54 protein-coding genes (2 of these 54 running past the window's edge) are annotated in these 56961 nt (G+C 67.8%); 16 read left to right on the top strand and 38 right to left on the bottom strand.

Annotation, left to right across the window (positions count from 1 at the left end; genetic code table 11):
* The 18 genes from ccsB to CKJ85_RS02450 all read right to left on the bottom strand — a co-directional run.
* On the bottom strand, positions 1 to 669 hold the 5' portion of the coding sequence (ccsB, locus tag CKJ85_RS02535; RefSeq protein ID WP_095553329.1) for a c-type cytochrome biogenesis protein CcsB. 351 nt of this gene lie to the left of the window's left edge; the window shows 669 of its 1020 coding nt (coding positions 1-669); it begins with the start codon at positions 667 to 669; its stop codon lies beyond the left edge, outside the window.
* Positions 670 to 698: 29 nt separating this feature from the next.
* Complete coding sequence (locus CKJ85_RS02530) at positions 699 to 2354, bottom strand: cytochrome c biogenesis protein ResB (protein WP_095553328.1); 1656 nt, start codon at positions 2352 to 2354, stop codon at positions 699 to 701.
* Between the two features lies 1 nt (position 2355).
* A complete protein-coding gene (locus tag CKJ85_RS02525; protein ID WP_095275326.1) occupies positions 2356 to 3084 on the bottom strand; it encodes a cytochrome c biogenesis CcdA family protein in 729 nt (242 codons plus the stop codon).
* A 52-nt stretch (positions 3085 to 3136) separates the two neighbouring features.
* The gene (locus tag CKJ85_RS02520; RefSeq protein WP_095553327.1) at positions 3137 to 3727 is read right to left on the bottom strand and encodes a TlpA disulfide reductase family protein; all 591 of its coding nucleotides are present in this window, start codon (positions 3725 to 3727) and stop codon (positions 3137 to 3139) included.
* Between the two features lie 57 nt (positions 3728 to 3784).
* On the bottom strand, positions 3785 to 4387 hold the full coding sequence (locus tag CKJ85_RS02515) for a histidine phosphatase family protein (RefSeq protein WP_095553326.1): 603 nt from the start codon (positions 4385 to 4387) through the stop codon (positions 3785 to 3787).
* Positions 4384 to 5712 (bottom strand): glutamate-1-semialdehyde 2,1-aminomutase, encoded by a 1329-nt coding sequence (hemL, locus tag CKJ85_RS02510; protein WP_095553325.1) that lies wholly within the window; start codon positions 5710 to 5712, stop codon positions 4384 to 4386. The genes CKJ85_RS02515 and hemL overlap by 4 nt, the downstream gene beginning before the upstream one ends.
* Positions 5713 to 5744: 32 nt before the next feature.
* Complete coding sequence (locus CKJ85_RS02505; RefSeq protein WP_095535235.1) at positions 5745 to 6473, bottom strand: DedA family protein; 729 nt, start codon at positions 6471 to 6473, stop codon at positions 5745 to 5747.
* Positions 6474 to 6492: 19 nt separating this feature from the next.
* A complete protein-coding gene (locus CKJ85_RS11960; protein ID WP_158221600.1) occupies positions 6493 to 8010 on the bottom strand; it encodes a hypothetical protein in 1518 nt (505 codons plus the stop codon).
* A gap of 10 nt (positions 8011 to 8020) precedes the next feature.
* Positions 8021 to 9406, bottom strand: coding sequence for a protoporphyrinogen oxidase (locus CKJ85_RS02495; RefSeq protein WP_095553324.1), 1386 nt, complete (start codon positions 9404 to 9406; stop codon positions 8021 to 8023).
* Positions 9407 to 10468, bottom strand: a complete 1062-nt coding sequence (hemE, locus tag CKJ85_RS02490) for a uroporphyrinogen decarboxylase (RefSeq protein ID WP_095547047.1) — start codon at positions 10466 to 10468, stop codon at positions 9407 to 9409.
* Positions 10469 to 10493: 25 nt separating this feature from the next.
* Positions 10494 to 13061 (bottom strand): cation-translocating P-type ATPase, encoded by a 2568-nt coding sequence (locus tag CKJ85_RS02485; protein ID WP_095553323.1) that lies wholly within the window; start codon positions 13059 to 13061, stop codon positions 10494 to 10496.
* Between the two features lie 15 nt (positions 13062 to 13076).
* Positions 13077 to 13571, bottom strand: coding sequence for a hypothetical protein (locus CKJ85_RS02480; RefSeq protein ID WP_095537618.1), 495 nt, complete (start codon positions 13569 to 13571; stop codon positions 13077 to 13079).
* A gap of 11 nt (positions 13572 to 13582) precedes the next feature.
* On the bottom strand, positions 13583 to 14197 hold the full coding sequence (locus CKJ85_RS02475; RefSeq protein WP_143340126.1) for a hypothetical protein: 615 nt from the start codon (positions 14195 to 14197) through the stop codon (positions 13583 to 13585).
* Between the two features lie 5 nt (positions 14198 to 14202).
* Positions 14203 to 15201 (bottom strand): porphobilinogen synthase, encoded by a 999-nt coding sequence (gene hemB / locus CKJ85_RS02470; protein ID WP_198947134.1) that lies wholly within the window; start codon positions 15199 to 15201, stop codon positions 14203 to 14205.
* 33 nt (positions 15202 to 15234) lie between these two features.
* Positions 15235 to 16959 carry a bifunctional uroporphyrinogen-III C-methyltransferase/uroporphyrinogen-III synthase gene (locus tag CKJ85_RS02465; protein ID WP_095537621.1) on the bottom strand — a complete coding sequence of 575 codons (1725 nt, stop codon included), beginning with the start codon at positions 16957 to 16959 and terminating at the stop codon, positions 15235 to 15237.
* A gap of 171 nt (positions 16960 to 17130) precedes the next feature.
* Complete coding sequence (gene hemC / locus CKJ85_RS02460; protein WP_095537622.1) at positions 17131 to 18015, bottom strand: hydroxymethylbilane synthase; 885 nt, start codon at positions 18013 to 18015, stop codon at positions 17131 to 17133.
* Entirely contained in the window at positions 18015 to 19340 is a 1326-nt protein-coding gene (locus tag CKJ85_RS02455) for a glutamyl-tRNA reductase (RefSeq protein WP_095553320.1), read from the bottom strand. Before CKJ85_RS02455 ends, hemC begins: the two co-directional genes overlap by 1 nt.
* Positions 19341 to 19397: 57 nt before the next feature.
* The gene (locus tag CKJ85_RS02450) at positions 19398 to 19616 is read right to left on the bottom strand and encodes a glutaredoxin family protein (protein ID WP_095275327.1); all 219 of its coding nucleotides are present in this window, start codon (positions 19614 to 19616) and stop codon (positions 19398 to 19400) included.
* Positions 19617 to 19728: 112 nt separating this feature from the next.
* Here CKJ85_RS02450 and CKJ85_RS02445 point away from each other — a divergent pair, with 112 nt between their 5' ends.
* On the top strand, positions 19729 to 20781 hold the full coding sequence (locus CKJ85_RS02445) for an HAD-IB family hydrolase (RefSeq protein ID WP_095553319.1): 1053 nt from the start codon (positions 19729 to 19731) through the stop codon (positions 20779 to 20781).
* 144 nt (positions 20782 to 20925) lie between these two features.
* Here CKJ85_RS02445 and CKJ85_RS02440 read toward each other — a convergent pair whose 3' ends face one another.
* From CKJ85_RS02440 to CKJ85_RS02420, 5 genes are all read right to left on the bottom strand, one after another.
* Positions 20926 to 21027: a 30S ribosomal protein bS22 gene (locus CKJ85_RS02440; protein ID WP_003855542.1), complete on the bottom strand. Its 102-nt coding sequence runs from the start codon at positions 21025 to 21027 to the stop codon at positions 20926 to 20928.
* Between the two features lie 216 nt (positions 21028 to 21243).
* The gene (locus CKJ85_RS02435; protein ID WP_095275138.1) at positions 21244 to 21435 is read right to left on the bottom strand and encodes a helix-turn-helix domain-containing protein; all 192 of its coding nucleotides are present in this window, start codon (positions 21433 to 21435) and stop codon (positions 21244 to 21246) included.
* 210 nt (positions 21436 to 21645) lie between these two features.
* A complete protein-coding gene (proC, locus tag CKJ85_RS02430; RefSeq protein ID WP_095546979.1) occupies positions 21646 to 22479 on the bottom strand; it encodes a pyrroline-5-carboxylate reductase in 834 nt (277 codons plus the stop codon).
* 77 nt (positions 22480 to 22556) lie between these two features.
* Complete coding sequence (locus CKJ85_RS12080; RefSeq protein WP_198947133.1) at positions 22557 to 23402, bottom strand: hypothetical protein; 846 nt, start codon at positions 23400 to 23402, stop codon at positions 22557 to 22559.
* The gene (locus CKJ85_RS02420) at positions 23402 to 24358 is read right to left on the bottom strand and encodes a Ppx/GppA phosphatase family protein (protein WP_095553318.1); all 957 of its coding nucleotides are present in this window, start codon (positions 24356 to 24358) and stop codon (positions 23402 to 23404) included. The genes CKJ85_RS12080 and CKJ85_RS02420 overlap by 1 nt, the downstream gene beginning before the upstream one ends.
* A gap of 33 nt (positions 24359 to 24391) precedes the next feature.
* Here CKJ85_RS02420 and CKJ85_RS02415 point away from each other — a divergent pair, with 33 nt between their 5' ends.
* The gene (locus CKJ85_RS02415; protein WP_095553317.1) at positions 24392 to 25288 is read left to right on the top strand and encodes a hypothetical protein; all 897 of its coding nucleotides are present in this window, start codon (positions 24392 to 24394) and stop codon (positions 25286 to 25288) included.
* On the opposite strand, the gene CKJ85_RS02410 is transcribed toward CKJ85_RS02415, so the two are convergent.
* The 3 genes from CKJ85_RS02410 to CKJ85_RS02400 are packed head-to-tail and all read right to left on the bottom strand — an operon-like array spanning position 25285 to position 28040.
* Entirely contained in the window at positions 25285 to 25974 is a 690-nt protein-coding gene (locus CKJ85_RS02410) for a response regulator transcription factor (protein ID WP_095275143.1), read from the bottom strand. The two genes, CKJ85_RS02415 and CKJ85_RS02410, sit on opposite strands and share 4 nt — an antisense overlap.
* 14 nt (positions 25975 to 25988) lie before the next feature.
* On the bottom strand, positions 25989 to 27275 hold the full coding sequence (locus CKJ85_RS02405; RefSeq protein WP_095553316.1) for a cell wall metabolism sensor histidine kinase WalK: 1287 nt from the start codon (positions 27273 to 27275) through the stop codon (positions 25989 to 25991).
* A gap of 18 nt (positions 27276 to 27293) precedes the next feature.
* Positions 27294 to 28040: a phosphoglyceromutase gene (locus CKJ85_RS02400; protein WP_173783189.1), complete on the bottom strand. Its 747-nt coding sequence runs from the start codon at positions 28038 to 28040 to the stop codon at positions 27294 to 27296.
* Positions 28041 to 28126: 86 nt separating this feature from the next.
* Here CKJ85_RS02400 and CKJ85_RS02395 point away from each other — a divergent pair, with 86 nt between their 5' ends.
* The gene (locus CKJ85_RS02395) at positions 28127 to 29302 is read left to right on the top strand and encodes a hypothetical protein (protein ID WP_095553315.1); all 1176 of its coding nucleotides are present in this window, start codon (positions 28127 to 28129) and stop codon (positions 29300 to 29302) included.
* Here CKJ85_RS02395 and mshA read toward each other — a convergent pair.
* Positions 29299 to 30558 carry a D-inositol-3-phosphate glycosyltransferase gene (mshA, locus tag CKJ85_RS02390; protein ID WP_095553472.1) on the bottom strand — a complete coding sequence of 420 codons (1260 nt, stop codon included), beginning with the start codon at positions 30556 to 30558 and terminating at the stop codon, positions 29299 to 29301. The genes CKJ85_RS02395 and mshA overlap by 4 nt on opposite strands.
* Positions 30559 to 30602: 44 nt before the next feature.
* Positions 30603 to 31571, bottom strand: a complete 969-nt coding sequence (locus CKJ85_RS02385) for a MinD/ParA family protein (RefSeq protein ID WP_233126920.1) — start codon at positions 31569 to 31571, stop codon at positions 30603 to 30605.
* Positions 31572 to 31747: 176 nt separating this feature from the next.
* Between CKJ85_RS02385 and CKJ85_RS02380 the strand changes: the two genes are divergently transcribed.
* A complete protein-coding gene (locus CKJ85_RS02380) occupies positions 31748 to 33562 on the top strand; it encodes a long-chain-fatty-acid--CoA ligase (RefSeq protein WP_095553313.1) in 1815 nt (604 codons plus the stop codon).
* A gap of 10 nt (positions 33563 to 33572) precedes the next feature.
* Complete coding sequence (locus tag CKJ85_RS02375) at positions 33573 to 35324, top strand: long-chain-fatty-acid--CoA ligase (protein WP_095537632.1); 1752 nt, start codon at positions 33573 to 33575, stop codon at positions 35322 to 35324.
* On the opposite strand, the gene CKJ85_RS02370 is transcribed toward CKJ85_RS02375, so the two are convergent.
* Positions 35317 to 36411 carry a UDP-N-acetylmuramate dehydrogenase gene (locus tag CKJ85_RS02370; protein WP_095553471.1) on the bottom strand — a complete coding sequence of 365 codons (1095 nt, stop codon included), beginning with the start codon at positions 36409 to 36411 and terminating at the stop codon, positions 35317 to 35319. The genes CKJ85_RS02375 and CKJ85_RS02370 overlap by 8 nt on opposite strands.
* Here CKJ85_RS02370 and CKJ85_RS02365 point away from each other — a divergent pair.
* Genes CKJ85_RS02365 through CKJ85_RS02355 form a run of 3 tightly spaced genes read left to right on the top strand, consistent with a single transcriptional unit; the run spans position 36373 to position 38471 of the window.
* Positions 36373 to 36864, top strand: a complete 492-nt coding sequence (locus tag CKJ85_RS02365) for a DUF2505 domain-containing protein (RefSeq protein ID WP_095553312.1) — start codon at positions 36373 to 36375, stop codon at positions 36862 to 36864. The genes CKJ85_RS02370 and CKJ85_RS02365 overlap by 39 nt on opposite strands.
* A complete protein-coding gene (locus CKJ85_RS02360; RefSeq protein WP_095553311.1) occupies positions 36865 to 37680 on the top strand; it encodes an SAM-dependent methyltransferase in 816 nt (271 codons plus the stop codon).
* Positions 37681 to 37685: 5 nt separating this feature from the next.
* Positions 37686 to 38471 (top strand): DUF2993 domain-containing protein, encoded by a 786-nt coding sequence (locus CKJ85_RS02355; protein ID WP_095553310.1) that lies wholly within the window; start codon positions 37686 to 37688, stop codon positions 38469 to 38471.
* Here CKJ85_RS02355 and CKJ85_RS02350 read toward each other — a convergent pair.
* The 9 genes from CKJ85_RS02350 to lpdA all read right to left on the bottom strand — a co-directional run bounded on the left by CKJ85_RS02350 (position 38468) and on the right by lpdA (position 47258).
* On the bottom strand, positions 38468 to 39004 hold the full coding sequence (locus tag CKJ85_RS02350) for a hypothetical protein (RefSeq protein WP_095553309.1): 537 nt from the start codon (positions 39002 to 39004) through the stop codon (positions 38468 to 38470). The genes CKJ85_RS02355 and CKJ85_RS02350 overlap by 4 nt on opposite strands.
* A gap of 6 nt (positions 39005 to 39010) precedes the next feature.
* Positions 39011 to 39331: a DUF2516 family protein gene (locus CKJ85_RS02345; protein ID WP_233125689.1), complete on the bottom strand. Its 321-nt coding sequence runs from the start codon at positions 39329 to 39331 to the stop codon at positions 39011 to 39013.
* A gap of 3 nt (positions 39332 to 39334) precedes the next feature.
* Positions 39335 to 39880, bottom strand: coding sequence for a CGLAU_01105 family protein (locus CKJ85_RS02340; RefSeq protein ID WP_095553308.1), 546 nt, complete (start codon positions 39878 to 39880; stop codon positions 39335 to 39337).
* A gap of 54 nt (positions 39881 to 39934) precedes the next feature.
* Positions 39935 to 41212 carry a DUF445 domain-containing protein gene (locus CKJ85_RS02335; protein ID WP_095553307.1) on the bottom strand — a complete coding sequence of 426 codons (1278 nt, stop codon included), beginning with the start codon at positions 41210 to 41212 and terminating at the stop codon, positions 39935 to 39937.
* A 123-nt stretch (positions 41213 to 41335) separates the two neighbouring features.
* Positions 41336 to 41707 carry a hypothetical protein gene (locus tag CKJ85_RS02330; RefSeq protein ID WP_095275155.1) on the bottom strand — a complete coding sequence of 124 codons (372 nt, stop codon included), beginning with the start codon at positions 41705 to 41707 and terminating at the stop codon, positions 41336 to 41338.
* 55 nt (positions 41708 to 41762) lie between these two features.
* Positions 41763 to 42512, bottom strand: a complete 750-nt coding sequence (locus tag CKJ85_RS02325; protein ID WP_095535209.1) for a succinate dehydrogenase/fumarate reductase iron-sulfur subunit — start codon at positions 42510 to 42512, stop codon at positions 41763 to 41765.
* Entirely contained in the window at positions 42512 to 44605 is a 2094-nt protein-coding gene (locus CKJ85_RS02320; RefSeq protein WP_095547711.1) for a fumarate reductase/succinate dehydrogenase flavoprotein subunit, read from the bottom strand. The genes CKJ85_RS02325 and CKJ85_RS02320 overlap by 1 nt, the downstream gene beginning before the upstream one ends.
* 24 nt (positions 44606 to 44629) lie before the next feature.
* On the bottom strand, positions 44630 to 45403 hold the full coding sequence (locus tag CKJ85_RS02315; RefSeq protein WP_095275158.1) for a succinate dehydrogenase cytochrome b subunit: 774 nt from the start codon (positions 45401 to 45403) through the stop codon (positions 44630 to 44632).
* A gap of 391 nt (positions 45404 to 45794) precedes the next feature.
* Positions 45795 to 47258, bottom strand: coding sequence for a dihydrolipoyl dehydrogenase (gene lpdA, locus CKJ85_RS02310; protein WP_095553306.1), 1464 nt, complete (start codon positions 47256 to 47258; stop codon positions 45795 to 45797).
* Between the two features lie 177 nt (positions 47259 to 47435).
* On the opposite strand from lpdA, the gene CKJ85_RS02305 reads away from it, so the two are divergent.
* The 8 genes from CKJ85_RS02305 to rfbA all read left to right on the top strand — a co-directional run.
* Complete coding sequence (locus tag CKJ85_RS02305; RefSeq protein WP_233126918.1) at positions 47436 to 49112, top strand: alpha/beta hydrolase family protein; 1677 nt, start codon at positions 47436 to 47438, stop codon at positions 49110 to 49112.
* 371 nt (positions 49113 to 49483) lie between these two features.
* Positions 49484 to 50629 (top strand): alpha/beta hydrolase family protein, encoded by a 1146-nt coding sequence (locus CKJ85_RS02300; protein WP_095546994.1) that lies wholly within the window; start codon positions 49484 to 49486, stop codon positions 50627 to 50629.
* Positions 50630 to 50632: 3 nt separating this feature from the next.
* Complete coding sequence (locus tag CKJ85_RS02295) at positions 50633 to 52702, top strand: prolyl oligopeptidase family protein (protein WP_095553305.1); 2070 nt, start codon at positions 50633 to 50635, stop codon at positions 52700 to 52702.
* On the top strand, positions 52699 to 53889 hold the full coding sequence (locus CKJ85_RS02290) for a hypothetical protein (RefSeq protein ID WP_095553304.1): 1191 nt from the start codon (positions 52699 to 52701) through the stop codon (positions 53887 to 53889). Before CKJ85_RS02295 ends, CKJ85_RS02290 begins: the two co-directional genes overlap by 4 nt.
* Positions 53890 to 53895: 6 nt before the next feature.
* Positions 53896 to 54876: a dTDP-glucose 4,6-dehydratase gene (rfbB, locus tag CKJ85_RS02285; protein WP_095553303.1), complete on the top strand. Its 981-nt coding sequence runs from the start codon at positions 53896 to 53898 to the stop codon at positions 54874 to 54876.
* Between the two features lie 21 nt (positions 54877 to 54897).
* The gene (locus tag CKJ85_RS02280) at positions 54898 to 56220 is read left to right on the top strand and encodes a sugar nucleotide-binding protein (RefSeq protein WP_095553302.1); all 1323 of its coding nucleotides are present in this window, start codon (positions 54898 to 54900) and stop codon (positions 56218 to 56220) included.
* Positions 56221 to 56272: 52 nt separating this feature from the next.
* Positions 56273 to 56743, top strand: coding sequence for a hypothetical protein (locus CKJ85_RS11955; protein ID WP_095553301.1), 471 nt, complete (start codon positions 56273 to 56275; stop codon positions 56741 to 56743).
* A gap of 50 nt (positions 56744 to 56793) precedes the next feature.
* On the top strand, positions 56794 to 56961 hold the 5' end (the start) of the coding sequence (gene rfbA / locus CKJ85_RS02270) for a glucose-1-phosphate thymidylyltransferase RfbA (protein ID WP_095553300.1). Its footprint extends 696 nt past the window's final position; only the first 168 of its 864 coding nucleotides appear in the window; the start codon lies at positions 56794 to 56796; its stop codon lies off the right edge, out of view.

The raw sequence follows: 56961 nt of genomic DNA, 5'->3' as shown, positions 1-56961 counted from the left end.
CTCCTCACCCTTCGGCTGCCACATGCGCAGTAGGTACAGCATCGCGAACACACCGGAGACGATGCCAATCGACGCGCCGATCGACACCGTGGAAACGTGCACCGGCATCCAGTAGGACTGCAGCGCCGGCACCACCGGGGCGGCTTGCATGTGGAACACCGTGGAGTTGAGGAACATCGCGATGACCATGGGGAACAGCAGCCACGGCCACACCGTGTGCCAGCCCTTCCGCCCGATCACGATCGCGGCGGCCACCATGATCACCGCGGTCATGAACAGGATGTACTCGTACAGGTTGCCCAGCGGGAAGCGCCGCGCCGCGATGCCGCGCGTGACAAACGCGACGATGTGCAGCGCCACGCCGACCCACACCAGGGCCTGCGTCATGCCCGCCCACTTGCGGGCGGCGGCCACCCGCTTCTCGTAGACGCCGTCAAGCTCGGGTTCCGGGGGCAGTTGCTTTTCGACGACCACCGGCCCCCCAGCCCCAACCGCTACCTTCTCCGCGGCGCGCTCCTGCTGCGCCGCGCGGCGCTCGCGCCGCACGTCCACGACCGCAAGAACGCGGCCGTAGTACACGCACGCCATGAGCAGCGCCACGATGTAGATGATGAACGCGGTGCGGAAGGTCAGATCGGACAGCTCCGCCATGGTGGTGTTGACAAGCATGGTGCTCAATCTACTCCATCAGCGGGCCATTATCCAAGGTCATCCAGCTCGTCATCGTCCTCGTCGTCGGCTCCGTCTGCGTCCGGGTGCTCCCCCAGGATCTCCTCGACGAGCTCGGAAAACTCCGGGCCCCACCCGGCGCGGTCCGTGCGCGCCAGGCCCGCGATCTCCACCGCGGTCCCGCCGCCGACAACCGGGGCGAGGCGGACCCAGACGCGGCGGCGCTTGATGGTCAGCGAGCCGGCGAGCGCGGCGAGCATGATCACTGTGGTCACCAGTGCCCACACCTGCGTCGGGTCGCGGGAGATCTGGTAGTTGGCGTACTCGGCCGCGCCGTCGAAGCGCACCTTGATCCCGCCGTCCACGGTGATCTCCTCGCCCGGGGTGAGGTTGACGCGCTCCAGCTTCTGCAGCTGGCCTTCCGCGATGAGCATCTGGTCCAGCACGAAGATGTTCTGCGGGCGGCCCGAGTCCAATCCAGCGTCGCCGCGGTAGATGTCCATGGACAGCGCCGGGTCATCCATCGACGGGAACGACGACTGCAGCGTCTCCCCGTCCTGGCCGCCCCACTGGGCCGTCGGCGCGAAGTTGCCCTCCAAGGCGATCTGGTTCTGGCGGCGGTCCGCCAGGTCCGGGAACATGCCGGCGGGCGGGTCGAAGCGCATCACGCCCGAGGACAGGAACGTCTGCGTGTCAGTGGGGCGGAACTGCATCATCTGGGTGCGAGTCTCGCCGTTGGGCCACGTCACCGTGACCTGCGGGGCGAACCCGTGGCCTTGCAGGTAGACGCGGTCGCCGTGGATGCGCAGCGGGTGGTTGACCGCCAGGGTGGTCTCCTGCCAGCTGTCCTTCGGCGCGGTCAGGTCGTCGGTGTAGGACACGTCGGACCAGAAGCCGTTCGCCTGGCCGCTGTTTAAGTATTCAGCGCGGAAGTTGTGTGCATCGATGCAGAAGGGGGTGAGCCCGGTGCCGTCGAAAAGCGGCCCCGCGCGGAACACGTCAAAGTTGGCGGGGGACGTGTTGCAGAACTCGGTGGACTGCTCCACCGGCACGGCGTACTGGGACTCGGAGTTGGTCACCACGATGACCTGGCCCTCGTAGAAGACCATGCGGCCGGCGGCGAAGGCGACGATCATGCCGACGATGCCCACGTGGAAGAGCAGGTTCATCAGCTCGCGGGTGTAGCCGCGCTCGGCGGCCAGGGAAAACGTCCCGGCGCGGTCCTCCTCCGGCGAGTAGGCGGCCACGTGCCAGCGCTTGAGCAGGCGGCGGACCTTCGCCTCCACCTCGTCCTGGCCGGCGTCCACCGTGGCTTGCGCGTGCATGGGCATGCGCGAGAGGTAGCGCGGCGCGCGCGTCGGGGTGGCGCGGTAGGCGCGCCAGTGGTCCATGGAACGCGGGATGATGCAACCGACCAGGGAGATCATCAGCAGGGTGACGATGGCGACGAACCAGGAGGAGCTGAAGACGTCGAAAAGCTGCAACCTGTCATAAATCGGACCCATCGTCGGGTTGGCGTCCAGGTAGTCCTGCACGAGCGACTCGCTCACGTTGCGCTGCGGGAGCAGGGCACCCGGAATGGAGGCGAGCGAGAGGAGGAAGAGCAGGACGAGCGCGGTGCGCATGCTGGTCAGCCAGTGCCACGTCTTGCGCAGCCAGGTCGTTGCCGCCGATACGAGTTGCATCTCAGATCACCGTCGCTCCATATTGCAAGGTCCACTGTCGGATCCAGCCGACGAACACGTTCCACGCGCCGGTGACAAGGAGCACGCCGACGAGGATCATCAGCACGCCGCCGATCACCTTGATGGTGTGGGAGTGGCGGCGCAGGAACTCGACGCTGCGCACCGCCTGCGCGGACCCCAGCGCCACCACCACAAACGGCAGGCCGAGGCCCAGGCAGTACGCCACTACCAGCAGGACGCCGCGCGCCGCGGTCATCCCTTCGGTGCCGACGGAGACCGACATGATCGCCGCCAGCGTCGGCCCGAGGCAGGGCGTCCACCCCAGCGCGAACACGCCGCCGAGCAGCGGGGCGCCGAGCACGTTGGCCCAGCGCCGCGGCTGCAAGCGCCGGTCCTGCTGCAGCGCAGGCACCGCGCCCAGGAACACCACGCCCATCGCGATGGTGATCACGCCGCCGACGCGCATGAGCACCTCGGCGTTGAGGGTGATCAGGCTGATCGCGCCGAACACGGAGACGGTGGCCAGCAGGAACACCACGGTGAAGCCGGCCACGAACAGGCCGGCGGCACCGGCGACGGCCCAGCGGCGCGACTTCACGCGCACGCCGTCCTGGTCCACGGTCATCTCGCCGCCGACCACGCTGGTCAGGTACGACATGTAGCCGGGCACGAGCGGGACCACACAGGGGGACGCGAAGGACACCAGGCCAGCCAGCGCGGCGGCCAACATGCCGAGCAGGAGCGGCCCGGTGGCCACGACCTCTGAGAACGCTTCGCCCACGCTAGCTCTGCCCCTCCTGCGCCAGCTTGTCGGTCACCTCGAGCACGTCCTGGGCGGTCACCTCGCGCAGGAACACCGCGGCCGGGCGGTGCTGCTTATCCAGCACGATCGTCGTGGGGATCACGGAGCTGGGCACGCCGCCGAGGAAGGAAGCGGTCTTGAACGGCGGGTCGTAAATCGACGGGTAGGTCACGCCGTTGTCGGCGACGAAGTCGCGGGCGATTTCCGGCTGCGGGTCGCGCACGTTGATGCCCAGGACCGTGCCGGTGCCGTCCGCGTTCAGGTGCTCCTGCACCTCCTGCAAGTCATCCACCTCCGCACGGCAGGGCGCGCACCACTGGCCCCAGGCGTTGAGGACGACGATCTTGCCGTCAAAGTCGTGCAGGTCCACCGTGGTGCCCGGCTCGGTGAGCGATTCGCCGCTGAAGTGCTCCACCGGCTTGCGCTCGGATTCCTCGTAGAAGATCTCGGTCTGCCCGCCCGGGGAATGGAACGCAAAGTTGTCTCCCTCACCAGGGCTGGCGCAGCCGGTGAGCAGGAGCAACGCGGCCATCGGCGCTGCAATCGCGCTCAGCGCGGTCCGTCGGGACATTGGCACCTCTCAATTCATCTGTTCAAAAACTCCGGCACGCTGGCCCAGCAGAGCGGGCTAGATGCGTTCGGCCGGAGTGTCGTAGCACCAGTCAACAACAACGTCGCCATCAAACACAAGTGACGTCACGCTGGCCAGGTCGCACTCGCGGCTCGCGTGCGCGAGGCGTTTGCCCTGCACGTAGCGCTGCACCATGACGATGGGTAGCTGGTGGCTCACCAGCACCGCCTCGTGGCCCTCCGCCTCGGCGCGGGCGCTGTCCACGGCGTCGCACATCCGCGCGCGGATCGCCTCGTAAGACTCGCCCCAGCTCGGCTCCAACGGGTTCGTCATATGCCGCCACCGGATCGGGTTGAGCAGCTGGCTGCGCCAGCCCTTGGTGCGCAGCCCCTCAAAGGTGTTGCCGGCCTCGATGATGTCGGTGCGGGTGTGCACCTCGCAGCCGGTCACCTCCGCGATCGGCTCCGCCGTTTCCTGCGCGCGCTCGAGCGGGCTCGCCGCCAGGTACGTCACGTCGCGGCCCTCGAAGAACTGCGAGGTCACCGCCGCCATCGACCGGCCGCGGGAGCTCAGGTGGTAGCCGGGCATGCGCCCGTAGAGCACCTTCTTCGGGTTGTAGACCTCGCCGTGCCGCACGAGGTACACCGTCGTGCGCGTCACTCGGGCGCCACCGCCTGCGCCGCGGCCTTCGCCGCGGGCACCAGGGCCTCCTCGATCCGGCCGAAGTCCTCGTCGGTGAGTGCGGTGGAGACGAACCAGGTCTCGAACGGGCTCGGCGGGGCGAACACGCCGTTGTCCAGCAGCGCGTGGAAGAACGGCGCGTAGCGGAAGGTGTCCGCCGCCTTCATGTCAGCAAAGTTGTGGCCCTCGCCCTCGGCGAAGCGGAACGACAGCATCGTCGCGGCGCGCTGCACGTTGTGCGCCACGCCCTCGCGCTTCAGCGCGTCGGACACCAGCTTGGCCAGGGTGCTGGCGTTGCGCTCCAGCACCGGGTAGATGTCCTCCGAGGCCAAGCTTAACGACGCCATACCCGCCGCCATCGCGACCGGATTGCCCGAAAGGGTACCCGCCTGGTACACCGGCCCAGTCGGCGCGAGACGCTCCATAATCTCCTTGCGTCCGCCGAAGGCCGCGGCCGGGAGGCCGCCGGAGATGACCTTGCCAAAAGTGGTCAGGTCTCCCGCCACGTGGTCCACGCCGTACCAGCCCGCATACGAGGTGCGGAAGCCCGTCATCACCTCGTCCAGGATCAGCAGCGCGCCGTTGGCGTGCGCGACCTCCTTGAGCTTGGCGTTGAAGTTGTCCTGCGGCGCGACCGTGCCCATGTTGCCGGAGGCTGCCTCGGCGATCACGGCGGCGATCTCGCCCTCGTTTTCCGCGAACGCGGCCTTCACGGCCTCGATGTCGTTGTAGGGCACCACGATGGTGTCCGCCGCCTGCGCGCCCGTCACACCCGGCGAGTCCGGCAGGGAGAACGTGGCCAGCCCGGAGCCTGCTGCGGCGAGGAGCGAGTCGACGTGGCCGTGGTAGCAGCCGTCAAACTTGATGATCTTGGGGCGGCCGGTGTAGCCGCGCGCCAAGCGGACCGCGGACATCGTCGCCTCGGTGCCGGAGTTGACCATGCGCACCTCCTCCACCGAGGTACGGCCCACGATCATCTCCGCGATCTGCACCTCCGCCTCGGTGGGCGCGCCGAAGCTCAGGCCGTCACGCATCGCCTTCTGCACTGCCTCGAGGATCTCCGGGTGTGCGTTGCCGTGGATCATCGGGCCCCAGGAATTGATGAGGTCGACGTAGGCGTTCCCGTCGACGTCGATAAGCGTGCTCCCGTGCGCGCTCTCGATGAAGCGCGTCTGGCCGCCGACCGAGCCGAAGGCGCGCACCGGCGAGTTCACGCCGCCGGGCGTGGCCTGCTGCGCGCGCTGCCACAGCTCGGCGGAGCGGGACGTGTGTGCGGACGTTGGGTACTTGGCCGAAGTTGTCATAGTTGCCCATCCTAGGCGATGGGGGCGAACGCCTACTTACCCTTCCGGCGCATCGCCCCGACGAAGATGACCACGAGCAGGCCAATCGCGATCCAATTGGCCACGCGCGCGTACTGCTCCAGCACGTACACCACGGGCTCGCCGATCCACCAGCCGAGCGCGACGTAGCCCAGCGACCAGAGCGTCTTGGACACGAAGTCCAGGAGCATGAACTTCCACAGCGGCATCTCAGTCATGCCCATAAGCACGAAAACCACGAACGCGATCGGCAGCGGGATGGGCACGTACGCCAGGAAAATGCCCAGCCAGCCCAGCTTCATCCCCCACCGCTCCACGCGCGCGATGTTCTTCGCCGCGCGCTTGGAATTCTGCGCCTGCACGTCCAGGATGCCGCGCCCCCACAGCTTGCCGGCCCACCAGTACACCCAGTCGAACTTGATCGCCACGATCGAGCCGATGAGCAGGTACAGCAGCCAGTGCTGCGCCTCACCCACCGAGGCCAGGGCGCCTGTCGACGCCGCGCCAATCCTCGAGCCCGTCAACGCCAGCATGATCGGCGGGTCCAGGCCCAGCAGCCAGGCGCGGAACGGAATGAGCGCGAGGCCGAAAATACCGATGAAGCCGAACCAGCCCAGGCACCAGTAGTCCGCCTTGGTGGGCTTTTCGTTCCAGGGCATGCCTGGCTGATCCCACCACTCCGGTTCCGATTCCGGGGTGTGCTGTTGGACTTTGCCCTCGCCGTCCGCGTCCTCACTCGACATAGACGTGAAGTCTACCGAGTTACAACATATTCAGCAGCGCAGGGTTCGACGCCACCGCAATTCCCACGACTGCCAGCAGGCCGAGCACCACGGCGGCGATGATGCCGCCCGTCGACGAGCCATCCTTCTGCTCACCGGCCGCCGGCGCGCACTCCCCCTTCATGGGCTCGTACTCGGCCGTGGCCTCCGCGGCGTTCGCGCGGGCCTCCTTGACGGCCACCTGTGCGGCCTCGGCGGCCTGCGTCGCCTCGCCCAGCGAGCGCTTCGCAGCCGCCAGGGCCTCGTCGGCCGCGGCCTGGCGCGCCGACTGCTCCTGCTTCGCTGCCTCGAGTTCCTGCGCGCGCTTCGCCACGGCCTGTTCGGCGGCACGCAGCGCCCGCGCCGCCGTAAGCGTGTCCTCCGCTTGGGCCACGGCAGCCTCGCGCTGCTCGAGTGCCTCCTGCTTCTGCGCATCGCCCTTGTTCACGGCGCGGACGAGCTCGTCGTAGTAGGTGTTGAAGCGCTCGGTGTACTCCTCTACCGAATACGTCGGCCCCTCCACTGTGAGGTGAGCGAACGTCTGTGCGTGCGCGACGCGCCACGTAAAGCCGTGGTAGAGGAACTCCTCCGTGTTCACCGCGAAACCGGTCGCGCGCATCTGTGGGTTCACCAAGGCCATGTAGTGGCCGGCGCCCGCGGCGAAGGGGTCGCGCCCCTGCTCCACGGCCTCGAAGTACTTAGGGCGCTCCTCGTGGAACCACCCGTCGAACGGGTTCTCCGCGTTCCACGACAAGTTATCCCACCCGTTGTGAGAGTGGCCGCGCGGCAGCTGCTGCGACCAGTTGATGTTCACCTGCGCCTGCGCCATCAAGAAATCCGACACGGGCAAGGCATCCCGGCCCTCGCGTTGGCGCAGCTCGTTCGCCTCCGGCAACCATTCGATCGCCGCCTTCATGTTATCCAGGTGCGTCGCGTCACCTTTGGCGCCGATGTTCGTATCGTCCGCGATCCGGTACCCGGTCTGCCCGGTCACCTCATCGACCTTGTCAAAGCGGTAGTCGGTGTGCAGCTCCGCGACGGCGTCGTTGGCCCCCATCGCTTCGAAGAATCCGAGCGAGCCCCGGTCGAACTGTGCCCGCGCCTCGGCCTTGCTTGCCTCCAGCGCAGCGCGTGCCTCCTCGGCGCGCGCCTTTGCCTGCGTGAGTGCCGCCCCGGCCGAGTCGACCGTCACGCCTTCCGGCACCGCGGTCTGCGCGGCGTCGCGGTCCTGGGTCGCGCTGTCGAGCGCACGCTGCGCATCCTTGACCAGGTTCGCGCTCGCCGTGCGCTCCTGCTCCGCAGCGTCGACATCGCGCTGCGCCGCGTCCAGCGCCTGCTGCGCCTCGCGGTCGCGCGCCTCGGCGGAGCGCAGCGCGTCGGTCGCGTCGTGTACAGCGGTGCGCAGCGCGACACAGCGCTCCTGCGACACCGACGCCGCGTCCTCAGCCACCGCCGGAGGCGCAACAACCAACGCCGCCGAACAGCTCGCGGCCAGCACAAGTCCAAGAGTTTTCTGCATACCCAGCAGGTTAGCAGTCTTTCCCCAGACCCCGCGCAGTTTCGCGCGCGTTCGCGATCACGGCGGGCACGCCCACGCCGCCGACCCACGCGCCGGTGACGGCAATGCCGGAGCCGGACTCGCGCAGCTGCGCCAGCGCCTTGTCCACGGTGGCGAGGTGGTGCTCATCAAAGCGCGGCAGCCCGCCGAACCAGCGCTGGACAAAGATCTCCTCCAGGCCGGCCTCGCGGCCGTCGAAGCCGGTGACAGTCTGCAGGTCATCGAGCGCCCAGTCCACCAGGTCGTCCTCGGAGGCGCGGATCGCCACGTCGTCGCCGAAGCGGCCGAAGCTGGCGCGCACGAGCGCCCCGCCGCGCTCGGCCAGGTGCGGCCATTTGCGCGAGGAGAGCGTGAACGCCTTCGCGTGCACATCCTCCGCGCCCGCGGCAACCAGGACGCCCGAATTTTGGGGCAGGCCGTCGTCGGTAGCAAAGCGCATGCCCACCACCGCCGAGTTGGCCAGCTTGATCGGCGCGAGCGTGGCCGCCACCTCCGGCTCCACCTGCTTCAGCAGCATCGCGGCCGTCGGCGCGGGCACGGCGAGCACCACGCGGTCGTACACCGCGTCCTCCCCGCCCTTGAGGCGGTAGCCCTCGCCCTCGCGCGTGATCGCGGAGATGAATGCGTCGATGTAGATCTTCGCGCCGGACTGCTCCGCCAGCGCCTCGTACGCCTCCTGGTAGCCCTCGCGGAACGCGCTGAACACGGGGCCCTGGCCGGTCGGCAGCTCCTTGCGCACCTGCTCCAGGTTGCGCACGGCCTCCGACAGGTGCACCGGCCCCCGCTCCGCCAGGCGGTCCAGCTCCTCGGCCAGCTGCGGGATGGTCGCGCGCACACCCAGGTCGTCGGCGCTGCACGAGTACACCCCGCCGAGCAGCGACGTCACGATGTGGTCCACCACCTCGTCGCCATAGCGCTCGCGCACCAGCGCGCCCACGCTCACGTCGCCGCCGATCTCCCAGTCGAAGCCGGGGGCGTCGCCTTCGGCGTCGATGCGCGCGGCGGTCTCCTCGCTCACAAGGTGGGCAACGCTTGCCGACGCCGCCGGGATCCCCATCACACCGCCCCGCGGCAGCGGGCGCGCCTCGCCGTCCACGTACACCAGCGAACCGAGGCCGGACGGCGCGACGAGCGAGTCCCCCACCCCCAGCTCGGTGAAGAACTCGACCGCGTCGACCCGGCGTGACAGGAACGCCTCGGCGCCCATGTCGGTGGGGCCGCCCTCGAACGCGACGGTGTAGAGCTTGCCGCCGATGCGGTCGGTGGCCTCGTAGACGTCCACCTCGTGCCCGCTGCCGCGCAGTTCGTAGGCGCAGGTCAGGCCGGCGAGTCCGGCGCCGATGATGGCGATGTGCATTTAAGCCTCCGTGCTGTGAGTGTCGTGAATAAGCCGTACGGCGTTGGTGATGGCGTCCGGGTCCGTGGTGGGCAGGACGCCGTGGCCGAGGTTGAAGATGTGGCCGGTGGCGTGGCCGTCGATAAGCGCCTGCTCCGCCTCACCCTTGATGCGGGCGACCTCGCGGGCGACGACCTCCTCGCCGGCGAACAGCATCGCCGGGTCCAAATTGCCCTGCAGGACGCGGGGGGAGGCGAAGCGCGTGGCGGCGCGGTCGAGTGGGACGCGCCAATCCACGCCCATGACCTCGCTGCCGGCCTCGCTCATCGCGCCGAGGAGCTCGCCGGTGGAGACGCCGAAGTGGATGCGCGGGATCTCCCCCGCGACTGATTCCAGGATTTCCGTGGAGTACGGCAGGACGAACTCGCGGTAGTCGCGCTCCGTGAGGAAGCCGGCCCACGAGTCGAACAGCTGCATGGCGTCGATCCCCGCCTCGACCTGGGTGCGCAGGAACGTGATGATGGTGGGCACCAGGCGGCGCATGAGCGCGTGCCACGTCTCCGGCTCGGCGTGCATCATCGCCTTCGTGGTCTCGTGGTTCTTGCTCGGTCCGCCCTCGATGAGGTAGCTGGCCAGGGTGAACGGTGCGCCGACGAAGCCGATGAGCGCCTGGGTATCGGTGAGCTCGTCCAGGATGATGCGGATGCCCTCGGCGACCTCGTCCACCGTGTGGTCCAGGATCGGCAGGTGCTGCACGTCCGCCAGCGAGCGCACCGGCGCGTCCATCACCGGGCCGCGGCCCGGGACGATCTCCACGCCCACGCCCGCCGCCTTGAGCGGGACAACGATGTCGGAAAAGAGGATGGCCGCGTCCACGTCGTGGCGGCGCACCGGCTGGAGCGTGATCTCCGCGAGCAGCTCCGGCATGAAGCAGGAGTCCAGCATCGGGATACCCTCGCGCACCTTCCGGTACTCGGGCAGTGAACGGCCCGCCTGGCGCATGAACCACACCGGGGTGCGCGACGGGGTGCGGCCATTGGCGGCCTCGATGAGCGGAGCGGAGGAAAGGTCGCGTCTGGTCATGGTTTCCCAGCCTACGCGGTAGAAATCAGGCCGGGAAATGGCGCACGCGCACCGAGCGCAACTCGATGACCAGGGAGCTGCCCAGCATGAGCAGCGTGGCCCCGACCGGGGGCAGCACACCGGCGATGGCCAGCAGGATCGCGACCGCGTTATAGGTCCAGGCGATCACCATGTTCGAGTCGATGGTGCGGCACACCCGGCGCGCAAGCTCCACCAGCTGCGGCACCGCCGTGACGTCCCGACGCAGGAGGAGCACGTTGCACTTCTCCTCCACCTTGCCCGTGTTCGCGCCCAGCAGGGCGTCGTCGGCGTACAGGATGCTCACGTCCGCGACGCGCAGGGTGCGCACCGCACTGTGGTCGCCCACCATGGCGACGGTCGCGCCCTTGGTGTGCAGCGCGCGCACCGCGTGCGGCTTGTCTGGGGCGGTGATGCCCGCGAGCACGCGGGACATGCCGAGGAAGTCGGCGAAGCGGCGCGCCACCGGGTACGTATCGCGCGTGAGCATGATGGTCTCCACGCCGATGGATTCCAGCCGGTCAATCGCGCTGGTGGCGTCCGCCTTCGGTGGGTCGTACAGGGTGATGACGCCGCGGTCGCGGCCCTTCCAGCGCACGACGACGGGGGTGCCGCCGGCCGTGGCGGCCAGGGAGAGTCGGCCTTGCAGCTGCGACAGGTTCGTGGGCCGCCACAAGATGGCGTCCAGGTTTTCTGTCCGCTGGTCCTCGTAGGTCAGCGTGACGCGGCCGCGCACCGAGCCGTCCGGGGTCGTGTCCTCGTTGGCCAGCTCGAACCAGGTCGGCCCGCCCGCGTCCTTGTCGCGCTTGTCGCGGGCCTCGCGCGCCGCCTTCACAATCGCACGCGACGCCGGGTGATCCGACTCCACCGACAGCGCGCCCGCGATCCCCAGCACCAAAACCGGGTCCTCGCCGATCTCCGCGGTGACCGTCTCCACCTTCATCTTCGGCTCCACCAGGGTGCCCACCCGGTTGAACACGGCCACGTCGGTGGCCTCCAGGGTGCGGAAGGTGGAGCCGTCGCGAACCAGGATGCCGTTGCGCGCCGCCGACTCGATGCCCAGGCGGATGGCCAGCGCGGTCGAGATCGCCAGCGCCACCGGCGCGACCACCGCCAGGATCGCCAGCGCCGTGGAAAACGCCGCGTTGAGGTTCCCCGTGAACAGCAGCCACAGGCCGAAGTCCAGCACCGCCAGCACGTACGCCACCGGGATGAGCATGCCCGCGGCGCGGGTGGACACCATCGTCGTCGCGTTCTGGTGCTCCGAGGCGCGCTCCAGCCAGCGGTTGACCGAGGCCAGCCGGGTCGCGTGGCCGACCCGGGAGACGCGGATCTTCACCTTCCCCTTGCGCAGCACCGATCCCGCGTAGACGTGGCTGCCCACTTTGAGGGTGGGGGACTCGTGGGCGTCGATAAGCTCCTGCTCGAGCGTTCCGCAACCGCCGACCACCTCGCCATCGGCGGGGATGATCGCGCCCGGGAGGATGACAATGTCGTCGCCTCGGTTGATCTCGGCGGCGGGCAGCGGCTCCTCGATGACCTTGCCCGTGCGCGAGCGGCGGCGGACCATGTAGGTCGACTCCGCGTCGGGGACACGGCCGGAGAGGTCCTCCTGCAGGTGCGGGCGCACGCGCATGCTGAAGAAGCGGCCGACGAGGAGGAGCGAGGTGATGGTGCAGGCGACCTCGAAAAACAGGCCGGGCTCCTCCACCATGGTGAGCGGGACCCAGCTGCCGTAGTTGCGCCAGTTGAGCTCCCCCGCCGGCGTGAACAGCAGCACGGCGGCGGACCAGAAGTAGGCGGCGAGGATGGCGATGGAACTTGCACCGTCCAGCGCCGAGATGCCGCGGCGCACGCCGCCCGCCATCGCGCGGTGGAAGGGGAACGCACACCACAGTGCGACCGGGGTGGTCAGCGCGAAGCACGCCCACTGCCAGCCGTCAAACTGCAGGTCGGAGACGTACGTGAGGAGCAGCACCGGGAGCGTCAGCACGATTGCTAACCACATCCGCACCGGCGTGACCAGGTCGCGGGCGGTGAACAGGACGTCCTCGTTTTCCCGGGCGCGCGCGGCGCGCGACGCCGAGTCCACGAACCCCTGCGCGCGGGCGCGGCGCAGGCTGACCAGCTCGTCGTGGCGCAACTTTCGACGCCTCCCGCTCAGCCCCCGCACACCCCGCCGCGGCACCGGACGCGCGGCCGCCGCCCGGCCGAGCACCCTGCGGCGCAGCGTGGAATCCGTGAGCCGGGCGCTCACGCCGAAGCGCGCGAACACGGCCTCGAGGTCCGCGATCGGCGTAGTGCTCGGCGCGGTGATCCACGCCGTCTTGGTCGAGTACACCAGGCGCGCGGCGACGCCGTCCAGCTCCTCCAGCGCCGCCTCGATGTCTTTGAGCTGTGGTCCGTCCTCGAGCCCGTCGAGCTCGAAGGCGAAAGAGGTGTTCGGGTACTGCGGGTTGCCATCCGCCCCGATCCGGGGCGAGTCCAGGTCCACGCCGCATTCCTTCGCCGCCTCGCGGGCGGCCACAATGGTCTGCTCGAGCGCAGCCGTCTGTTGCTGAGTCTGCTCTGACATGCTGAATCCCTCGCGCTAGTCCACGCCCCGCCAGGGGGAGCCGCTGCGCTCGTCCACAAACGCGTTCGCGGCGGGGCGGAACGCGAAGAACAGCGCGGCGACCAGTAGGATCACTACCGCGAACACGCCCCAGCCCGCCACGTTGAGGAAGAACCCGGCCAGGTTGAGGAAGATCGCCACGGCGGCGGCGATGGCAAACACGCGCCGCGCTGTCTTGGAGCCGCGCGCAAAGTAGGAGGCGCACCCCGCGATCACCAGGGCGAGGACGATGTTGCACCAGGCGACGATGCGCATGTTGCGCGCAAACGCGTCCGCGAACTCGGCGTCCGCGTCCTTCGGCGCGCCGCTGGCCAGCATGAGCATGCCGAACAACAGCAGCAGCACGGCGCCGGCCAGCGCTGCGTAGTACCCGGCGCGCAACTGGCCGGGCCAGGCCTCGCCGACCTTGCCGGTGTAGCGGCGGTTGGGGTCGTTCGGGTCTGCAACGAAGGTGGGAAACATTCCGGCCATCGGTTGCTCCTTTACTGTTTACCCGCGGGATCGTCGTGCTGTGGCTGTTGCGGAGATTGGTGCGCCGGCGGCTCTACCCAGTCCCCCGAGTCCTTCTGCGAAGCGTAGAACAGTCCCATCGCGCCCGCCACGCCGAGGATGATTTGCACGACGCCGTCCGCCCCGTACAGCGCGATCGGCACCGCCGTGGACCCCGGCGACATCATGTACAGCGTGACCATGCGCAGCGCGAAGAAGGTGGCAAAGATCTGCAGGAGGCGCCGCGCCGCCGCCGCGCGCTTCCCCCGGTTGGCCACCATGCGCAGCGCGACGGCAAACCCGGCCAGGATGAGGAGCTGGATCAGCGCCATGAGCACAACCGAGCCGTAGATGCCGAGGTTGAGCATGGCGTCGCTGAGATCCTGGCCCTTCGCCGCCTCCTTGGCGCTCTCGCGCAGCGGGGCGGGATCCAGCACTGTCATGACCACGGTGAGGATCTGGTGAATCAGCTCGCCGCCGATCATCACCGCCCAGCACGCGACCATGAGGCGCACGGCCTCGGGCATCGAAGTGCTTGACGACGCTCCTCCGCCCGGCATCGGGCGCTGCTCCGGTGCCCGCTGGGGCGTCGGGGGAAGGCTAACCATAAACGCTACTTCAGTTCCTTTGCTGCCTCGATGGCGTAGTAGGTCAGAATCTGGTCCGCGCCGGCGCGCTTGATGGACATTAGCGACTCCATCATCGTTGCCTCGAAGTCGATCCAGCCGTTGCGGCCGGCGGCGACCATCATCGCGTACTCGCCGGAGACCTGGTAGGCGGCCACCGGCACCGGGGAAATCTCGGCGACCTGGCTCAGCACGTCCAGGTACGGCAGGGCCGGCTTCACCATGACAAAGTCCGCGCCCTCGTCGAGGTCCAGCTCCGTCTCCAGCAGCGACTCGCGGATGTTGGCCGGGTCCTGCTGGTAGGTGCGGCGGTCGCCCTGGAGGGAGGAGCCGACGGCGTCGCGGAACGGGCCGAAGAACTTCGACGCGTACTTGGCGGAGTACGCCATGATGGCCACGTCCTGGTGGCCGGCCTGGTCGAGGGCCTCGCGGATAACGGCGATCTGGCCGTCCATCATGCCGGACGGGCTCACGATGTGCGCGCCCGCCTCCGCCTGGGAGACAGCCATCTGGGCGTAGAGCGGCAGCGTGGCGTCATTGTCCACGAACTGGTTGCCGTAGCGGTCCGTGCTCAGGGCGCCGCAGTGGCCGTGGTCGGTGAACTCGTCCAGGCAGGTATCCGCCATGATGAGCAGGTCGTTGCCAAACTCCTCGCGCAGCGCGCGCAGGTTACGATTGAGCACGCCCTCGGGGTCCCAGGCGACGGAGCCGGTGGCGTCCTTGTCCTCGTCCAGGGGCACGCCGAACAGGTCAATGCACTTCACGCCGGCCTCGAGCGCCTCGTGGCACAGTGCCTTGAGGGAGTCCGTGGTGTGCTGGTACACGCCCGGCATGGACGTGATCTCGCGCTTTTCCTCGATGCCGTCGGCCACAAACATCGGGAGAATGAAGTCCGCTGGGTGCAAGCGCGTCTCCGCAGTCAACGCGCGCATCGCGGCGTTTTGGCGGAGGCGGCGGGGACGGCGGGGCAAATCGTAGGTAGACATGGCCACCATCATAGGCCCCGTGGCCGTGCGTACCTACTCGCCGGACGCTTTGGCCACGGGCTTGCGGCGGGTGCGGCGCTTCTTCCGCGGGGGCGGGAGCTGGCCGGCGGCACGCAGGTTGGCAACGTGGTTCGCGAGGGCGTCGATAAGCGAAGGCACGTCTGCCACCTCGGGCACCACGTCCACGCGCAGCCCCTGCTCTTTCGCCTCGGCCGCGGTGCTCGGGCCGATGCAGGCGATGATGGTGCGCTGGTGTGGCTTGCCCGCAATGCCCACGAGGTTCTTCACCGTGGACGCGGAGGTGAAGCAGACGGCGTCGAAGCCGCCCGTCTTAATCAGGTCGCGGGTCTCGGGCGCCGGCGGGGCGGCGCGCACCGTGCGGTACGCCACCACGTCGTCGACCTCCCAGCCCTTCTCCTTCAGGCCGTCGACGAGCAGGTCGGAGCCGAGGTCGGCGCGCGGCAGCAGCACGCGGCTGACGGGGTCGATGTCCTCGACGTACTCGGGGAAGATCTCCACCATCCCGGCCGCGTTCTGCTTCGTGCGGTGCGGTACCAGCTCGGGGAACATGCCGCGGGCGCGCAGCGCGTCCGCCGTCTTCTGCCCCACCGCGCCCAGGTGGACGCCGGCGAAGGAGCGGGCGTCCAGGCCCAGCTGCGCAAACTTCTTCCACACCGCGTTCACGGCGTTGACGGAGGTGAAGAGGACCCACTGGTAGCGGCCCTCCACGATGCCCTTGATCGCGCGGTCCATCTGCGCCGGGTTGCGCGGCGGCTCCATAGAAATGGTGGGGACGGACTGCGGGATCGCGCCGTAGGAGCTCAGGCGGGCGTTCATCGGCCCGGCCTGCTCCTTCGCGCGCGGCACGAGGACGCGCCAGCCGTAGAGGGGGCGGTTCTCCCACCACGAGTACTTCGAGCGGTCATCCGCCACCGCGCCGAGCGTGACCACGAGGGATCCGGGCAGGTCGGCGTCCAGCTTGCCCAGGGTTTCCAGGGTGGCGTCGACGGTGCGCTGCAGGCGCGTCGTGCCGTGGGTCGTCACCGCGACCGGCGTGGACGGTCCGAAGCCGCGTTCCATGAGCGCGTCGGCGATCTCGGCCAGCTGCTCCTGCTCCGCCTGCAGCACCAGCGGCTGCGGCGCGGACGCCAGCTGGTCAAAATCGATGCCTTCGATACCGGAGGTCAGGTCCGCCTCGGTGTAGGTGGAGCCGAGCGCGATGCCCGCAAACGACGGCACCGTGGACGGCAGGCTCATGCCCGGCACGACCTGGAACTCGATGCCCGCGGCGGCGACGGCGGAGATCTCCTCCATCACCGCGTCGCGGGTCAGCGGGTTGCCGCGGACCAGGCGGACCACGTCGCCGTCTCCGGCCTCGCCGCGCTCGATGGACGCTGCGGCCTCACCCAGGGCGCGCTGCACGGCCTCCACGATGGTGTCGGCGGACAGCGCGAGCTCCTCTACCTCGGCCGCGGTCGGGTCGTCCGGGCGCGGCGGCTTTCGGCGCGCACCCGCTTCCTTCGCTTCCGCGACCATGCGCGCGTACGCCTCGTCGGCGGCCTGCATTTTAGCCTTGGGAACAGGCAGTTTAGCGGCGACGACGTCTCGGGCACCCTGAGCGACGTCCGGATCAACGAGGGCGATAGAATTAGTTTCCATCACCTCGCGTGCGCGGACGGTAAGCAGATCAGGGTTGCCCGGGCCTGCACCGACGAAGATGACCTTCCCCGGTGGGGGCGTAAGCGAGGGCAATGTCATAGAACGATCTTTTCTAAGGCGCAAAACAGTAGCCTCGGCGCAACAGGACGCTCAGTGCGGGCTGCGCGCAGCAAGGCGCGCCCTCCCCATGGGACCCAGTTGCGCCGGGGCAATCCGACGTATGGTAGTTACACCTTAAGATGGAAGCGGCCCGAAAACCAAACCCGCGTCTTACTCCATGATGTCCGCGGCCCCGCGCTCGAGCAGCTTCTCGGCGGCCTCGCGCCCCAGCGCCGCGGCATCGGTGCCGGTCAACGTCTCCACCAGCTGCGCGGAGCCGTCCACGGCGAAGACGCCAGCGTGGAGCGTCAGCGCGCCGTGCTCCCCCAGTTCCGCGTACGCCGCGACCGGGGCGGTGCAGCCCGCCTCGAGGGTGGCCAGCACCTGGCGCTCGGCGGCGGCGCACGCGGTCGCCTCCGCACTGACAAGTGCGTCGAGCGCTGCGCGCGTCGCCGCGTCGTCCGCCCGGCACTCCACTGCCAGCGCACCCTGCGCCGGGGCAGGCATGAGTGTGGCCGGGCCGAACACCTCGGTGGCGCGCTCGGCGTACCCGCCGCGGCACAGCCCCGCGTAGGCGAGGATGATCGCGTCCAGCTCGCCGCGCTCGACGTAGCTCATGCGGGTCTCAATGTTGCCGCGGAGCGGGCGAATGTCCAGGTCGGGGCGCAGCGACCGCAGCTGCGAGACGCGCCGCGGCGCCGAGGTGCCCACCTTGGCGCCCTGCGGCAGCTGCGCGAGCGTCAGCCCGTCGCGCGCGATGAGCGCTTCGCGGTTGTCCTCGCGCTCCGGGGTGACGAGGTGGAGGCGGGCGTCGCCAGCCGTGGGGAGGTCCTTGAACGAGTGGACGGCCACGTCAACTTCGCCGGACGCGAGGGCGTCGCGAAGCGCGGTGGTGAACACGCCGACGCCGATGCGCTCGACGGGCGACATATTCAGGTCGCCGGCGGTGGTCACGATATGCAGTTCCGCCTCAGCGCCGCCCGCGATCAGCGCGTCGCGCACGTGGCCAGCCTGCGTGGTGGCCAGGTGGGACCCGCGTGTACCAATCTTGAGCATCAGTTCTCCTTCGCCTGCAGTTCGTCCGGCCGCGGCAGGCGCTGCGCGTCCACCGCCACCGAGGATCGCCCGAGCCCGAACAGCTCCTCGATCGCCATTTCTACACTCACCGTCTCGGAGGATGCGGCGAGCTCCTTAATCTTCACCGTCGGCGTGTGCAGAAGCTTATCGACGACACGCTTCACCGCCCTACCAACCTGGTCAAACTCCTCCTCGGAGAGGTTGGGCAGGCGCGTGCGCAGCCGTTCGAGCTCCTGCGCCTGCACCTCCGCGGCCGTCTTGCGCAGCCGCGTCACCGCCGGCGCGACGTCGCGGACGCGCTGCTCCGAGCTGAACTCCTCGACCTCCTCGCGCACGATGGCCTCCGCCTGCTGCAGCGCGCGGGAATCCTCGCTGTCGTTGTCGCGCAACGTCGCGCGCAGTGACTCGATGTTGATCAGACGCACGCCGTCGCGCTCGGTGACGGCGTCATCGATGTCGCGCGGCAGGGAAAGGTCCACCAGCACGGTCGGGCCGGACAGGTCCTCGGGGGTGATGGTGAAGTCGTCCGACGCCGTGGCGGAGACGGTGATGTCCGCCCGACCGATGGCGCCGGCGCGGGCGTTGAAGTCCACGACCTCCGCGGCAACGCCCGCCTCCCGGGCGTGCTCGGCCACGCGCTCAGCGCGCGAGCGCGTCCGGTTCGCAATGATCAGCTTGTCCACGCCGCGCTTGCCCAGGTGGGTGGCGGCCAGCGAGCTCATCGCGCCCGCCCCCAGGACCAGGGCGGTGGTGCCGGAGAAGTCCTCTCGTTCCATCTCGCGCATGGCCTGGTCCAGGCCGAGCGTGACCATGGACGCGCCGGAATCATCAATCGCAGTCTCGCTGTGCACGCGCTTGCCGGTGTGCAGTGCGGTCTGCGCCAGCGAGTGCAGGGCCGGGCCGACGGTGCCGCGCTCGGCGGCGTCCGAGTAGGCGGAGCGCACCTGGCCGATGATCTGCTGCTCCCCCACCACCATGGAGTCCAGCCCCGCGGCCACGGTAAACATGTGCTCCGCAGCGGCGTCGGCGTAGCGCACGTAGAGGTAGCCGCGCAGCTCCGCCTCGGGCACGCCCGAGACGTCCGCGAGCACGTGCAGCACGTCCTCGACCCCGGCGTGGAAGGCGGTAGCCACGGTGTAGACCTCGAGACGGTTGCAGGTGGAGATGATCATCGCTTCCGTCAGTGCGGGCCGGGACACCAGCGCCGTCGCCGTGTCGTGCTGCACCGTCTCGTCCATACTCAGCCGCTCCAGCAGCGCCACCGGCGCAGAACGGTGCGACATCCCTACGACGAGCACACTCACACAATCACTCCAGCAATCCAGCCAAATCCAGAAAAAATCAAACTAAAGGATACCCCGCTACGACCTGAGTTCCGCGACGAGGTCGTCCGAGTCTACCTCCCAGCAGGCGAACTCCTCGCCGTCGATCACCACGACGGGGACGCGGTCACCGTACTCGGCGGCGTTGTCGGGGTTGGCGTCGACGTCGATAAGCGAAAGCTCCGCGCCGCACTCTGCCACGAGCGGGCGGATTTGCGCGGCGACGCGGTCGCACGACCCGCAGCCCTCGCGCACCATGAGCTCGACCCTCTTCACGTTTGGTCACTCCCTCTCCACGGAAACCCAAGCGGTACGATATTCCAAAGTTCCAAGCTATCTCACGCGCACCCCCGACCGCGAAAGGCAGGACATGACCGAACACCGCGATCTGCTCGCGTACTGGTCCGTCTCCCACGGAAACTTCCGGCGCTTCCTGGAGGAACTCGCCCTGCCCCCGCTCGACGCCTCCGCCCAACGCACTGCCGGCGAAGCCGCCGCGGCGGCCGCCATCGAGGAAACGTTCGGGCTGACTATCGACGATTTCTCGCTCGGCATCGACTCCGTCGGCGGCGCCTTCAACACCGCCGGCACCCCCACCATCACCCCGCCGGACCCGGACGTGCCGCAGGACACCGAGGCCGCCGCGTTCTTTGACGTGGACAACACCCTCATCCAGGGCTCCTCGCTCATCCTGCTCGCCGAGGGGCTGGCGAGACGGCGCTTCATCACCGCCGGCGAGCTGTTCCCGGCCCTGCTCAAGCAGATCCGGTACCGGCTGCGCGGTGCGGAGAGCCACTCGGACATCGCCGCGGGGCGCGAGCAGGCGCTGGGGATTGTGAAAGGCAAGCGCGTCGACGAGCTTAAGGCGCTGTGCCAGGAGATCGTGGAGCGCCAGATGCTGGACAAGGCGTACCAGGACACGATCGAGCTGGCCAGCATGCACATCGCCGCGGGCCAGCAGGTGTGGCTGGTCTCCGCCACGCCCGTGCAGATCGGCCAGGCGCTGGCGAAGCGGCTCGGCTTCACCGGCGCGCTGGGCACCGTCGCGGAGGAGCAGGACGGGGTGTTCACGGGGCGGCTGGTCGGCGACATCCTGCACGGCCCCGGCAAGAAGCACGCGGTGGCGGCGCTTGCCGCGATCCAGCGCCTTGACCTGGACAAATGCACGGCCTATTCGGACAGCATCAATGACCTGCCCATGCTCGGCATGGTCGGGGTGCCGGTGGCGGTGAACCCGGACCGGGCGCTGCGCCGCCACGCCCGCGCAGCCGGGTGGGCGGTGCGCGAGTACCGGCCGCTGCGCAAGCTGGCGCGCAGCCGCGTGGCGCTGGGCGTTGCGGGTGCGGTCACGGTTGCCGGTGTGGCGGGTGTGGCCGCGGCGAGGCGGGGCGCCGACCATACTGATGCGGCTCCTGAAGGATGACGAGACGGCCATGACGAAGATGCGACTAACCTCTCGCATCTTCGTCATCCGGTCTTCGTCAGCTAGGCCGCACCCCACCCGGCACAGGTGCGCGGGCACGAAAAAGCACCCGCCCCAACGGGAACGGGTGCGGGCCGGCAAGGCCTACTTGCCCAGCTTACGACGCTGAACGCGGGTGCGGCGCAGCATCTTGCGGTGCTTCTTCTTGGACATGCGCTTGCGGCGCTTCTTGATCACAGAACCCATGGGGCTTCCTCGTTTCCTTGGTGTACGTACAGTGCCTGTCAGCGCGACCGCCACCCCGCCAAGCGGGGCGAACGGGCCGGCGTGAGGTGCACACTCCGCAGGGCGTGCGCCGACATCAATGGTTGACAGCATACAGCCCGCCGCGTGTCCGACCAAAAAATCCGGCGCCACCCGCCTTGACTGGAAGCGAGCGGCGCCGGTTGCAACGCAAGGGCGTTATCCCACGTCGTAGACGGAGGACTCCAGGTACTCATTCACCGCGCCCTCGTTCACACGGAACGACCGACCCACGCGCACGGCCGGCAGCTCGCCGGAGTGCACGAGGCGGTACACCGTCATCTTGGAGACGCGCATGATCTCTGCGACCTCTGCGACTGTCAGGAACTTACCTTTGTCTTCGTTTGCCATAAAATACTTAACCCTTCAGCACGGTCGCGCTGTAGGCTTCCCCTCCCACAGGACGAACACGCACGTGCCTGAACCAGACTATCGTGAAACCAGGGCCGAATGCGACCTGAGTGCCAAAATTTTTCTGTGAGTCCCCAGAGACGCCGCGTCATTGGTGTGAAGAGTGGGACGCAGGGTGCCTATCGACGCCACACCCACCCCCACACACCATCACCCGATCTCCGCGGAACGGTTCGCGCAGGCCTCCGTCGCCCGGTAGAACGCGCCGCGCAGCCCGGACTCCTCGAGCTCCCGGATGGCCGCCACCGTCGTCCCGGCCGGCGAGGACACCCCGGCCCGCAGCTCGGTCGGCGTCTGCTCCCCCTCCAGCATCGCGCCGGCGCCGGCGGCCGTGGCGGAAGCGAGCTCGGTGGCGAGGTCGCGGGGCAGGCCGAGGGACACGCCGGCGTCGACAAGCGCCTCTGCGACCAGGAAGAAATAGGCGGGGCCGGAGCCCGAGAGCGCGGTGACCGCATCCATCTGCTTCTCCTTGACCTCGACGAGCTTGCCGGCCGCGGAGAGCAGCTCGCTGATCGCGGCGTGCTGCTCGTCGTCAACGAAGCGGCCGAACGCCGCGGCGAGCACGCCCTTGCCCACCAGCATCGGGGTGTTGGGCATCACGCGCACGATCGGGGTGCCCGCGGCCGAGACGGCCTCCTCCATCGCCTGCAGCGAGATGCCCGCGGCCATGGAGACCAGCACCGTAGCGGAGTCGGAATCGGCGATGTCGGTGCTGATGTCCTCGATGAGGCCGAGGATCTGGCCCGGCTTCACGCACAGGAACGCCACCTGCGATTCGGAGACGGCGCCGTTGTTGTCGTCGGTGACGTTGACGCCGTAGCGGTCGGCGAGCTCGTCGCGGCGCGCCGCCGTGCGGTTCGTGGCCGTGATCTGTTTGGGGTCGATGCCGCTGGCCACCAGGCCGGACAGCAGGGCCTCGCCGATACTGCCGGCGCCGAGGATGGCAATCTTGCCCTGGAACGTGGGTGCAGTCGTGGATTCCATGGTGGACAGACTAAACCCTCCACCGGCAGTTGCGCTCAGTGGAGGGCTCAGTGGAGGGTTTGTACTGCGGGGGGCGTCTAGATCAGCGCCGGCCCAAATGCCATGACCACGGCGGCAATGCCCGCCATTGTGACGGTCAGCGCGTCCTTGCCGGTGCGCATCGCGCGCACGCCGAAGATGACGGCGAGAACGGCGACCACGCCCAGGATCGCGGCGAGGATGGTGGACATGTGCGCCCAGATCCACTGGAAGGCGAGGAAGCCGAGCACGCCGAGCAGGACGCCGACGAACACCAGCAGGACCAGGACGATGGGGTTGACGCCCTCGTCAACCGGCTCGTCCACCTCCGCTGCCTCCGCTGCTTCCGGCGACTGGACAGGCGGTGCCGGCTCGACGGGGCGCTCCTCGCGCGGCTCGACGGGCGCGGTTGCCGACGGCTCCGGCGCGACGACCGGGATCTGCGACGTGTCTTCGGTACGCACCGGACGCGACGCGCCAGCAGCCTGGGGCTCAGTTTTCGGGGCCGCCTTGGGCTCCACCTTCGGGGCGGACGCGTCGGGGACCTTCCGCAGGACGGCGGTGTCGCCCGCGGACGGCGCCTTCGGCTCCGCGGGCTGCTTCGGCTCCGCGGGCTGCTTCGGCTCCGCCGGCTCCGGCGAAACCTTCACCACCTCGACGGGGGCGGAAGCGCCGGTCGGCTTCGCGTCCTTGGGGGGCTGCGGGGGTGCGTCGATAGGCACGTTCGAGTGCTTCGACTCTGGCGGGCGCGCCTCGACCTTCTTCAGGGACCCGGTGAGCTCCGCGACAGACACGCCGCCGTCTTCCAAGCTGCGGCGACGCCGACGGCGCTTGCCTGCCTCGGGGTTGTCCTGCTGGGCCCGGGCAAGAAGCTCCGCAACGGTCAGCTGCCGTTCCTCAGACATTAGGCGTTGTCTCCTTCGTCATCTCCTGGGGCAAGTCCCTGGTCAATCCGCTTCAGAATGACGCCTTCGCGCAACGCCCAAGGACAGATCTCTAACTTATCAAGATTAAGTGCACGCATCGCGGCTTCGGCCACCAGGGCACCCGCGACAATCTGGTGGGAGCGGTCCGAGTTGATGCCCTCGAGCTCCGCGCGGTCCGCCGCTGTCATGCGGGAAATGAAGGCGATGAGCTGGCGCAGCCCCGGGGCGGTGAGTGTGCGCTGCACGTACGGCCCGGCCGAGGAGGGCGCGGCGCCCGTGAGGCGGGCCAGGGAGCGGAACGTCTTGGAGGTGCCGACGGCCAGGCCGGCCTCGCCAAGCGCGCGGAACTCGTCGGCCGGGCCGGCGAGCTCGGCGTCGATAAAATCGCGCAGCGCATTAATCTTCTTGCGCTCCGGCGGGTCGGTGTCGAACCACTCGTGGGTCAGGCGGCCGGCACCCAGGTTGAGCGACACGGCCAGGTCCGGCACCTCTTCGGTGCCGGTGGACAGCTCAAGGGAGCCGCCGCCGATGTCCAGGTTGGTGATGCGACCGGCGGACCAGCCGTACCAGCGGCGGACTGCTTGGAAGGTGGAGCGAGCTTCTTCCTCGCCGGAGATGACCCGCAGCTGCACGCCGGTCTTCTTCTCCACCTTCTTCAGCACCGCGTCCGAGTTAGTCGCCGAGCGCACCGCCGAGGTGGCAAACGCGAGCAACTCATCGCACTTGAGCTTGTCGGAGAGGTCCTTGGCCTCTTGCACGGCGTCGATAAGCTTGCTCACGCCCTTGTCCTCGATATTGCCGTCCGCGTCCAGCTGCTCCACAAGTCGCAGGGGCTGCTTCCAATCGCTCATCGGGGTCGGGCGGCCGCCGGACTGGGCATCTACCGCCACGAGGTGGACGGTATTGCTGCCAACATCTAATACACCTAATCGCACACCACTAGGGTAATGGGTCTACCGTGTTGAGGTGTGAATCAGCCAGCTTCGAACCAAGTTTTTCTCGGTTTCCCCGCAGACTCGCCGGCCGGAAAGTCCATCCTGGCCGGGCACGAAACCCGCCCAGACTTCCCGCACGAATGGTTCGAGTTCGTCCACCCCGACGACCCCACCCACTACTTCAGCCTCGACCTGACCTGGCTGGAATCCACCTGGTCGTGCCGGTTTGGCACGCCCGAGTGCCTGGGCATTGATGAGAGCTTCCCCGTGGTCGGCTGCTGCATCCACGGCGCGTACCTCTCGGACGAGTCGGACCGCGACGACCTCTACAACGCCGTTGCGGAAATGCCGGCGAAGTACTGGCAGCTGCGGCCCGCCGAGACCGACTCCTACATCGCCAACGCCGACCCGACCATCCTGGAGCCGTGGCTGGAATGGGACGACACTGAGGAAGAGGACGACGGGCCGCACATTAAGACCCGCGTGGTCGACGGCGCGTGCATCTTTGCCAACCGTTCAAAGGAGGGGACGGGGCCGGGGTGCGCCCTGCACCAGTGGGCGATGGCGGAGGGCCGCAACATCATCGGCTCCAAGCCGGAAGTGTGCTGGCAGGTGCCGTTCTCGCGCGAGGACGAGTACGAGGAGCGCTCCGACGGCGAGGAGATTCTGCGCACCACCATCGGAGAGTACGACCGGCGCCAGTGGGGCGGGGGCGGCGAGGACTTCGACTGGTGGTGCACCAGCGCCCCCAGCTGCCACACCCCCACCGGAAGCGGCTCGGCGACGCCGGTGTGGCAGTCCATGAAGGACGAGCTCACCGCGCTGATCGGCGAGAAGCCCTACGAGATCGTGGCGGAGCACTGCGCGGCGCGCGCGGCGCTGCCCGCCGAGACGAAAGCGGTTCACCCGGCGGCCCGGAAGCAGGCTTAGCCCTCGAACTTGTAGCCCAGGCCGCGGACCGTGACCAGCAGCTTCGGCTTGGACGGCTCCGCCTCGATCTTGGTGCGCAGGCGCTTGACGTGGACGTCGAGCGTCTTCGTGTCGCCGACGTAGTCCGCGCCCCAGATCCGGTCGATGAGCTGGCCGCGGGTGAGGACGCGGCCGGCGTTGCGCATCAGGTACTCCAGGAGGTCGAACTCCTTGAGGGGCATGGGGACGGGCGTGCCGTCGATAAGCACTGTGTGCCGCTCAATGTCCATCTTGACGCGGCCGCCAACGAGGACCTCCTGCTCGGCCGGCTTCGCCTCCTCCGTCTCGCCACCGCGGCGCAGCACGGCGCGGATGCGGGCGATGAGCTCGCGGGTTGAGTACGGCTTGGTCACGTAGTCGTCGGCGCCGAGCTCCAGGCCCACGACCTTGTCAATCTCCGTGTCGCGGGCGGTGACCATGATGATCGGGACCGAGGAGACGGAGCGCAGCGACTTGCACACCTCGGTGCCGGACATGCCCGGCAGCATGAGGTCCAGGAGGACCAGGTCCACGTCGTTGTCGCCGAACTGGTCGAGTGCGCTGGGCCCGTCCTGTGCCACGAGCGTGTCAAAGCCTTCCTTTTGCAGGAGGTAGGCCAGGGGATCAGCCAAAGATTCTTCGTCTTCAACGATCAGGATGGTTGTCACAGGTCTTCCCTTTCCTACTTATTGGCTTTCACTCGACGCATGACGTTACGCACCGGGGTGTTCGTGCCCGACTTCGGCTGCCCCTTGGCCGTCACTGCTGGCTCGCCCGCCGCTTCCGATTCGGCGGCCGCGCGCTCGAGCTCCGCGCGCTCCGCGGCCTGCTCCGGGTCGAAGATCGGCAGCTCAATGGTGAACGTCGATCCCGTTCCGGGCCGGGACCATAGTTTGATGTTACCCCCGTGGTTTGCCACCACGTGCTTCACAATGGCCAAGCCCAGGCCGGTCCCGCCCGTGGAGCGCGAACGGGCCTTGTCCACCCGGTAAAAGCGCTCGAAGACGCGCTTCTGGTCCTCGGGGGCGATGCCGATACCGCGGTCGGTCACGCGCAGGTACAGGACGTTGCCGCGCACCACCTTCTGGGTGATGCTCACCGGCTTGCCGTCGGGCGAGTAGTTCACCGCGTTGGAAACGAGGTTGGACACGGCCGCGGTGAGCAGGGGGCGGTCCCCCATCACGCGCAGCCCGGTGCGTTCCCCGCGGATGAGCTCGATCGAGCGGTTTTCCGCGCCGACGTGGTTGCGCTCGATTGCGTCGTCAATAATCTCGTCCACCCGCACCGGGCTCATGTCCGGGAGCGCCTCCGCGCCCTGCAGCTTGGACAGGGAGATCAGGTCTGTGATCATCTCCCCCATCCGGTGGGCTTCCTTTTGCAGCTTCGCGCCAAAGTAGGTGACCATGTCCGCGTCCGTGGGGTCTTCCATGAGCGCCTCTGCAAGCAGCGCCATGCCGCCGACCGGCGTTTTCAGCTCGTGGGAGACGTTGGCCACGAAGTCGCGGCGCGCGTTTTCCATCCGCACGTTCTCGGATTCGTCGGTGACGTAGACCACGGCGTACGAGTTCTGGGTGAGCGTGAGCGGCTTAATCACGGCGCGCACGTTCCGAATCCGGCTGCCCGTTGCGCGCTGCGGGAGGGCGAGGGCGAGGATGTGCTCCTCTTGGTCGTCGAAGACCTCCTCGGCCACCGCCCACACCTCGGGGTTCACGGTGCCGTCGTGCACGACGGACATGTCGTGGGCGCGAGCGTTGGAAAGCGTGACGCGCCCCGAGCGCTCCATGACGGCGATACCCGTGGGGGAGCCCTGAATAGCCAGGTGATACATCTGGCTGATCGAGCTTGCCTGCGGCTCCGACTCCGCCGTGTACTCCCGGTTGCGCTCGCGCCAACGCAGCGCCCGCCGCAGGAGTGGAGCGGCGAGCGCGGCGACTGCGATGCCCAGGAAAAAGGCGATAAGTGGGGTCATGCAGACAACTTTAGGGTCTTACTTCTGCCCCTGGTTTGCCACGGCAGCGGCGCCGGCAGCGGCGGCCTCCGGGTCCAGGTAGGTGCCGCCCGGGTTGAGGACCTTGCCGTCCGCGTCAATCTCGTAGACCAGCGGCATGCCGGTCGGGATGTTCAGCCCGGCAATGTCTTCGTCCGAAATGTTGTCCAGGTACTTGACCAGCGCGCGCAGGGAGTTGCCGTGCGCGGCGATCATCACGGTCTTGCCTTCGAGCACCTGCGGCAGGATGACGTCGACGTAGTACGGCAGGAAGCGCTCGACAACATCCTTGAGGCACTCGGTGCGCGGCACCTCCGGGAGGAAGGCGTAGCGCGGGTCGTGGGTCTGGGAGTACTCGTTCTCCGGGTCGATCTCCGGCGGCGGGGTGCCGTAGGAGCGGCGCCAGGTCATGAACTGCTCCTCGCCGTACTCGTCGCGGATCTCAGCCTTGTTCAGGCCCTGCAGCTTGCCGTAGTGGCGCTCGTTGAGACGCCAGTTGCGCTCCACCGGGATCCAGTGACGGTCAGCCGCGTTGAGCGCCAGGTTTGCGGTGCGGATCGCGCGGCGCAACAGGGAGGTGAACACCATGTCGGGCAGCACGTTCTGCTCGGCCATGAGCTTGCCTGCGTTAATTGCTTCCTGCTCACCCTGCTCGGTCAGGTTCACGTCGACCCAGCCGGTGAATTGATTGGACTTGTTCCACTCGCTTTGCCCGTGACGGACAAGAATTAGCTTTCCGTTGCTCATGGTTCCCAGCATGCCACGATTCCGTTCAGCATGCGTTCACGTACTCTCATAGACAGACCTTTTAAACCACCATTCGAGGAGGACTTATGAAGCTCGCCCGCACCCGTAAAGTCGTGGCCGTAGCGCTTTCCGCCGCAGCACTCGCCGCAACTTTCGCCGCCCCCGCTACGGCGCAGGAGCCCGCGCTGGTAGCACCCGGCGGCGCGTTCCGCGTCTTCCCGCAGGAGCCGCAGACCGAGATGCCGCTCGAGGGTGCGGCCAACGGGCACATCACCATCCCACCTGAGGCCAGCGTGGCGTCCTGCTCCCAGGGCCCGAGCGGCACGATCCGCGGCGAGCGCGTCCTCCTTATCGCCGGCCACTGCGTGCTCCAGGACAACGAAACCCCGACGTTTAGCACCGAGGCCACCGTCCCCGTCGCCGGCAAATACCCGCGCATCGGCGAGCGCAAAGCCGCCCACAAGCCCACCGAGTACGAGCACACCTTCTGGCCGCACGAGTTCTTCTGGGACACCGTCAACACCGACGACTGGGGCGTCGTGCTTATCGACGATTCCGTGCCCGCCACCAGCATCTCCCAATCCAGCAACGCGGCCGGCGCCCCGGTGAGTGCCCCCGTGCAGCTGCGCAGCATCCGCGACTACCCCACCCTGCCGGTGAACCAGTTCAGCACGGACAACTTCGGCCAGCCCATCTGTAAGGACGGCGCGACGTCCGGCCGCTCCTGCGGAACGCAGATCGGCCGCAGCCGCAACGGCGTCTACTCCTGGGGCCTGAACTACCAGGGCGGCGACTCCGGCGGCATCAACTACGACCCGAACGACGGCGCCGTCATCGGCGTCACCTCCATGGGCATCGGCCCGCTGGGCAAGGCCCAGCCGGCGGACCGCATCATCGAGGACGCCTACGGCGTGCCCGACGGACACGTCAACGAGGAGTTCACGCTGGAGCAGTCGACGGCCCCGCACGCGGACTACACCTCGCTGAATCAGGAGTTCGACCAGGTCATGAACACAATCCAAGAGGAGAACCCGGAGGTGGAGATCTCCACGCCGAAGGAGGCCTGGGACAAGTCGGTCGCCGTCGCGCAGCAGGATGCGAACACGCTGGCACAGCGCGCGGGCCAGGTGAACTCCGTGGAGAGCGCGCAAGAAGTGGCAAACATGGCCGGCGCGGCGGCTGACCACCACGCCCAGCAGCTCGCGGTCACTGGGGCGAACTACCTGATCAACGACGTCCTCGGGCAGGGCCGCCCGCACTAGCCGCCGATGGCGCGGCGGTCGTCCAGCCCGGGCTCGAACTCGGCGATCGTCCGCTCGTAGACGCCGACCAGCGCCTTCGCGCTCTCCTGCCAGCTAAACATGGCGGCGTGCGCGACGGCGGCTTCGCCCATGGGGATGCGCAGGGGGTCGTCGTCAAGCAATGCCCCGAGCGCCTCGGCCCAGCTGGCGGGCTCGTGACCATCCACGAGCACCCCGGTCTCCCCCTCCGCCACCGCGAGCGGCAGCCCGCCCACGCGCGCGGCGACGACGGGGGTGCCGGTGGCCTGCGCCTCGACCGCGACCAGGCCGAACGACTCGTTGTAGCTGGGCACGGCGACGACGTCCGCCGCCTGGTAGATGGACACCAGCTCCTCCGGCGGGCGGGGGCCGAGGAAACGTACGAGACGGCCGAGGCCCTCCTCGCGCGCGAGTTCGCGGTAGCGCTCCACGCTCGTGCCGCTTCCCGACGCCCCGCCGCAGATAATCGCCCGCAACGGCACCTCCGGGTGCGCCCGGTGCAGCTCGCCAAGCGCCCGAATGAGCACCTGCGGCCCCTTAAAGTCCTGCAGTCGCCCCACGAACGCGACGACCTTGGCGTGCAGCGGGATGCCCAGCTGGCGGCGCGCCAGCTCCGTGTTGCGGTTCGTGCCCGGCGTGAACAGCTCAGTGTCCGCGCCCGGGGTGACCACGCTGATCTTGCAGGGGTCCACGTCGTAGTGGCGCGAAAGCTGGTCGATCTCGTCGCGGGTGTTCACCACAAGGGTGTCCGCGTTGTCCACCAGCTGCTGCTCGCAGATGCGGCGGGCCTCGCCCTCGGAGCTGCTACTCGACGCCGCGTTCTTCACCGCCGCCCACGTGTGCCCCGTGTACACGAGCGGGATGCCAGCCAAGTCTGCGAGTAGCCAGCCGACCTGGCCTGAGAGCCAGTAGTGGGAATGGATGAGGTCGTAGCGCAGGTCGTGGGCGCGCGTGAACTGGACGACACCGCCCGCGAACGCGGCGAGCTGCGTGGGCAGTTCCTCCTTGTGCAACCCCTCGTAGGGGCCGGCGACGATGTTGATCACCCGGAAGTTTTCGCACACTTCAACCACCTCGCCCTGGCTGGGGCGGGTCGCGCGGGTGTACACGTCCACCTGGACACCCTGGCGCGCGAGCCCCTTTGCCACGTTAAAGGTGTACACGTTCATGCCGCCGGCATCGCCCACGCCGGGCTGTTCCAGGGGCGAGGTGTGCATGGAGATCATTCCCACGCGCAGTGCATCTGCATCCATAGCGCCCCAGGGTAATGCAGCACGCGTACCTAGTAGGCGGCGTGCTTGTGCCAGGCGCTGAAGTCGCTGGCCACGTCGGCCGCGAGGTACTGGTAGGCGCACTTGGTGGGCGCCGCCAGGCGGTCCAGGTCCACCACTGCCCCCTCGGCGAGGTGCCGGTCGTACGGGATTGCATGCACGGCGCGGGTGCGCGACGCGAAGTGCGCAGCGAGCTTGTCCGTATCAATGGTGGGCTTGCCCGGCGCGGCCGCCGAGATGACCACGGTGGAGTTGGCCGCGAGTTGGTCGTAGCCGTGGAGGTTGAGCCAGTCGAGCGTGGCGGCGGCGGACTGGGCACCGTCGAGCGCCGGCGAGGTAACCAGCACGAGCGCGTTGGCCAGGTCCAGCACACCCGCCATGGCGGAGTGCATCAGTCCGGTGCCGCAGTCGGTGAGGATGACGTTGTAGTGGTGCTGCAGGATGTCGATGGAGCGGCGGTAGTCCAGCTCGGAGAACGCCTCGGAGACGGCGGGGTCGCGCTCGGAGCCGATCACCTCGAGCCGGGAGCTGGACTGGTTGGTGTAGGCGCGCACCTGCGGGTAGCGCGAGGTGTCCGGCGCGGCGAGCAGGTCGCGGATGGTCGCCGGGGTAGTCGCCGCGGCGCGCTGGGCGAGCGTGCCCAGGTCCGGGTTGGCGTCGATAGCAATGACGCGGTCGCCGCGGGTCTCGGCGAAGATGCCGCCAAGGGCCACGGTCGTCGTGGTCTTGCCCACGCCGCCCTTGAGGCTCATCACGGCGATGCGGTAGTCGCCGCGGAGGGGTGCGCGGATGGCGTCGATAAGCTGCTCGTGCTCGAGCTCCTTGCGCGAGCCGCCGGGGTTGATCCGGCCGCGCGTGGCGGTGTGGACGAGTTTGCGCCAGCCGCGTTTTGGCGGCGCTTTGACGGGATCGACCAGGTTGGAGTGGTCGAGCGCTTGTGGCGGGACGAGCTCGATTGGGCCGTCACTGAGCGTGGTCACAGAAATCCCCCTTGAATTGTTCCCCCTGAACGTGTGGGCACCAAGCCTAAGGCAGGTGGGGGAAGCGTGCAACGCGAATGCGTTTCGGAGGATGTTCCAAGGGCAAAACTTCCCAAAGTTACGGTTGCGTAGGTTATACTCGCGTCTACTTATTTCACTATAACTAAGGAGTGACGGTGAGCGCATCCGACGAGAAGGCCTGGATCCAGCAGTACGCGGAGTGGACGGACCCGCACCCTAGGCTGGGCAGCGACACCCTGGTCAGCATGTTCAATGCCAACGTGGCCGCCACCCCGCAGCGCGACGCCACGTGGTTCATGGGCAAGGCACTGACGTACGCGCAGCTCAACGAGAAGGTCACCCGGCTGGCCAACGCGCTTGCCGGGCTCGGAGTGCGCCGCGGCGACCGCGTCGCGCTCGCGCTGCCGAACTGCCCGCAGCACGTCGTGGCGCTGACCGCCGTACTACGGCTGGGCGCAACCGTGGTGGAACACAACCCGCTCTACACCGCCTACGAGCTGCGCGACCAGTTCATCGACCACGGGGCGAAGGTGGCCATCGTCTTTGACAAGCAGGCGGGCACCTTCACCACACTCACCGAAGACACCCCGCTTGAGACCGTCGTCTCCGTGAACATGATCGACGAGATGCCCTGGGCCACGCGCGCCGCGCTCTCCGTACCAGTCGGCCCAATCCGAGACAAGCGCGCGCAGCTCACCGGCCCGGCGCCCGGCACGATCGATATGAAGGACCTCCTGGAGGGGCGCGGCGGCGCGCACGTTGCCAGCCGCGGCGGGGTACCGGCCGGCGAGCCGCCGATCAGCGCCGACGACCCGGCGGTGATCCTGTACACCTCAGGCACGACCGGCGCGCCGAAGGGCGTGCCGCTCACCCACCGCAACATCACTTCCGTGCTCACCGCGGGCGTGTCCTGGCTGGAAAACTGGGGCGCGGTAGAGGAAAAAGTGCTGGGCATCCTGCCCATGTTCCACGTCTACGGCCTTACGCTGAACTACGCGCTGCCGCTCACCTGCGGCGCGCAGATGGTGCTGCTGCCGGCGCCCAAGCCGGAGCTGTACCAGAAGGCCATCCTGAAGACGCGGCCCACCGTCCTGCCGGGCGTGCCCACCCTGTACGACCGGATCATCGACTGGGCCGTCGAATCCCACGCGGACCTCTCCTCTATCCACACCTCCATCTCCGGCGCGTCCACACTCCCGGCCCACACCATCGAACGGTGGGAGCAGGCCACCGGCGGCCGGCTCATCGAGGGCTACGGGCTCACGGAGACCTCGCCAATTCTGGCGGGCAACACGCTCGACGGCACCCGCCGCCCCGGCTACATCGGCCTCCCCTTCCCCAACACGGAGATCCGCATTGCCAACCCGGACAACCCGGCGGAGACCGTGCCGGACGGCGAGCCCGGCGAGCTCCTCGCGCGCGGCCCCCAGGTGTTCTCCGGCTACCTCAACAACCCCGAGGCCACCGAGAAGACCTTCTACCTGGACTGGTTCCGCACCGGCGACATGGCCGTGATGGAGCCGGACGGGTGGATCAAGCTGGTCGCGCGCATCAAGGAGCTCATTATCACCGGCGGCTTCAACGTCTACCCCGACGAGGTCGAACAGGCGATCCGGCAGCACCCGGACGTCACCGACATCGCCGCGGTGGGCCGGCCCCGCGCGGACGGATCCGAGGACGTCGTCGCCTGCGTCACCCTTCGCGACGGCGCGGCGCTCGACCCGGAGGGGCTGAAAAAGTTCGCGCGCGAGCGCCTCACCCGGTACAAGGTGCCGCGCACCTTCTACCACTTCGAAGAGTTGGACCGAGACCAGACCGGCAAGATCCGGCGCCGGGACGTGCAGCGCACGCTCATCCGGATGTTGGAAGAGGACGGCGCATATCGGGCAGCAACGAGGCAGCAACGAGGCGCAGAAGTTCACAGAAGCCCCACATCGCCCGCTACGGTAGAGAAAGCTACGGAAGCGTAAGGTGTGGGGCATGTCTTCCACAGTGCATACCTCCGCCGCCGGCAACTCCGGTTCCGCCTTTGACCCGAACCAGGAAAAGCCCTGGCTGCAGTACTACCCGGAGTGGACCGACCACTCCCTGGAATACGGCACCACGACCCTGCCGGAGATGTACCTGCAGAACCTGGAGAAAAACGCGAACAAGCCGGCGGCCACCTTCTTCGGCCGCACGCTCACCTTCGCGGAGCTGGACCGCGACGTCCGCCGCGCCGCCGCCGGGCTCAAAGCCTTCGGCGTGCGCGAGGGCGACCGCGTGGCCATCATGCTGCCCAACTGCCCGCAGCACATCGTCGCCTTCTACGCGGTGCAGCTGCTTGGCGCGGTCGTCGTTGAGCACAACCCGCTCTACACCGCCAACGAGCTGCGCCCGCAGTTCGCCGACCACGGCGCGCGCATCGCCATCGTGTGGGACAAGACCGCGGACACGCTGGAGAAGCTTCGCCCGGACACGCCGCTGGAGACGGTGATCAGCGTGGACATGACGCGCGCGATGCCGCGCAAGACGCGCCTGGCGCTGCGCATCCCACTGCCCAAGGTGCGCGAGGCGCGCGCACAGCTCACCGGTCCGTGCACCAACACCGTCCCCTTCGAGGCGCTCACCGGCTCCGCCATCGGCGGCGAGGGCGCGGACATTGACATCCCGGAGGCGCTCACCCCGGACTCGCCGGCCGTGATCCTGTACACCTCCGGCACCACCGGCGCGCCGAAGGGCGCGGTGCTCTCGCACAAAAACCTGCACGCAAACCCGGTGCAGGGCCGCGCCTGGGTCAAGGAACTGCAGGAGCCGGGCCAGCGCATGCTGGCCACCCTCCCCTTCTTCCACGCCTACGGCCTCACCTTCTCCCTCACCCTCATGATGCTGGTGGGCAGCGAGCTTAACCTGCTGCCGGCGCCGAAGATGAACCTGATCATGAACGCCCTGAAGAAGCGCCCGCCGACATTCATTCCGGGCGTGCCCACCGTCTTCGAGCGCATTGTGAAGGCGGCGCGCGAAAAGCACGTCGACATGTCCAAGGTGCAGGTCGGCTTCTCCGGCGCGTCCTCGCTGCCCGTCGAGGTCATCGAGGAATGGGAGTCGCTCACCGGCGGCCACCTGGTCGAGGGCTACGGGCTCACCGAAACCTCCCCGATCATCGTGGGCAACCCGCGCACCGAGGACCGCCGCCCTGGCTACATCGGCATCCCGTTCCCGGACACACAGATTCGCATCGCCAACGAGGACAACCTGGACGAGGACATGCCCTTCGGCGAGCCCGGCGAGATCCTGGTGAAGGGCCCGCAGGTCTTCGGCGGCTACTTCAACAACGAGGAAGCCACCGAGAAGGCCTTCCACAACGGCTGGTTCCGCACCGGCGACATGGGCGTGATGGAGGAAGACGGCTTTATCAAGCTGGTCTCGCGCATCAAGGAGCTCATCATCACCGGCGGCTTTAACGTCTACCCGGCCGAGGTCGAGGAAGTCATGCGCAAGCACCGCGACGTTATCGATGTGGCGGTGGTGGGGCGCCCCCGCGAGGACGGCTCCGAGGACGTCGTCGCCTGCGTCACGCTGCGCGACGGCGCCGCGCTCGACCCGGAGGGGCTCAAGGACTTCGCCCGCGAGAACCTCACCCGCTACAAGGTGCCGCGCACCTTCTACCACTTCGAGGAGCTCGCCCGCGATCAGATGGGCAAGATCCGCCGCCGCGAGGTGCGCGACGACCTGCTCAACATGCTCAGCTAAGCGGGGGGAGCCCGACCCACACCGGCTCGGGCACCAGCGCCACGCCAAAGCGCTTCTCGACGCCACGCTGCACCCGCCGTGCCAACTCCGCAATATCGTCCGCAGTCGCCCGGCCACGGTTGGTCAGGGCCAGCGTGTGCTTCGTGGACAAACGCGCCGGCGCCTCCTCGCCCGGGAAACCGCGCGGGAACCCGGCGCGCTCAATGAGCCAGGCCGCCGACAGTTTCTCCTTGCCATCAGGCTGCGGGAAGCGCGGCATCCCCTCCTCGCCAACCTCGCGCTCAATCGCGTCGGCCAGCGCCGACTCCACGACGGGGTTGGTGAAGAAGGAGCCGGCCGACCACGTGTCATGATCCTCCGGGTCCAGCACCATGCCCTTCTTCCGGCGCGTAGCCAGCACCGAGGCGCGCGCTTGCGCCAGCGGGACCTGCTCGCCGCCCAGGTGGCGAAGCGGGGCCGAGAGCTCGCGGCGCTCCAGCTCGATCTCCAGCTCGAGCACGACCGCGCGGTGCGTGAACTTCAGGTTGGAGTACCGGTACGCCAAATCCAAGGAGCTCGCGGGCACCCACTCGTCGGTGTTTGTCTCGCGGTTCCACAGGCGCACGCGGGTGAGCACCTCGGCAATCTCCGCGCCGTACGCACCAACGTTTTGCACCGGGGTGGCGCCCGCAGACCCCGGGATCCCGGAAAGCGCCTCGATTCCGCCGAGGCCCCGCTCGACCGCGTAGGCGACCACGTCGTCCCACACGGTGCCCGCGCCGATGCGCAGGGTGGTGCGGGAGGAGGACGAGGGGGCGTCGAGAAGCGTGATGCCCTCGTTCGCCGCAACCACCGCAACGAGGTCCAGCTCTCCTTCGGCAACGAGCAGGTTCGAACCGCCACCCACGAGCAGCAGTGGCGTGCCCGCGGCGTCCAGGCGCGCGACGGTGGCCGCGAGCTCCTCGGCGGTCGTGCAACGGATCAGGTCAGCGGGGGTGCCGCCGACGCGCAGCGTGGTCAGGGAGGCGAAAGATGAATCAGACACCCCACCAACGGTAGTCTGTTGGGCATGACTGCACGTAGTGAAACCACCGTAACCATCAACCAGCCGGCCGAGAAGGTCGCCGAGGCCTACGCCACCCAGGCGTACTGGGAGTTCATCGCGGAGAAGCTCTCCCCGGAGCCGGGCCAGCTGCACGAGTTCACCGGTGAGACCGCCACCCTGTTTGAGGTGCTGCCCAAGTCCATCCTGCCCGAGGCAGCGCAGGCCATGATCAGCCAGGACCTCAAGCTCAAGCGCGTGGTCAACATCGGCAAGCTCGACGGCGCAACCACCAACCACACCTTCACCGGTGACGTGAAGGGCACCCCGGTTGACTTCTCCGGTGAGATCACCATGACCGGCGAGGGCGACACCACCACCCTGGCCTACGACAACGAGGCGAAGGTGGACATCCCGTTCATGGGCGCCGCACTCGAGCCGAAGGTGGCCGAGGCGCTCGAGGAGATCGTGGAAAACGAAGCCAAGCTCACCGAACAGTGGATCGCGGAGAACCTGTAAATCTCCCCGCACCACCACAACCTCAGGGCGCAGGCCGGCCCCGGCAAGCCGTACGGAGTAATCACCCGCGGCACCACCGGGTACAACCGCCTGCGCCGTTGTGATCGCTGGGCCTTTTACAACCCCGCGATCCGCTCCCTGCTGCGCGGCGCGCGGGAGCCGCTCGCGCTGGACGTGGGCTACGGCGCCTCGCACACCACCACCGTCGAGTGGTCCCGCTGGCTGCGGCGCGTCAATCCGTCTACCCAGGTCGTGGGCCTGGAGATCCACCCCGACCGGGTGCTGCCGCCACGCGACGGCGTGCGCTTCGAGCTCGGCGGATTCGAGCTCGCCGGCTACCGCCCCCACCTCGTGCGCGCCTTCAACGTGCTGCGCCAATACGACGTCGCCGAGGTGGATGAGGCCTGGCGGACCGTCTGCGAGCGCCTCACCCCCGGCGGCATGTTCATCGAAGGCACCTGCGACGAGATCGGCCGCCGCGCCACCTGGGTGCTTCTCGACGCCACCGGCCCCCGCTCCCTCACCCTCGCTTGGGACCCCTTCGACGTCGCCGAACCGGGTGACGTGGCCGAGCGCCTGCCCAAGGCCCTCATCCACCGCAACGTCCCTGGCGAGAAGATCCACGCGCTGCTTGCCGACGCCAACACGGCCTACGCCCACGCCGCCCCCTTCGACCCATACGGGCCCCGCGTGCGCTGGCGCGAGGCCCGCAAAGAACTCGTGTCCAAGGGGTGGCCCATCCACCCGGTGCGGCGACCCCTGCGCGACAACGTGCTCACCGTGGACTGGGCGGCGGTGGACCCTGCCGTACACTAGGCCGCATGAAAACAGCGTGGAAAGTCATCGTTGGCATCCTTGCCGCACTACTTGTCCTGCTCCTTATCGCCGAGGGCGGGATCCGCATGTTCATGGCAAACCAGATCACCTCGGAGTTCAACAAGAACGCCGAGACCTCGTCCGCCCAGGGCGGCGGTGACGACGCGGAGCCCGACGTCTCCTTCGGCCCGCAACCGGTAATCTTCGGCCTGGTGTCTGGCAAGCTGCCCCACATCGACCTGGACACCCCCTCCACCCTGGTGGTCAACGGCGACCAGGTGACCGGCGACCCCGCCTCGCACATCGTCATGGACAACATCCGCTACGACTCCGGCGACCCCGTCGCCGAGTCCTTCCGCGTAGACACCGAGCTCACCAATGACCTCATCCGTGCGATGCTCAACCAGCAGCTGCACCAGCAGATGGGCGAGGACTCCTTCCTCAGCGGCCTGATCAACGTCTCCGACGTGAACACCGACCCCGACGCCGGCACCGTCCACATCGAGTTCACCGGCGGGGTGGCCGCGCTGGACCTCAAGCCCATCACCGAGCAGGGCCAGATGCGCTTCGAGGCCACCGGCACCCAGCTGTTCGGCATGGACCTGCCCGAGGAGGCCGCGAGCGCGCTAAGCGACGCCATGAACCAGGGCATGGAGGAGCAGAGTGCAGGCAGCATGAACATTCAGGAGTTCAGCGTCGTGCCCGGCGGCGTGCGCGTCACCATGACCGGTGAAAACGTGAACTTTGCGGAGATGCAGAACGCGCAGGGCCAGTACGGCGCCGCGGCCTAGTCCGACTGTGCTCCGGAGCGGGCGAAGACCCGGGCCGCGCCGGCTTCCAGCCACGTGATCGCGGCCTCCTCGCCCGGATCGGCGCCGTAGACGGCGACGTCGACAGGCGTGTCGGGCACCCCGGCGGCGGCCGGGACAGCCAGGCAGGACGCGCCGAGGTGCTCCGCGACCCGCAGCGCGGTATCCGTTGCGCTTGCGGGGCAGACGATGCCCACTGGGACGGTGAGTGACTGGTGGACCGCGATGGCGTCGGCAAGCGCGGCGCCCTGCGCGGCATCGGGGTCGAGCGCGAGCCAGATCTCGTCGGCGCCCGACTCGGCGGCCAGGCGCGCCTCCGCCGCCTTGATCACGCTGTGGTGGCGGCCGGTGGGCCAGCCCACGACGGCGATGGCGGGAAGACTGCGGCGGAGCACCTGCGGGATCTGGGTCGGCTCGACGACAAGGCCCGCGCTCCCCCGGTCATCCGGGGCAGCAAACGGGCCACCGGCCAGGAACGTGCCCCGGCGGGTGGCCAGCCACTCGTAGTCGTTCATGCGCCGCTAGTACCCGTAGTTGCCGCGCAGAATGTTATCCAGCTGGGGCTTCACGTCCAGCCAGTACACGCCGATCGCCACCGCGCCGAACCACATGATGAACGGCAGGTGGAGCAGGCAGACCAGGGCGGAGCCGCCCAGGATGAGCGCCCACGTGTTCTTGTTCTGCCGGTCCGCCGCGTCAAACGCATCCGCGCGGGTGGACAGCGCAAAGTACACCCCGGCGAAGCCCGCGATCGCCACCGCGAAGAAGAAGAGGGCGCTGAGCATCGTCGGGATGCTCATGATGATCGTGACGGTGCTCAGGTTCGCAAGAGTCGGGGTCATACGTTACTTATCCTCGTCGGCGACAATTTCGCCATCGATAATATCGGGGCGCTGGTTCGCGCCGCCAAACTGCTCCTGCACGCGGGCAAACAGGGACTCGAGGCGCTCGCGCACATCATCGAGCACGCTGTCCGCGCCTTGGCCCGTGGCGGTGCCGGCACCGCCACCGCGCAGCTCACCGATCTTCTCGTTGAACAGGCCGCGCGCGTCTTCCACGGCCTTCTGCAGCGAGCCCTTCACGTCGTCGGAGAACTCCAGGTCGCGCTGCTGAAACGCCTTAAACTGCTTCTCTGCCTCAGCGACGAAGTTGGAGGCCGCCGCGCGGATCTCGCCCTCGCTATCGGCCTGGTCCAGGCGCTCGCGGGCGCTGGCGGTAGCGAACTTCAGCTTCTCCGGCAGGTCCTCCGTGTACTTGCCGGCGTGCTTGCTGATCATCGCGCCGAGGGAGGAGCCGGCGGCAACGATCGCCTGGCCCGCGTCGCGCAGGTTGGCCCGCAGGTCGCCGGACTCGGAGGGGTTGGATGCGGAGTCGAAGGAATTGTCAGCCATGTCAGAAAACCTTTCAGTGTCTTGCAGTGTCTTGCTGGGTGGTGGTTGCGTGAGCTAGTAGAAGAGCAGCTGAGACACAGTGTAAATAACCAGCCCGGCGAGCGCACCCACGATCGTGCCGTTGAGGCGGATGAACTGCAGATCCTTGCCCACCATAAGCTCGATCTTGTCCGAGGCCTCCGCCCCGTCCCAGCGCTGGATGGTCTCCGCGATGATGCCCACGATCTGGTCCGCGCCGTTCTCGGCGGCGAAGTGCACCACCTTTTCCAACTTCTGCTCCGCCGACGCGCGCACCTCCGGGTCGTTCGCCAGCTTCCTGCCCCACTCCGCGGCGGCGTCCGCCACCTTGCGGCGCAGCATGCTCTGCGGGTCGGTGGCGTTGGCCACGATAGTGTCCGCGAGCTGCTCCCACATGCTACTTGCCGCGGAGGTGACAGCGGTGGAGCCCATCACGTCGCCCTTGAGCGCCTCGACGCGCGTAATCATCTGGCTATCAAACTGCAGGTCCTGCGCGAACTGGGACAGCTGCCGGCGGATGGCGCGGCGCGCCTCGTGGTCCGGGTCGCGGTCCACCTCCGCCATGAATTTCACCAGCTCGGTGTACACCTTCTCCCCCACCAGGTCCTTGGCAAATTTCGGTGCCCAGCGGGGCATGCGGTCGTCGATAAGCGTGACGATGCTCTGCTCCATCCCGTCCAGCTTCGCGCGCGACCAAGCGAGGATGTCCTCGACGATGGGCTCCGCTTTGCCGTCGGCGATAAAGCCTTCGAGCGCGCGGCCGACGGGCGGGCCCCACGTGGGCTCGGCGAGGCGGTCGATGAGCTGGGTGTTGATGAACGCCTCTGCGTCGGCAGGATCGATGCCGCGCACGACGCGGACCGTAAAGTCGCCGACTTCCTGGCTGACCCGTTCGGCGCTGGCGGGGCGGGTGAGCCAGGTGCCGACGCGCTGCGGCAGGTTCGCCTCCATTACTTTCTGAGTAATGGTGCGGGCGTTGAGGAAGTTTTCGCTGACGAACTCGCTGAGCGCGTCGGCGACCTGGTCCTTCTTGTTGGGGATGATCGCCGTGTGCGGGATCGGCAGGCCCATGGGATAGCGGAACAGCGCGGTCACGGCGAACCAGTCCGCCAGCCCGCCCACCATGCCGGCTTCCGCCGCGGCGCGCACATAGCCCACCCAGGAGGGCGCGCCGTGCGACTGCCACCACGAGCAGGACAGGAAGATCACCGCCATGAGCCCGAGCAGGCTCGTGACAAAGATCTTGTGATTCCGGAGGATCCGCCGCCGCTCTGCCTCGTTCGAGGGCGCGGGCATCATCGCGTGCTGAGACATACCTTGATTATGGCAGCCCGGCCCCGCGCAGTTCGAGTTGCTTAGCGACGCCCCCGTGCACCAAAAATCCCCCGACCGCGGGAAAATTCCGCAGTCGGGGGAAGTGGCGCAGGGCGTGCGGCGCTAGTTCACGCGGCCGGTGGCCTTGCTGTACGCCTTGTAGTCCTTGCGGCCTACGGCGATCAGGATCGCGCCGAGGATCAGGGTGGCGGCGACGACGATCAGGCCGAGGATGAGCAGGATCTGGCTGTAGTCATTCTCCTGTGCGCCGAAGCCGGCGATCATGGCGGAGCCGCCCCAGACGGCGAAGCCGAAGCCGGAGAGGGACGCCAGGATCAGGGCCATCGCGATCCAGGTGGAGAATCGGTTCAGCGAGGAGTGCGGAGCGCCCAGGGAAACCGGGTCGTAGCCCTCGATGTAGGTGTCCGCGAGTGCCGACTTGTACGTCGGGAAAGACTCGCTGCTGATGTCTGCAACTGCGTGCTCGGAAGCCATGATGACTCTTTTCTCTCGTCCTGCTTCAAATACTCGGTAGATAGTATACGGCGGCCTAGTCGTCGCCACCACGGAAGGCTGCACGTGCGCGCTCGGCGTTGATCGCACCGACCGCGTCCAGCGGGATACCCGCCGGGCAGACGTCCGCGCACTCGCCGTAGAGCGAGCAGTGGCCGAAGTTGGTCTCCAGCTCGTCGACCATGTTGCGGGCGCGGCGGCCGCGCTCCTGCTTGCCCAGCGGCAGCAGCTTCAGGTGCTTGAGCTTCGCGCCGGTGAACAGGTGCGCAGCACCGTTCGGGCAGGCGGCGACGCAGGCGCCGCAGCCGATGCAGGCCGCGTAGTCCAGCGCGGTCTCCGCGTCGTGGTGGTTCACGGCGAGGGTGTCGGCGTCCGGTGCGGTACCGGCGTTGATGGAGACGTAGCCACCCTGCTGCATCACGCGGTCCAGCGCGGAGCGGTCCACGGCGAGGTCCTTGATCACCGGGAACGCGCCGGAGCGGAACGGCTCAATCTTCAGGGTGTCGCCGTCCTTGTAGTTGTACAGGCGCTGCAGGCAGGCGGTGGTGTTGGTGTCCGCGCCGTGCGGGCGGCCGTTCACGTTCAGGCCACAGGTGCCGCAGATGCCCTCGCGGCAGTCGGAGGCGAAGACGAACGGCTCCTTGCCTTCCTCGACCAGGTTATTGTTCACGTGGTCGAGGAGCTCCAGGATGGACATCTGCTCGACGGCGTCGTCCACCTGGACGGTCTCGAAGTGCCCTTCAGTGTCGGGTCCGGCCTGACGCCAGATCTCAAGTGTCAGTTTCATTACTTGTAGTTCCTTGTCATCAGCGGGATCGAATCAAAGTACAGGGGTTCTGCGTGGCGGATGAACTCGCCCTCGCCGGCCGGCTCCCACGCGGAGACGAAGCACCAGTTCTCGTCGTCTCGCTCTGCCTCGCCATCCTCGGTGAGGTGGTCCATGCGGTAGTGCGCACCGCAGGACTCGTCGCGGTCCAGGGCGTCGATGCACATCAGCTCGCCGAGGTTGATGTAGTCGGCCAGGCGCAGTGCGGCCTCGAGGGTCTGGTTCATCTCGTTCGGGGAACCCGGGATGGAGATGTTGGCACGGAAATCGTCGCGAAGCGCGCGGATCTTCTGGATGCCTTCCTTCAGGCCCTCAACCGTGCGGGAGACGCCGCAGTGCTCGTAGAGGATGTCGCCGAGCTGCTCGTGGTAGTACTCCGGGCCGTGCGGTTCGGTGCCGTTAACGGACATGATCTGCTCGATGGTGTCCTTGGCGCGGTTGACGGCCTCGGTGACCTCCGGCGCGTCCTCCGGCAGCACTTCCTCGCCGAGGTGGTTGGCCAGGTAGTTCGGCACGGTGAACGGGAGGGTGAACCAGCCGTCAACGGATGCGGAGAGCAGCGAGTTCGCACCCAGGCGGTTCGCACCGTGGTAGGTCCAGGAGCACTCGCCGGCGGCGAAGAGGCCGTCGATGGAGGTCATCTCGTTGAAGTCGGTCCACAGGCCGCCCATGGTGAAGTGGACGGTCGGGGCGATGCGCATCGGGACCTTGTACGGGTCATCGCCGATGGAATCCTCGTACATCTCGAACAGGTTGGAGTAGCGCTCGCGGATGGTGTCCTCGCCGAGGCGCTCGATGGCGTCGGTGAAGTCCAGGTACGCGGAGTTGTGCAGCGGGCCAACGCCGTAGCCGGCGTTGAGCTGCTGGGAGATGGCGCGGGAGGCCACGTCGCGCGGCACCAGGTTGCCAAACGCCGGGTAGCGGCGCTCGAGGAAGTAGTCGCGCTCCTCCTCCGGGATGTCCTTCGGGTCGCGGTCGTCGCCCTTTTCCTTCGGGGTCCAGATGCGGCCGTCGTTACGCAACGACTCGGACATCAGCGTCGTCTTCGCCTGCCACTTCGCGTTGACCGGGAGGCCCGTCGGGTGGAACTGGATGAACGCCGGGGAGGCGAGGTACGCGCCGCGCTCGTACGCGCGCATCATGGCAGACGAGTTGGAGTTCTTGGCCAGCGTCGTCTTGTGGTAGACGTTGCCGTAACCGCCGGTGGCCAGGATCACGGCGTGGCCGGTGAACGGCACGATCTCGCCGGTGATCAGGTTGCGGGTGACAATGCCCTCGCAGTGCTTCTTGCCATCCTTTTCCGTGATGACCAGGTCCATCAGGTCGTTGTGGGTAAAGATCTCCACGTTGCCCAGGTGGATCTGGCGCTGCAGCGCCGACGCGGTGGACAGCTGCAGCTGCTGGCCCGTTTGGCCACGGGTGTAGTAGGTGCGGGAGACCTGCACGCCGCCGAAAGAGCGGGTGGCCAGGGTGCCGCCGTACTCGCGGGCGAACGGGGCGCCGATGGCGTTCATGTGGTCGATGACGCGGACGGACTCGATAGCCAGGCGCCAGCAGTCGGACTCGCGGCAGCGGTAGTCGCCGCCCTTGACGGTGTCCTTGGTGTGGCGGTACGCGCTGTCGTTGTCCACCTTCTTGCCGCGGGCGGAGTTCACACCACCCTGCGCGGCGATGGAGTGCGCACGACGCGGTGCGTCGTGGTAGGTGAAGGCCTTCACGTTGTAGCCCAGCTCGCCCAGCGCCGCGGCGGCAGCGCCGCCGGACAGGCCGGTGCCCACCACGAGGACGGTGAACTTGCGGCGGTTCAGCGGGGAGACCAGGTTCATGTGGTCCTTCTGGTAGCCCCACATGTCCTTCATGCGGACCTCGTCGCGGTTGGGCTCCGCGGCGTCCAGAATGTGCCCCGGGGTCACGCCGGGAGCGGCGGACTCGGGCTGGCGGAAGCCGCCGGACGTCTCCTGGCCGGCAGCACCCTGGGCGCCCACTGCGCCGGTAGCGGTGGTGTCGGCTGCGCCGCCCTGAGCACCCTTATTGGGGTTGTATGCGGTAGTCATAGTGTGTTTCTCCTCTATCAGCCGTTACCGGGAAAAGTCGGGGACGAAGCCGCACGCGATGGCAATCGGCATCACGACGTTGCCGATGACCACGATGAACGGGAGGACGTACGCCAGCAGGACCATCAGGCCGCGGCCGCGCTCGCCGAGCCAACCGAGGTCGGAGACAGCGAGGTAGATGCCGTGGGTCAGGTGCATCAGCAGCGCGAGGTTGGCCACGACGTAGATCAGGGTGACCCACCAGCGGCCCGGCGCGAAGGTGGCGAGCATGTTGTTGCGCACCTCGCCGTGGACGAACTGGTCAGAGGCGACGACCTGGCCCGTGGTCAGATCCAGCAGGTGGAAGATGACGAAGAGCAGCAGGATTACGCCGGTGATGAGCATCCAGCGGGTCGCGGTGGACTGCCAGCCACCCATCAGGCCCGTGCGCTTGAACTTGCCGCGCGACTGGGACGAGCGCGCCTTCAGCGTGAACGCACCCCAGACGTGCAGCACCAGGCAGACGAGCAGCACGATGCGGGCGATCCAGAGGAAGCCCTCGTGCGGGAGCAGCGGCTCGCCGATCTCGCGCAGGAAGCGGCCGTATTCATCAATCGGCGCTTGCCCGTTGGCGTGGAGCGGCATAAAGATCTTCAGGTTGCCCACCATGTGGCCGAGCACAAAAAGACCGAAAATGAGGCCGGTGACGGCCATGGTCAGCTTCAAAGCCCACGTTGGGTAGGACGGCCGCTCGCGCAGCGGCTTTTCAGTGATTTTACCGTGACGAATGGCTTCACGGTCTGCGTTTTGTACAGTCATGGCACCTCCAGTGTCGCTACTACTGTAGGCAACCTTTGGGCACCCCACCTATTTATTCGCGCCACTTCCGCGCTCCCGCACCCCCTCCCACCTCGAATAATGGGAATACCTTTCTCGCTTGACCCCCAGAGCGCGCCCGCTCCCAGCAACTTTCAACGTTCCCAGCCCACCCTACGGTAATTTGTGACCTTGCACACTCTCGCCGCATTTTGTTCATGATCCCCCTGCCCGCACCCCTTAATGTGTCAACCTTTCGTTGGTAAGTTCGCCCTTAGTTTCAACTCCAGGTTGAGCCTTCGCTTTTCGACGCCCCCCCGTGGCACGCAAAAAGCGCCCCGGCGATAACCGGAGCGCTTGGGGTGGGTCGACGGTGGCGTCGACAAGCAACTGCCTACAGGTTGATCATGTGACCTTCGACGCCGTGGGCAACTTCCTTGAGCACCTCGGACAGCGTCGGGTGAATGTGGATGCTGCGGGCGATCTCACCGGCGGTGAGGTCGAAGCGCTGGGCCAGAGTGATCTCCGGCAGGAGCTCGGAGACGTGCGGGCCGACCAGGTGCGCGCCGAGGATCTCGCCGAACTCGGCGTCGGCGATGAGCTTGCCAAAGCCGGCGGTCTCGGCCAGGCCGACAGCCTTGCCGTTCGCGGAGAACGGGAAAGTCGCAACCTTGATCTCGCGGTCCGGCCACTTCTCCTTCGCCTGCTCCTCGGTGTAGCCCATGGACGCGACCTGCGGGTTACAGAAGGTCGCGCGCGGGGTCATCATGTAGTCCTCGATCTCCAGGGTCTCCGCGTCCGCGATCGTCTCCGCGGCGATAATGCCCTGGGCCTCCGCGACGTGGGCGAGCTGCAGCTTCGCGGTGACGTCGCCGATGGCGTAGATGTGCTCGACGTTGGTGCGCATACGGTCGTCGATAGCAATGGCGCCACGCTCGGTCAGCTCGACACCCGTGTTCTCCAGGCCGTAGCCCTCGGTGCGCGGGGCGAAGCCGACGGAGATCATCACGCGATCCACGGTGAGCGTCTCAGTCTTGTCGGTGCCATTCTTCTGAATGTCCACCTCGACCTCGGAGCCGTTGTCGCGCACAGCGGTGGTGGCGTGGCCGGTCAGCAGCTTCACGCCGAGTTTCTTGTACTTCTTCGCAATCTCCTTGGACACGTCCTTGTCCTCGTTGGGCAGGACGCGGTCCATGTACTCCACAACCGTCACGTCGACGCCGTAGTTGGACAGCACGTAGGCGAACTCCATGCCGATCGCGCCGGCGCCCACGATGACCATCTTCTTCGGGGCCTCGGGGTTGAGGATCTGCTCCTCGTAGGAGACAACGTTCTCGGACAGCTCAATGCCCGGGAGCGTGCGCACGACGGAGCCTGTGGCGATAATGCAGTCGTCGAAGGTGACGGTCTTACCCTTGTCGTCGCCCTCGGTGATCTCGATCGTGTTCGCGTCGGTGAAGGAGCCGAGGCCGTTGATCTCGGTGATCTTGTTCTTCTTCATCAGGTAGTGCACGCCACCAACGATCTTCTTCGAGACCTGGCGGGAGCGCTTGTGGGCGTCCGAGTAATCGAACTCCACGTCACCCTTAATGCCGAACGTCTTGGCATCGTGGTTGAAAATCTCTGCAACCTCAGCGTTCTTAATCAACGCCTTGGACGGGATGCAGCCCACGTTGAGGCAGACACCGCCCCAGTACTGCTTCTCTACAACTGCAACCTTCTTACCCAGCTGAGCTGCACGGATGGCGGCAACGTACCCACCGGGGCCCGCGCCGAGGACAACAACGTCAAAATGTTCTTTACTCACGCCACACAGGATACGTGCATTCCCCAACTTTGGGTATGCATTCCCCCACATCGCGCTTCCGCGAGTGCCGTACAGCGCCCGAATGTGGGTACCGAGCACCCCGAAACACCCTGTACTCCGGTTTCGCTCCTGTAACGTGACGGCGATCTGGCAATATATACGGAAGCAACGACGAGCCCTCCCGTTTGTTCACACCGTTTACACAGCTAACTAGGAAAGCGAGCCACCGTGAAGTTCACGCGCCCCGCACTCGCCGCCGTCGCCGCAGTTGCCATCGCCGCAGCCGCGGTCCCGGCAGGTATCCACCTCAGCGCCGACAGCGAGGAAGGCACCCAGCCCGCGCAGATCGCCGCCGCACAATCCACCACCTCCGCGACCGTGCCGGAGACGACGGAATCCACCGCATCTTCTGAGCCGGCAGAGACCACTGAGTCTTCTGAGTCGTCTGCGTCCTCTGCGCCGAGCGAGCCAACTTCGGACGCCGAGGACTCCGACAGCGAGCTCACCGACGCCAACGGCGGCGGCGCTTCCAACCCGACCGGGGACGAGGGCGAGGTCGGCGCGCTTATCGACGATGTCCTGTCCGGCCCCGAAACCGACCCCGACAAGCTGAACAACATGCAGGAGGAGCGCGCTACTTCCGCCGGTACCGTCAAGCCGCTCACCCGCTCCCTGCCCGCCGCCACCGGCGGCACGCAGGAATGGGTGGACAAGATCAAGCTTTTCGACGGTGGCGAGGCCGTCGAGGTCTACTCCCCCTCCATGGAGCGCGACATCCCGGTCGCGATCATCCGCGCGACCGACGACCAGGGCAACTACATCAAAGACGCGCCGACCTACTACCTGCTCAACGGCGCCGGCGGCTCCGAGCAGGACACGGACTGGATCGCCCAGGCCGGCGGCACCCTCGACCGCACCCTGGGCCACGAGCCCGTCAACGTGGTCATCCCGATGGAGGGAGCCTTCTCCTACTACGTGGACTGGCTCACCGAGCCGGACAAGAACCGTTACATGAACGGCAAGCAGCTTTGGTCCACCTTCCTGGCCAAGGAACTGCCGCAGGCAATCGAGCCGTACATGGACACCACCAACGACCGCCGCGCGGTCTCCGGTTTCTCCATGTCCGCCACCTCCTCGCTCCTGCTCGCTGAGCACAACCCGGGCTTCTACAAGGCGGTCGGCTCCTTCTCCGGCTGCGCCGCGACCTCCCGCCCGCTCCCCTGGTTCTTCGTCGGCCTGACGGTGAACCGCGGCGGCGGCCTGACCCCGGATGAGCTGTGGGGCCCGATGGGCTCCGAGTACAACCGCTACAACGACGCGCTCGTCATGGCGGAGTACCTCAAGGGCACTGACCTGTACATTTCCAGCGGCACCGGCCTGGTCAGCGAGACCGACACCATCGGCTACCTGAAGAACCAGCGCAACCTGGAATCCAGCCGCGCCTTTTCTAACCACCTCACCCTCCTGGTCGAGGGCGGCGTGATCGAGGGCGCGATGAACGCCTGCACCCACGACCTGCGCGCCAAGCTGGACGCCAAGGGCATCCCGGCGCACTACAACTTCCGCGCCACCGGCACCCACTCCTGGCCGTCCTGGCTGGAGGACATGCGCGAGTCCTGGGCAACCGTGATCCGCCCGGCGCTGCTCCCGGACGAGCCGGAGACCACGACCGAGAAGGACACCCCGGCGGCCCCCGAGAAGCCGACCGGGACCGCCGCACCGGAAGCACCGGCCCTGCCGACGCTCCCGACTGAGCCGACTGAAACGACCACTGCCGCCGAGTCTTCCGGGTCCGCCGAGCCTTCCGAGTCCGCCGCCGCCACCGCGACGGATGAGGCAACGGAAACCACGGAAACCACTGAAACCACAGCGCCGACGGCGACCACCGCGGCCGACGCCAACTAGTCGCCTGCCGGAAAACGCCTTGAGGGCTGGCTTGCACCGAGTGCAAGCCAGCCCTCAAGCTATTGGGCCACAAACGTGCGGCTTAGAACATCCCCAGGCCGTAGGCGATGGTGGAGGAGGTCGACGAGCCAAAGTTGAGGATCTGGCCGAGCGCCTCGTTGATCTGGACCTGGATGGTTTCCAATCCGTTCATGTGAAAAACCTCGTTTTCTGTCACCGCTGTTACAAACTGTGCGGCCTATTGTCGCACACTGTAACCTCAATTGCCCCATGAGTAACGTAAGATGAGCACTCGGCAATATCTGAAACAGTGGGCACTCCCGCTTCTCTCTGTTACTCCCAAGACAACCTGGAAAAGGAATGCAGGACTGATGAACTTGAAGGGAGCCGTGGTTGCCGCGGCGTCGACAATCGCTCTGGCCTGCGGTATGACCCCGGCGGCGGACGCCGCCACCGTCACCGCCGCCCAGGTCGCGGGGCAGACCCCGGTGGGCACTGTGAAGGCGTGGGACGCGCGGTCCAACCCGCCGCTGGCGCTGAACACCAACCGCCCGCAGTCGTGGACCCAGCAGGTAGACCACAAGAACGTGCTGTCGTACCAGGTGTACTCGCCTTCCATGCGGCGTGACATCCCGGTCGCGGTGATCCCGGCAACCAATTCCGCCGGGCAGCGCGTGCCCAACGCACCGATCATTTACCTGCTCAACGGCGCAGGGGGCGCGGAGCAGGATCAGGATTGGCTGAAGTCCTTTACCAGCCGCGAGTTCTTTGCAGGCAAGGGCGTCAACGTGGTCATCCCGCAGGCGGGCGCGTTCTCGTACTACACCGACTGGGTAGACCAAAACCCGCAGGGGCGCTACGTCCGCGGGCCACAGAAGTGGGAGACGTTCCTCACCCAGGAGCTGCCCGGCCCGATGGAGCGCACGCTCAACGCGGACAACCGCCGCGCCATCGTCGGCTTCTCAATGTCCGGCACGAGCGCGCTCGTGCTGCCGGAGCACCGCCCTGGCTTTTACGACGCCGCCGCCTCGTTCTCCGGCTGCGCCGCCACCGCCTCCCCGCACGGATACAACTACGGGCGCGTGACCGTCAACCGCGCGGCGAACATCCCGAACTTCCAGGAGATCACCCCGGAGCAAATGTGGGGCCCGATGGGCAGCCCGAACAATGTGTGGAACGACGGGCTGGCCAACGCCGAGCGCCTGCGCGGCACCAAGCTCTACATCTCCTCCTCCACCGGCCTGGCTGGCCGGAAGGACCAGGTCAGCTACCTGGTGGGCGAGGCCGGCGTGCCGGAGATCGCGGCGGGTGTCGCCGCCACCACGTTGCAGGTCGAGGGTGGCGCGATCGAGGCCGCCATCAACCAGTGCAACCACGACCTGCGCGCAAAGCTCGACGGGCTGAACATCCCGGCGCACTACGAGTTCCGCAACGCTGGCACGCACTCCTGGGGATACTGGCAGGACGACATCCAGCAGGCATGGTTCACCACCATCGCCCCTGCGTTTGGGATGTAGTAGATGCACCCGCAGAGCAAGCAGAGCAATCAGCCCCGCAGCAGAGCGATCGACCCGGCGCTGCTCGACCAGATCACCGGAGATGAGGCGCTGGCGTGGGCCAACGCGTGGTCCGCCGACACCGAGGCCTCGCTGACCGCGCCCGGCAGCCCGCTCACCGAGGAGGCCGCGCGCCTCCGCGGCGACATCCGCGCCGCCCTGGACACCGACGCGCGCATCCCCTACGTGATGCGCCGCGGCGATTTCCTCTACAACTTCTGGCGCGACGCCTCGCGCCCCCGCGGCGTGTGGCGCCGCACCACCTTGCCCGAGTTCCTGGCTCCGGAAACGGAGTGGGAGGAACTGCTGAGCGTGGATACGCTTGCCCGCGCAGAGGGCGAGGACTGGGTCTGGAAGGGCGCGACCGTGCTGCCGCTGACGCAGGACCGAGCGCTGCTGCGGCTGTCGCGGGGCGGCGCCGACGCGGTGACCATCCGCGAGTTTGACCTGCACACCCGCGCCTTTGTCGCCGACGGTTTCCGCATCAATGAGGCCAAGACCGATGTGAGCTGGGTCGACCGCGACACGCTCCTGGTGGGCACGGACCTGGGCGAGGACTCGCTCACCCACTCCGGCTACCCCGCGCAGGTTCGCCGCTGGCACCGCGGCACGCTGCTCGCGCAGGCGGAGGAGATCTTCCGCGGCGAGGTAAGCGACGTCGCCGTCGGCGCCTCTTACGACCCCACTCCCGGCTACGAGCGCACCGTGATCACCCGCGCCCTGGATTTCTACACGTCCCGGACCTGGGTCGACGGCCAGGAGCTGGACCTGCCGCTGGACTGCAGCGCGGTGCCCTACAAGCAGTGGCTGTTCATCATCCCGCGCACCGACTACCAGCCAGCAAGCGCAACGATCCCGGCCGGCGCGCTCGCCGTCACCGACCTGGAGCGCTTCCTCGCGGGCGAGCGCGACTTCCGCGTCCTGTCCGACTTGTCCGACTCAAGCGCGGTTGAAGACCTCTCGCTGACCGCCAACTACGCCTTCGTCACCACGCTCGACAACGTGTCCACCCGCATCGAGCGCATCGCCCTCGGCACCTGGGAGCGCACCGACGTCCCGCTCCCGCCGGCCTCGGCCGCACACATTGTGGCCACCAGCCCGCTCGACGGCGATGAGGTATGGCTCAACACCTCCAGCTTCACCACGCCGAGCACGCTTTCGCTTCTCGACGCCACCGCGCCCGATCACCCCAACGCGGCCAAACACGCCCCCGCCCTCTTTGACACCGCGGGGCTGGAGACCCGCCAGCACTGGGCGACCTCCGCCGACGGCACCCGGATCCCCTACTACATCACCGGCGACTTCTCGCGCGGCCCGCGCCCGACGCTGGTGGGCGGCTACGGCGGCTTCGAGGTCTCGCTCACGCCGTCGTTTTCCAACGTGCGCGGCATCGCCTGGCTGTCCAAGGGCTACTTCTACGTACAGCCCAACCTGCGCGGCGGCGGCGAGTTCGGCCCCAGCTGGCACTCGCAGGCGGTGAAGGCGAACCGGCACAAGGTGTGGGAGGACCACCGCGCGGTGCTGGAGGACATCGTCGCTCGCGGCTACGCCACGCCCGAGCGCATTGCCATCCGCGGCGGCTCGAACGGCGGGCTGCTCACCTCCGGTGCGCTCACCCAGTACCCGGACCGCTTCGGCGCCGCCGTGGTGCAGGTCCCGCTCACGGACATGCTGCGCTACCACACGCTCTCCGCCGGGGCGTCGTGGATGGCGGAGTACGGGGACCCGGACGACCCTGCCGAGCGCGCCTTCATTGAGACGTGGTCGCCGCTGCACAACGTGGCCAGCGCCCCCGCCTACCCGCCGGCCCTGGTGACCACGTCCACCCGCGACGACCGCGTCCACCCCGCCCACGCGCGCACCTTCGCGCTCGCGCTGTGGGAAGCCGGCCAGCCGGTCGACTACTTTGAAAACACCGTCGGCGGGCACGCGGGCGCGGCCGACAACGAGCAGGTGGCGCGCGTGGAGGCCATGATCTACACCTGGCTGGAACGCCAGATCGGCGACACAGCCACGGCGGAGCGCACGCAGTGAAGAACCTGACGCTGGCCACCATCTTCGCGGCCATCAGCGGCTTCGTCGTGCTCTGGGTCGCCGCCCGCGCCCTGGACCCGGAGACGGGCTACCGGTACTTCGCCGCGTTCTGGAGCGTCTTCTTCGCGGGCGCCGGGCTTGTCGACGGCATCACGCACGAAACCACCCGCGCCGTCGCCTCCGCCGCCGAGACCGGCAAGCGCGGCGCGGCTAACCCGTGGCGCATCGGCGCCCGGCTCGCGGCGGTGGTCCTCGTCGTCGTGGCGGTCGGCGGCGCCCTGCTCATGGGCACCGTCGTACCGCAGTCCCCGGGCACCGCCACCGCCCTGCTCACCATCGGCCTGATCAGCTACGTATTCCAGGCGGTACTGGCGGGCGTCCTGTCCGGCTCGCACCTGTGGGACCGCTACGCCGCACTCTTCGCCCTGGATTCGGGCGTGCGCCTGGTCCTCGCCGTGGTGGCGTGGGCCGCCGGGTGGGGCCTGCCGGTCTTCCTGCTCATCACCGTGATCGGCGCGGCGAGCTGGCTCACCCTGCTGCGCCAGGAGCACCTGCGGGTGCCGGTGGACGTGGACCGCGGCCTGTTCGTGCGCCGCATGGTCACCGCCATGGTGGCCTCCGGGGCGTCGGCGGCACTGATCACCGGCTTCCCTGCCGTGATCAACGCGGCGTTTCCCGGCGCGCCGGTGGCGGCGGTGATCAACGCCGTGATCCTCACCAGGGCGCCCGTGCTCGTGCCGCTGCAGCGCTTCCAGTCGGCCCTGGTGGTCCGGTTTGTGGAGCACCGCGACCGGATCTACGCGGCGCTGGCCATGCCGATTGGCGCGGTCCTGGGGCTCGGCGCGGTGGGGTTCGTCGCCGCGTGGGCGGTCGGCCCGCTCATCCTGCGCATCGCGTTCTCGCCGGAGTACGCGATGGGCGGGGTGTCGCTCGGCGTGCTCACCTTCGCGTCCGCGTTCATGGGCGCGCTCATGATCACCGGTGTTGCGGTGCTCGCCCTGGAGCGCCACGGCTGGTACGTCGCCGGGTGGCTCACGGCCACGGCAGTGGCGTTTGGGATTTTGTTCGCGGCGCCGGTGGGTGCTGAAGGTGGGGGCACGGTGGCGTCGATAAGCATTGCCCTCTTCGCAGGCCCCCTGGCCGGCGCGCTGGTGCATGTGGCGGGGCTGCGGCGCGCGCTAAGGTAGTTCCCTATGGGAACAATGCTGGTCACCGGCGGTGCCGGGTTCATCGGGTCCAACTTCGTGCGCATGGCGCTCAGCAGGGTGGACAAGATTGTGGTGCTGGACAAGCTCACCTACGCGGGCAATCGGGACAGCCTCGCCGGGTGCGACGTGGAGCTTGTGCTTGGCGATGTCGCCGACGCCCCACTGGTCAACCGCCTCGTCGCGCGCGCCGACACCGTGGTGCACTTCGCGGCGGAATCGCACAACGACAACTCGCTGCGCGATCCCTCGGCGTTTATCCAGACGAACCTGGTGGGCACGTACACGCTGCTCGAGGCGGTGCGCGAGCACGGCGCGCGGCTGCACCACATTTCCACCGACGAGGTCTTCGGCGACCTCGCCCTCGGCGGCACGGACGCCTTCACTGAGGCAACGCCGTACAACCCGTCCTCGCCCTACTCGGCGACGAAGGCGGGATCGGACCACCTGGTGCGCGCGTGGGTCCGCTCCTTTGGCATCCCGGCGACCATCTCCAACTGCTCCAACAATTACGGCCCCTACCAGCACGTGGAGAAGTTCATCCCCCGGCAGATCACCAACCTGTTGCGTGGCGAGCCCGCGAAACTGTACGGAACGGGCGCGCAGGTGCGCGACTGGATCCACGTGGACGACCACAACGACGCGGTGCTCACCATCCTGGAGCGCGGCGAGCTGGGCCAGACCTACAACATCGGGGCCGGCGGCGCGCACGTGACCAACAAGCAGGTCATCGAGGACATCTGCGAGCTGATGGGCGGCACCTACGAGCACGTCGCGGACCGCCCCGGCCACGACCAGCGCTACACCATGGACGCGACGAAGCTGCGCCGCGAGCTGGGCTGGCAGCCGCGCTACACGGATCTGCGCGCGGGCCTGGAGCAGACGATTGCCTGGTACCGCGATCACGAGTCCTGGTGGGCCGCGGGCAAGGACGCGGTGGAGGCGGGCTACGCGGCGCGCGGCCAGTAGGCAGGCTCTACACTGGCGAGCATGTGTGACACCCCGATTCAAGGCCTGCAGGTTGAACGGCTGACCGTCCACAAGGACAATCGCGGCTGGTTCAAGGAGAACTGGGCAGGCCAGGCGCTCGTGCCCGCGCAGCAGAACGTGAGCTTCAACGCCCGGCGCGGCGCCACCCGCGGGATGCACGCCGAGCCGTGGGACAAGTGGGTCTCGGTGGCCTCGGGCCGCGTCTACGCCGCGTGGGTGGACATGCGCGAGGGCTCGCTCACCTACGGCAAAACGTTCGGTTTGGAGATCACCCCGGACATCGCGGTGTTCGTCCCGCGCGGCGTGGCCAACGGCTTCCAGGCGCTCGAGGACGCCACGACCTACATCTACCTGGTCAATCAGCGCTACAACCCGGACGGAGCGTATGCGTTTTGCTCGTACAAGGAAGTCGAGTGGCCGCTCGAGCCCACCGAGCTTTCGGAGGCAGACACGAAGCACCCGATGCTTGCCGACGCCACGCCAGTCCCACCCCGCAAAATCCTCGTCACCGGCGCGAACGGCCAGCTGGGCCGGGCACTCAGGCAGGTGTACGGCGAGGATGAGGCCGACTTTTTCACCCACGAAGAGTTCGACCTCACCGACATGCCCGACCTGGACTTCTCCCAGTACTGGGCCGTGATCAACTGCGCCGCGTACAACGACGTCAACGGTGCCGAGGACGACCGCGCCACCGCCTGGGCGGTCAACGCTGAGGCGCCAGCAAAATTGGCGCGGATAAGCAATGCCCACGACCTGACGCTGGTCCACGTGTCCAGCGACTACATCTTCGACGGCACCCGCGAGGTCCACGACGAGGCGGAGACTCCCTCCCCGCTGTCGGCCTACGGGGCGTCGAAGGCCGCGGGCGATACCGCGGCGCAGGTGGCGCGCAAGCACTACGTGGTGCGCACCGCCTGGGTCTTCGGCGACGGCAACAACTTCATGTCCACGATGGCAGGTCTTGCCGCGCGCGGGGTGGAGCCGAAGGTGATCATGGACCAGCGCGGCCGCCCCACGTACGCCGAGGACCTGGCCAAGGGCATCGCGCACCTGCTTCGCACCCGGGCCGAGTACGGGGTGTACAACCTGACCTCGGACGGGGACGCGGTGGGCCGCGACGAGATCGCCATGGCCGTGTTCATCGGCGTCGGCCACGCCCCCTCCGAGGTACACCCGGTGACCACCGCGCAGTACGCCGAGCTCAACGGACCGGAGGCGCGCCGTCCGGCGGAGTCCACGCTAAGCCTGGACAAGATCAAGGCGACCGGATTCACGCCGACCAATTGGCGAGCAGCACTCGCCCTGCACCTTGCGATGCAGTAGGTTTAGACGCTGAACTTGCTTTGCCTGAGGAAACCGTAAAAGGAGCTCCACCATGTCTCGCACGCAGATGTCTCGCACGCAGTCCGTCGCGTTGGCCACCGTCGCCGTCCTAGGCGCCGCGGGCCTTGTGGTCCCGGCACACGCTGCGCAGACAGAACCGACGGGAACGACGGGGATGATGTCTGCCACTCCGACGGCAACGGCAACCGGGACCACCACCGCAACCGCAACGCCGACCGCCACCCCGAGTCCCACCACCGTGACAACCCCGACGGTCACGGTCACCACCACCCCCACGATCACGCCGACCACCACCACGTCGACGGCCGCGCCCTCCGCCCCGGACATCCTGCAGGCGATGTCCAGCGGCGATTTCTCCAAGATCAGCAAGCCGCAGATCGCGTTGCTCGTACTGGGCGTGCTCACCACGGTGCTGGGCCTGGCAGTGAGGTTCGACGTGCGCGAGATCGCCGCCGGCCGCTACACCTTCGAAGACTTCATGAAGGAAATGGCACAGGAGTAAACGCGGCATCAGCGCGGGTGGACGTCGTGTGACCGGCTAGTCTGGGACGCATGCGAGGCATCATTCTGGCCGGCGGGTCCGGCACGCGCCTGTACCCGATCACGCAGGGCATTTCGAAGCAGCTCATGCCCATTTATGACAAGCCGATGATCTACTACCCGCTGACCACGCTGATCAGCGCAGGTATCCGCGACATCCTCATCATCACCACCCCGGAG

The organism is Corynebacterium sp. NML 150383, from assembly GCF_002285085.1.
Taxonomy (GTDB): domain Bacteria; phylum Actinomycetota; class Actinomycetes; order Mycobacteriales; family Mycobacteriaceae; genus Corynebacterium; species Corynebacterium gottingense.
Note: the sequence above shows the minus strand (reverse complement) of the source record. Positions and strands in the feature narration are given on the sequence as shown.

Excerpts from the sequence above, each read along its gene's own strand:
- CKJ85_RS02375 (WP_095537632.1), top strand. The coding sequence starts at position 33,573 with ATGTCTTCCACAGTGCATACCTCCGCCGCCGGCAACTCCGGTTCCGCC.
- CKJ85_RS02280 (WP_095553302.1), top strand. The coding sequence starts at position 54,898 with ATGTGTGACACCCCGATTCAAGGCCTGCAGGTTGAACGGCTGACCGTC.
- CKJ85_RS02530 (WP_095553328.1), bottom strand. The coding sequence starts at position 2,354 with ATGCAACTCGTATCGGCGGCAACGACCTGGCTGCGCAAGACGTGGCAC.
- CKJ85_RS12080 (WP_198947133.1), bottom strand. The coding sequence starts at position 23,402 with ATGTCTGAGGAACGGCAGCTGACCGTTGCGGAGCTTCTTGCCCGGGCC.
- CKJ85_RS02525 (WP_095275326.1), bottom strand. The coding sequence starts at position 3,084 with ATGTTGGCCGCCGCGCTGGCTGGCCTGGTGTCCTTCGCGTCCCCCTGT.
- hemE (WP_095547047.1), bottom strand. The coding sequence starts at position 10,468 with ATGACCAGACGCGACCTTTCCTCCGCTCCGCTCATCGAGGCCGCCAAT.
- CKJ85_RS02330 (WP_095275155.1), bottom strand. The coding sequence starts at position 41,707 with ATGGCTTCCGAGCACGCAGTTGCAGACATCAGCAGCGAGTCTTTCCCG.
- CKJ85_RS02300 (WP_095546994.1), top strand. The coding sequence starts at position 49,484 with ATGAACTTGAAGGGAGCCGTGGTTGCCGCGGCGTCGACAATCGCTCTG.
- CKJ85_RS02355 (WP_095553310.1), top strand. The coding sequence starts at position 37,686 with ATGAAAACAGCGTGGAAAGTCATCGTTGGCATCCTTGCCGCACTACTT.
- CKJ85_RS02295 (WP_095553305.1), top strand. The coding sequence starts at position 50,633 with ATGCACCCGCAGAGCAAGCAGAGCAATCAGCCCCGCAGCAGAGCGATC.
- CKJ85_RS02435 (WP_095275138.1), bottom strand. The coding sequence starts at position 21,435 with ATGGCAAACGAAGACAAAGGTAAGTTCCTGACAGTCGCAGAGGTCGCA.
- CKJ85_RS02315 (WP_095275158.1), bottom strand. The coding sequence starts at position 45,403 with ATGACTGTACAAAACGCAGACCGTGAAGCCATTCGTCACGGTAAAATC.
- hemL (WP_095553325.1), bottom strand. The coding sequence starts at position 5,712 with ATGACAACTTCGGCCAAGTACCCAACGTCCGCACACACGTCCCGCTCC.
- CKJ85_RS02495 (WP_095553324.1), bottom strand. The coding sequence starts at position 9,406 with ATGCACATCGCCATCATCGGCGCCGGACTCGCCGGCCTGACCTGCGCC.
- proC (WP_095546979.1), bottom strand. The coding sequence starts at position 22,479 with ATGGAATCCACGACTGCACCCACGTTCCAGGGCAAGATTGCCATCCTC.
- CKJ85_RS02445 (WP_095553319.1), top strand. The coding sequence starts at position 19,729 with ATGACCGAACACCGCGATCTGCTCGCGTACTGGTCCGTCTCCCACGGA.
- CKJ85_RS02400 (WP_173783189.1), bottom strand. The coding sequence starts at position 28,040 with ATGAGCAACGGAAAGCTAATTCTTGTCCGTCACGGGCAAAGCGAGTGG.
- hemC (WP_095537622.1), bottom strand. The coding sequence starts at position 18,015 with ATGCTCAAGATTGGTACACGCGGGTCCCACCTGGCCACCACGCAGGCT.
- CKJ85_RS11960 (WP_158221600.1), bottom strand. The coding sequence starts at position 8,010 with ATGCAGAAAACTCTTGGACTTGTGCTGGCCGCGAGCTGTTCGGCGGCG.
- CKJ85_RS02365 (WP_095553312.1), top strand. The coding sequence starts at position 36,373 with ATGACTGCACGTAGTGAAACCACCGTAACCATCAACCAGCCGGCCGAG.
- CKJ85_RS02505 (WP_095535235.1), bottom strand. The coding sequence starts at position 6,473 with ATGTCGAGTGAGGACGCGGACGGCGAGGGCAAAGTCCAACAGCACACC.
- CKJ85_RS02480 (WP_095537618.1), bottom strand. The coding sequence starts at position 13,571 with ATGGCCGGAATGTTTCCCACCTTCGTTGCAGACCCGAACGACCCCAAC.
- CKJ85_RS02475 (WP_143340126.1), bottom strand. The coding sequence starts at position 14,197 with ATGGTTAGCCTTCCCCCGACGCCCCAGCGGGCACCGGAGCAGCGCCCG.
- CKJ85_RS02345 (WP_233125689.1), bottom strand. The coding sequence starts at position 39,331 with ATGACCCCGACTCTTGCGAACCTGAGCACCGTCACGATCATCATGAGC.
- CKJ85_RS02405 (WP_095553316.1), bottom strand. The coding sequence starts at position 27,275 with ATGACCCCACTTATCGCCTTTTTCCTGGGCATCGCAGTCGCCGCGCTC.
- CKJ85_RS02450 (WP_095275327.1), bottom strand. The coding sequence starts at position 19,616 with ATGGTGCGCGAGGGCTGCGGGTCGTGCGACCGCGTCGCCGCGCAAATC.
- hemB (WP_198947134.1), bottom strand. The coding sequence starts at position 15,201 with ATGTCTACCTACGATTTGCCCCGCCGTCCCCGCCGCCTCCGCCAAAAC.
- CKJ85_RS02350 (WP_095553309.1), bottom strand. The coding sequence starts at position 39,004 with ATGAACGACTACGAGTGGCTGGCCACCCGCCGGGGCACGTTCCTGGCC.
- lpdA (WP_095553306.1), bottom strand. The coding sequence starts at position 47,258 with ATGTGGGGGAATGCATACCCAAAGTTGGGGAATGCACGTATCCTGTGT.
- CKJ85_RS02395 (WP_095553315.1), top strand. The coding sequence starts at position 28,127 with ATGAAGCTCGCCCGCACCCGTAAAGTCGTGGCCGTAGCGCTTTCCGCC.
- CKJ85_RS02465 (WP_095537621.1), bottom strand. The coding sequence starts at position 16,959 with ATGACATTGCCCTCGCTTACGCCCCCACCGGGGAAGGTCATCTTCGTC.
- CKJ85_RS02340 (WP_095553308.1), bottom strand. The coding sequence starts at position 39,880 with ATGGCTGACAATTCCTTCGACTCCGCATCCAACCCCTCCGAGTCCGGC.
- CKJ85_RS02325 (WP_095535209.1), bottom strand. The coding sequence starts at position 42,512 with ATGAAACTGACACTTGAGATCTGGCGTCAGGCCGGACCCGACACTGAA.
- CKJ85_RS11955 (WP_095553301.1), top strand. The coding sequence starts at position 56,273 with ATGTCTCGCACGCAGATGTCTCGCACGCAGTCCGTCGCGTTGGCCACC.
- CKJ85_RS02320 (WP_095547711.1), bottom strand. The coding sequence starts at position 44,605 with ATGACTACCGCATACAACCCCAATAAGGGTGCTCAGGGCGGCGCAGCC.
- CKJ85_RS02335 (WP_095553307.1), bottom strand. The coding sequence starts at position 41,212 with ATGTCTCAGCACGCGATGATGCCCGCGCCCTCGAACGAGGCAGAGCGG.
- rfbB (WP_095553303.1), top strand. The coding sequence starts at position 53,896 with ATGGGAACAATGCTGGTCACCGGCGGTGCCGGGTTCATCGGGTCCAAC.
- CKJ85_RS02440 (WP_003855542.1), bottom strand. The coding sequence starts at position 21,027 with ATGGGTTCTGTGATCAAGAAGCGCCGCAAGCGCATGTCCAAGAAGAAG.
- CKJ85_RS02485 (WP_095553323.1), bottom strand. The coding sequence starts at position 13,061 with ATGTCAGAGCAGACTCAGCAACAGACGGCTGCGCTCGAGCAGACCATT.
- CKJ85_RS02520 (WP_095553327.1), bottom strand. The coding sequence starts at position 3,727 with ATGTCCCGACGGACCGCGCTGAGCGCGATTGCAGCGCCGATGGCCGCG.